This is a genomic window from Pseudidiomarina aquimaris (genome assembly GCF_003987395.1).
GTDB lineage: Bacteria > Pseudomonadota > Gammaproteobacteria > Enterobacterales > Alteromonadaceae > Pseudidiomarina > Pseudidiomarina aquimaris.
Genome location: NZ_PIPT01000005.1, coordinates 115,344 through 173,014 on the forward strand (window position 1 = coordinate 115,344; position 57,671 = coordinate 173,014).

The 57,671-nt window shown below is 51.7% G+C and carries 48 protein-coding genes and 5 tRNA genes (2 of these 53 cut by a window edge); 39 read left to right on the forward strand and 14 right to left on the reverse strand.

Annotation, left to right across the window (positions count from 1 at the left end):
- A protein-coding gene (gene cysS, locus CWE21_RS07580) for a cysteine--tRNA ligase (RefSeq protein ID WP_126833845.1) crosses the window boundary here: on the forward strand, window positions 1-356 show its end. 1,024 nt of this gene lie to the left of the window's left edge; the window shows 356 of its 1,380 coding nt (coding positions 1,025-1,380); its start codon lies beyond the left edge, outside the window; it ends in the stop codon at window positions 354-356.
- A gap of 22 nt (window positions 357-378) precedes the next feature.
- Window positions 379-1,908, forward strand: coding sequence for a M17 family metallopeptidase (locus CWE21_RS07585; RefSeq protein WP_126833846.1), 1,530 nt, complete (start codon window positions 379-381; stop codon window positions 1,906-1,908).
- Window positions 1,909-1,945: 37 nt separating this feature from the next.
- Here the strand turns inward: CWE21_RS07585 and CWE21_RS07590 are convergent, their stop codons facing one another.
- The 3 genes from CWE21_RS07590 to CWE21_RS07600 all read right to left on the reverse strand — a co-directional run bounded on the left by CWE21_RS07590 (window position 1,946) and on the right by CWE21_RS07600 (window position 6,945).
- The gene (locus CWE21_RS07590; protein WP_126771089.1) at window positions 1,946-2,344 is read right to left on the reverse strand and encodes an acyl-CoA thioesterase; all 399 of its coding nucleotides are present in this window, start codon (window positions 2,342-2,344) and stop codon (window positions 1,946-1,948) included.
- 41 nt (window positions 2,345-2,385) lie between these two features.
- Entirely contained in the window at window positions 2,386-4,644 is a 2,259-nt protein-coding gene (locus CWE21_RS07595) for a S9 family peptidase (protein WP_126833847.1), read from the reverse strand.
- 102 nt (window positions 4,645-4,746) lie between these two features.
- Window positions 4,747-6,945 (reverse strand): TonB-dependent receptor, encoded by a 2,199-nt coding sequence (locus tag CWE21_RS07600; protein WP_241970247.1) that lies wholly within the window; start codon window positions 6,943-6,945, stop codon window positions 4,747-4,749.
- Window positions 6,946-7,130: 185 nt separating this feature from the next.
- Here CWE21_RS07600 and CWE21_RS07605 point away from each other — a divergent pair, with 185 nt between their 5' ends.
- The gene (locus CWE21_RS07605; protein ID WP_126833848.1) at window positions 7,131-8,765 is read left to right on the forward strand and encodes a M28 family metallopeptidase; all 1,635 of its coding nucleotides are present in this window, start codon (window positions 7,131-7,133) and stop codon (window positions 8,763-8,765) included.
- An 80-nt stretch (window positions 8,766-8,845) separates the two neighbouring features.
- Here CWE21_RS07605 and CWE21_RS07610 read toward each other — a convergent pair whose 3' ends face one another.
- Window positions 8,846-11,218 (reverse strand): zinc-dependent metalloprotease, encoded by a 2,373-nt coding sequence (locus tag CWE21_RS07610; protein ID WP_126833849.1) that lies wholly within the window; start codon window positions 11,216-11,218, stop codon window positions 8,846-8,848.
- Between the two features lie 53 nt (window positions 11,219-11,271).
- On the opposite strand from CWE21_RS07610, the gene CWE21_RS07615 reads away from it, so the two are divergent.
- A complete protein-coding gene (locus tag CWE21_RS07615) occupies window positions 11,272-11,715 on the forward strand; it encodes an HIT domain-containing protein (RefSeq protein ID WP_126833850.1) in 444 nt (147 codons plus the stop codon).
- A gap of 9 nt (window positions 11,716-11,724) precedes the next feature.
- Here the strand turns inward: CWE21_RS07615 and fldB are convergent, their stop codons facing one another.
- Window positions 11,725-12,267: a flavodoxin FldB gene (gene fldB, locus CWE21_RS07620; protein WP_126833851.1), complete on the reverse strand. Its 543-nt coding sequence runs from the start codon at window positions 12,265-12,267 to the stop codon at window positions 11,725-11,727.
- 140 nt (window positions 12,268-12,407) lie between these two features.
- Between fldB and CWE21_RS07625 the strand changes: the two genes are divergently transcribed.
- Window positions 12,408-12,686 carry a YfcL family protein gene (locus CWE21_RS07625; RefSeq protein WP_126833852.1) on the forward strand — a complete coding sequence of 93 codons (279 nt, stop codon included), beginning with the start codon at window positions 12,408-12,410 and terminating at the stop codon, window positions 12,684-12,686.
- Here CWE21_RS07625 and mnmC read toward each other — a convergent pair.
- Entirely contained in the window at window positions 12,683-14,533 is a 1,851-nt protein-coding gene (gene mnmC, locus CWE21_RS07630; RefSeq protein WP_241970248.1) for a bifunctional tRNA (5-methylaminomethyl-2-thiouridine)(34)-methyltransferase MnmC2/FAD-dependent 5-carboxymethylaminomethyl-2-thiouridine(34) oxidoreductase MnmC1, read from the reverse strand. The two genes, CWE21_RS07625 and mnmC, sit on opposite strands and share 4 nt — an antisense overlap.
- A 133-nt stretch (window positions 14,534-14,666) precedes the next feature.
- Between mnmC and fabB the strand changes: the two genes are divergently transcribed.
- The 10 genes from fabB (at window position 14,667) to purF (ending at window position 25,840) form a co-directional block, all read left to right on the forward strand.
- Window positions 14,667-15,881 (forward strand): beta-ketoacyl-ACP synthase I, encoded by a 1,215-nt coding sequence (gene fabB, locus CWE21_RS07635; protein WP_126833853.1) that lies wholly within the window; start codon window positions 14,667-14,669, stop codon window positions 15,879-15,881.
- A 103-nt stretch (window positions 15,882-15,984) separates the two neighbouring features.
- Window positions 15,985-17,157 carry a 4-phosphoerythronate dehydrogenase gene (locus CWE21_RS07640; protein ID WP_126833854.1) on the forward strand — a complete coding sequence of 391 codons (1,173 nt, stop codon included), beginning with the start codon at window positions 15,985-15,987 and terminating at the stop codon, window positions 17,155-17,157.
- Between the two features lie 11 nt (window positions 17,158-17,168).
- Window positions 17,169-18,185, forward strand: coding sequence for an aspartate-semialdehyde dehydrogenase (locus CWE21_RS07645; protein WP_126833855.1), 1,017 nt, complete (start codon window positions 17,169-17,171; stop codon window positions 18,183-18,185).
- Window positions 18,186-18,241: 56 nt separating this feature from the next.
- Window positions 18,242-20,116 (forward strand): FimV/HubP family polar landmark protein, encoded by a 1,875-nt coding sequence (locus tag CWE21_RS07650; protein WP_126833856.1) that lies wholly within the window; start codon window positions 18,242-18,244, stop codon window positions 20,114-20,116.
- A complete protein-coding gene (gene truA, locus CWE21_RS07655) occupies window positions 20,113-20,916 on the forward strand; it encodes a tRNA pseudouridine(38-40) synthase TruA (RefSeq protein WP_126833857.1) in 804 nt (267 codons plus the stop codon). The genes CWE21_RS07650 and truA overlap by 4 nt, the downstream gene beginning before the upstream one ends.
- A gap of 98 nt (window positions 20,917-21,014) precedes the next feature.
- Complete coding sequence (accD, locus tag CWE21_RS07660; protein WP_126833858.1) at window positions 21,015-21,878, forward strand: acetyl-CoA carboxylase, carboxyltransferase subunit beta; 864 nt, start codon at window positions 21,015-21,017, stop codon at window positions 21,876-21,878.
- 10 nt (window positions 21,879-21,888) lie between these two features.
- Entirely contained in the window at window positions 21,889-23,166 is a 1,278-nt protein-coding gene (gene folC / locus CWE21_RS07665; RefSeq protein ID WP_126833859.1) for a bifunctional tetrahydrofolate synthase/dihydrofolate synthase, read from the forward strand.
- 2 nt (window positions 23,167-23,168) lie between these two features.
- The gene (locus CWE21_RS07670) at window positions 23,169-23,735 is read left to right on the forward strand and encodes an SPOR domain-containing protein (RefSeq protein ID WP_126833860.1); all 567 of its coding nucleotides are present in this window, start codon (window positions 23,169-23,171) and stop codon (window positions 23,733-23,735) included.
- 78 nt (window positions 23,736-23,813) lie between these two features.
- Window positions 23,814-24,299, forward strand: a complete 486-nt coding sequence (locus CWE21_RS07675) for a CvpA family protein (RefSeq protein WP_126833861.1) — start codon at window positions 23,814-23,816, stop codon at window positions 24,297-24,299.
- A 20-nt stretch (window positions 24,300-24,319) separates the two neighbouring features.
- The gene (gene purF / locus CWE21_RS07680) at window positions 24,320-25,840 is read left to right on the forward strand and encodes an amidophosphoribosyltransferase (protein WP_126833862.1); all 1,521 of its coding nucleotides are present in this window, start codon (window positions 24,320-24,322) and stop codon (window positions 25,838-25,840) included.
- A gap of 264 nt (window positions 25,841-26,104) precedes the next feature.
- Here purF and astB read toward each other — a convergent pair whose 3' ends face one another.
- A complete protein-coding gene (gene astB, locus CWE21_RS07690) occupies window positions 26,105-27,451 on the reverse strand; it encodes an N-succinylarginine dihydrolase (protein ID WP_241970249.1) in 1,347 nt (448 codons plus the stop codon).
- A 236-nt stretch (window positions 27,452-27,687) separates the two neighbouring features.
- Between astB and topA the strand changes: the two genes are divergently transcribed.
- From topA to CWE21_RS07745, 11 genes are all read left to right on the forward strand, one after another.
- The gene (gene topA / locus CWE21_RS07695; protein WP_126833864.1) at window positions 27,688-30,321 is read left to right on the forward strand and encodes a type I DNA topoisomerase; all 2,634 of its coding nucleotides are present in this window, start codon (window positions 27,688-27,690) and stop codon (window positions 30,319-30,321) included.
- A 107-nt stretch (window positions 30,322-30,428) separates the two neighbouring features.
- Window positions 30,429-30,884 (forward strand): hypothetical protein, encoded by a 456-nt coding sequence (locus CWE21_RS07700; RefSeq protein WP_126833865.1) that lies wholly within the window; start codon window positions 30,429-30,431, stop codon window positions 30,882-30,884.
- Complete coding sequence (locus CWE21_RS07705) at window positions 30,881-32,377, forward strand: hypothetical protein (protein ID WP_126833866.1); 1,497 nt, start codon at window positions 30,881-30,883, stop codon at window positions 32,375-32,377. Before CWE21_RS07700 ends, CWE21_RS07705 begins: the two co-directional genes overlap by 4 nt.
- Window positions 32,377-33,582 (forward strand): hypothetical protein, encoded by a 1,206-nt coding sequence (locus CWE21_RS07710; RefSeq protein WP_126833867.1) that lies wholly within the window; start codon window positions 32,377-32,379, stop codon window positions 33,580-33,582. Before CWE21_RS07705 ends, CWE21_RS07710 begins: the two co-directional genes overlap by 1 nt.
- Entirely contained in the window at window positions 33,582-34,019 is a 438-nt protein-coding gene (locus CWE21_RS07715; RefSeq protein ID WP_126833868.1) for a hypothetical protein, read from the forward strand. Before CWE21_RS07710 ends, CWE21_RS07715 begins: the two co-directional genes overlap by 1 nt.
- On the forward strand, window positions 34,019-35,443 hold the full coding sequence (locus CWE21_RS07720; protein ID WP_157982742.1) for a GspE/PulE family protein: 1,425 nt from the start codon (window positions 34,019-34,021) through the stop codon (window positions 35,441-35,443). The genes CWE21_RS07715 and CWE21_RS07720 overlap by 1 nt, the downstream gene beginning before the upstream one ends.
- Window positions 35,410-36,468 (forward strand): type II secretion system F family protein, encoded by a 1,059-nt coding sequence (locus CWE21_RS07725; RefSeq protein ID WP_126833870.1) that lies wholly within the window; start codon window positions 35,410-35,412, stop codon window positions 36,466-36,468. Before CWE21_RS07720 ends, CWE21_RS07725 begins: the two co-directional genes overlap by 34 nt.
- 36 nt (window positions 36,469-36,504) lie before the next feature.
- Complete coding sequence (locus tag CWE21_RS07730) at window positions 36,505-36,960, forward strand: type IV pilin protein (RefSeq protein WP_126833871.1); 456 nt, start codon at window positions 36,505-36,507, stop codon at window positions 36,958-36,960.
- A gap of 17 nt (window positions 36,961-36,977) precedes the next feature.
- The gene (locus CWE21_RS07735; RefSeq protein ID WP_126833872.1) at window positions 36,978-37,223 is read left to right on the forward strand and encodes a hypothetical protein; all 246 of its coding nucleotides are present in this window, start codon (window positions 36,978-36,980) and stop codon (window positions 37,221-37,223) included.
- A complete protein-coding gene (locus tag CWE21_RS07740; RefSeq protein WP_126833873.1) occupies window positions 37,223-37,945 on the forward strand; it encodes a prepilin-type N-terminal cleavage/methylation domain-containing protein in 723 nt (240 codons plus the stop codon). The genes CWE21_RS07735 and CWE21_RS07740 overlap by 1 nt, the downstream gene beginning before the upstream one ends.
- A gap of 35 nt (window positions 37,946-37,980) precedes the next feature.
- Entirely contained in the window at window positions 37,981-38,625 is a 645-nt protein-coding gene (locus CWE21_RS07745) for a hypothetical protein (RefSeq protein WP_126833874.1), read from the forward strand.
- Window positions 38,626-38,636: 11 nt separating this feature from the next.
- Here the strand turns inward: CWE21_RS07745 and folD are convergent, their stop codons facing one another.
- Window positions 38,637-39,497, reverse strand: a complete 861-nt coding sequence (folD, locus tag CWE21_RS07750; protein ID WP_126833875.1) for a bifunctional methylenetetrahydrofolate dehydrogenase/methenyltetrahydrofolate cyclohydrolase FolD — start codon at window positions 39,495-39,497, stop codon at window positions 38,637-38,639.
- Window positions 39,498-39,738: 241 nt separating this feature from the next.
- Between folD and CWE21_RS07755 the strand changes: the two genes are divergently transcribed.
- From CWE21_RS07755 to CWE21_RS07810, 12 genes are all read left to right on the forward strand, one after another.
- Window positions 39,739-39,815 (forward strand) — tRNA-Pro (locus CWE21_RS07755).
- Between the two features lie 22 nt (window positions 39,816-39,837).
- Window positions 39,838-39,914, forward strand: a tRNA-Arg gene (locus CWE21_RS07760).
- A 51-nt stretch (window positions 39,915-39,965) separates the two neighbouring features.
- Window positions 39,966-40,041, forward strand: a tRNA-His gene (locus CWE21_RS07765).
- Between the two features lie 4 nt (window positions 40,042-40,045).
- Window positions 40,046-40,122 (forward strand) — tRNA-Pro (locus CWE21_RS07770).
- A 129-nt stretch (window positions 40,123-40,251) separates the two neighbouring features.
- On the forward strand, window positions 40,252-41,346 hold the full coding sequence (locus tag CWE21_RS07775; protein ID WP_126833876.1) for a GGDEF domain-containing protein: 1,095 nt from the start codon (window positions 40,252-40,254) through the stop codon (window positions 41,344-41,346).
- A gap of 133 nt (window positions 41,347-41,479) precedes the next feature.
- Window positions 41,480-42,781 carry a trigger factor gene (gene tig, locus CWE21_RS07780; RefSeq protein ID WP_126833877.1) on the forward strand — a complete coding sequence of 434 codons (1,302 nt, stop codon included), beginning with the start codon at window positions 41,480-41,482 and terminating at the stop codon, window positions 42,779-42,781.
- 102 nt (window positions 42,782-42,883) lie between these two features.
- The gene (gene clpP / locus CWE21_RS07785; protein WP_126833878.1) at window positions 42,884-43,501 is read left to right on the forward strand and encodes an ATP-dependent Clp endopeptidase proteolytic subunit ClpP; all 618 of its coding nucleotides are present in this window, start codon (window positions 42,884-42,886) and stop codon (window positions 43,499-43,501) included.
- Between the two features lies 1 nt (window position 43,502).
- Window positions 43,503-44,780, forward strand: coding sequence for an ATP-dependent protease ATP-binding subunit ClpX (clpX, locus tag CWE21_RS07790; protein WP_126833879.1), 1,278 nt, complete (start codon window positions 43,503-43,505; stop codon window positions 44,778-44,780).
- Between the two features lie 143 nt (window positions 44,781-44,923).
- Window positions 44,924-47,269: an endopeptidase La gene (gene lon / locus CWE21_RS07795; RefSeq protein ID WP_126833880.1), complete on the forward strand. Its 2,346-nt coding sequence runs from the start codon at window positions 44,924-44,926 to the stop codon at window positions 47,267-47,269.
- A 304-nt stretch (window positions 47,270-47,573) separates the two neighbouring features.
- Entirely contained in the window at window positions 47,574-47,846 is a 273-nt protein-coding gene (hupB, locus tag CWE21_RS07800; protein ID WP_034732659.1) for a nucleoid-associated protein HU-beta, read from the forward strand.
- Between the two features lie 7 nt (window positions 47,847-47,853).
- A tRNA-Asp gene (locus CWE21_RS07805) sits at window positions 47,854-47,930 on the forward strand.
- 110 nt (window positions 47,931-48,040) lie between these two features.
- Window positions 48,041-49,933, forward strand: coding sequence for a SurA N-terminal domain-containing protein (locus CWE21_RS07810; RefSeq protein WP_126833881.1), 1,893 nt, complete (start codon window positions 48,041-48,043; stop codon window positions 49,931-49,933).
- Window positions 49,934-49,998: 65 nt separating this feature from the next.
- Here CWE21_RS07810 and CWE21_RS07815 read toward each other — a convergent pair whose 3' ends face one another.
- From CWE21_RS07815 to CWE21_RS07840, 6 genes are read right to left on the reverse strand one after another with little or no spacing between them, the layout of a single operon-like run.
- Window positions 49,999-51,810, reverse strand: a complete 1,812-nt coding sequence (locus tag CWE21_RS07815; protein WP_126833882.1) for a BatD family protein — start codon at window positions 51,808-51,810, stop codon at window positions 49,999-50,001.
- Window positions 51,804-53,624, reverse strand: coding sequence for a VWA domain-containing protein (locus CWE21_RS07820; protein WP_198675084.1), 1,821 nt, complete (start codon window positions 53,622-53,624; stop codon window positions 51,804-51,806). The genes CWE21_RS07815 and CWE21_RS07820 overlap by 7 nt, the downstream gene beginning before the upstream one ends.
- Window positions 53,621-54,613: a vWA domain-containing protein gene (locus CWE21_RS07825; RefSeq protein WP_126833884.1), complete on the reverse strand. Its 993-nt coding sequence runs from the start codon at window positions 54,611-54,613 to the stop codon at window positions 53,621-53,623. Before CWE21_RS07825 ends, CWE21_RS07820 begins: the two co-directional genes overlap by 4 nt.
- Window positions 54,606-55,091 (reverse strand): DUF4381 domain-containing protein, encoded by a 486-nt coding sequence (locus CWE21_RS07830; protein ID WP_157982743.1) that lies wholly within the window; start codon window positions 55,089-55,091, stop codon window positions 54,606-54,608. The genes CWE21_RS07825 and CWE21_RS07830 overlap by 8 nt, the downstream gene beginning before the upstream one ends.
- The gene (locus CWE21_RS07835) at window positions 55,091-56,050 is read right to left on the reverse strand and encodes a DUF58 domain-containing protein (RefSeq protein ID WP_241970250.1); all 960 of its coding nucleotides are present in this window, start codon (window positions 56,048-56,050) and stop codon (window positions 55,091-55,093) included. Before CWE21_RS07835 ends, CWE21_RS07830 begins: the two co-directional genes overlap by 1 nt.
- 6 nt (window positions 56,051-56,056) lie before the next feature.
- Window positions 56,057-57,013, reverse strand: coding sequence for an AAA family ATPase (locus CWE21_RS07840; protein ID WP_126833887.1), 957 nt, complete (start codon window positions 57,011-57,013; stop codon window positions 56,057-56,059).
- A gap of 157 nt (window positions 57,014-57,170) precedes the next feature.
- Here CWE21_RS07840 and fadI point away from each other — a divergent pair, with 157 nt between their 5' ends.
- Window positions 57,171-57,671, forward strand: partial view of an acetyl-CoA C-acyltransferase FadI gene (gene fadI / locus CWE21_RS07845; protein ID WP_126833888.1) — the beginning only. The gene runs 810 nt beyond the window's last position; only the first 501 of its 1,311 coding nucleotides appear in the window; its start codon is at window positions 57,171-57,173; the stop codon falls past the right edge of the window.

Consider the following 57,671-nt stretch of genomic DNA (forward strand, 5'->3'; position numbering starts at 1 on the left):
GCTTTGAAGCAGCCATGGATGATGATTTTAACGTGCCTGAAGCGCTGCCCGTATTGTATGACTTAGCGCGCGAAATTCACCGTGCAGAGGATGCAACAAAGGCGGCACGCTACGCCGCGGCTCTACGGCATTTTGGCGCAGTGCTTGGCTTATTGCAGCAAGCTCCCGAGGCGTTCTTGCAAGGCGGTGCAGGAGCTGAGGTGGACGCAGCTGCAGTTGAAGCGTTGATCCAACAGCGTAATGATGCGCGAGCGGCGAAGGATTGGGCTGCAGCAGATGCTGCACGCGACCAGTTAACAGAGTTAGGAATCGAACTTGAAGACACGCCGCAAGGTACACGCTGGCGTCGTGTCTAAACTGACCACAACGAGGATAGCTATGGCATTTCCAACAGTTGAAGTAGTTGAAAGTTACAGTGCTGCACACAGTGCTTATGATGCAGTGATTCTGGTGGGCGATTTTGCCCAAAACTTACCGCCGGAATTTGCTGATTTTGTCGCGCAAGCCGAGCAGTATGACCAGCGTGTCGGCAAGCAGCCGTTACTCCTCGCTGCCGACGTGTTCGGTGGGCGGCTCATTACCGCCCCAACCGGCCCTTTGACGCGTGATTATGATGATGTGCGTAATATTGCCGATGCGGCCGCCGCGGGTGCGCGCATTGCCCAGCAGGCAGGAGTAAAACAGCCGTTATTGGTTGTCTTTGGTACGCAAGATGATGCGCGTTATGGGCAAGCTGAAGCAGTCGCTTATTGGGGACTCTGTCAGGCCCTTTACGAACCGCTTGAAGCGCGTGAGGCCCTAGGCGAAGAAGCCATTGAGACGATAACCGCGGCCGGTGTTGTGGGGACCCTTGATGCCGAGTGGTTGAGCGCGGTAGAAGCAGGTAAGCGCGTGGCGCGTGATCTCTGTGGCACTGAGCCAGAGCGCATGGCGCCGCCACGTTTCGCCGAATATTGCCAGCAAGCTTTTGCGCATACGCCGGTGAAGGTCACCGTGATTGATGATATTCAGCAGCTCCAACATGAATACCCACTATTGATGGCTGTAGGTCGTGCGTCATTAGGTGTCGAACGCCATTGGCCGTGCGTTGTGCGCCTCGAGTATGACGCGCCTGCCGCCGAGCAAACACTCATGTTTGCCGGTAAAGGGATTGTCTACGATACCGGCGGTGCTGACTTGAAAACCGGTGGGCATATGGCTGGTATGAGTCGTGATAAAGGTGGTGCAGCAGGTGTTGCTGGCTTTATGAAGACCGTCGCCGAGATGCGTCCAGAAACCGTGAGTGTGGTCGCCGAGCTGGGCGTGGTACGCAACAGCATTGGTGCTGAAGCGTTTGTCGCGGACGAGATCATCAAAGCGCACAGCGGCGTGCGTGTGCGTATCGGCAACACCGATGCGGAAGGGCGTTTAGTGCTCGCCGACTTGTTGTCACATTTGCGTGTGCAAGCAGGCAACTATCCACGACCACAGCTATTCAGTGTTGCGACCTTGACCGGGCATGCCGCATTGGCGAAAGGCCCGTACACCGCACTGGTGCCAAATGGTCCAGCGCGCGCAGTAGGTCTGCACGATAAATTATGGGAAGCGGGTGAGGTTTATGGTGATCCTGCCGAAGTCAGTTGGTCACGTCGTGAAGACTTTAGTTTCGTCGCGCCACGCACCAAATCGGACGATGTGCTATCAAGTAACAACGGTCCATCGGTTAGCACCAAACGCGGTCACCAGTTCCCAATGGCATTCCTAGCGATAGCTTCAGGACTTGATCGGCACGGCAATGATAGCGATCATCCGTTGCCTTATGTGCATGTGGATATCGCGGGTAGCGGTGTCGAAGGAGGCGATTGGCAACACGGAAAGCCGAGCGGTACCCCAGTGACTTGCTTTGCTGGCGCCTACCTACATAAGTAAGCGCGGCTGCGAAACTACAGCAAACAAAACGCCGGATTTATTCCGGCGTTTCTATTTTGATTGATTCCAATTCGGCAAGGGTTTTGCCATGCGGCTGCGGCGCACGAGTAGCTGGGTCGATGTGGACAAAAACAATATCATCAGCAACACAAATATTTTGTTTGGTTTGCTTATTGCGCACCACACAGGTCAAGGTTACCGAAGTACGACCCGCTTTTTTCACGCCCAGACCAAATTCAACCACGTCGCCTTGATAGGCTGACGTCTCAAAACTAATAGCGCCAATATGCTTTGTCACTAAGCTTTTTGCGTCTAACTGACAGGCCGCAAAAATATAGGCTTCTTCGTCAATCCATTCGAGAATACGGCCACCGAATAGGGAGCCAGCAAAGTTTAAGTCATTAGGCATGACCAAACGGCGAGATAAAAAGCGCATCAGTTTCTCTCCTTGAGGATGTTTGATGCGCTCAGTATATCTTATTGTAGGTGACGGGCAAAAAAGTCTGCGATCAAGTTGTAGCGATGGATGGACGTTTCACGGCCACGCAGACCGTGTTGCTTACCCGGATAGGCCATAAGTTCAAACGGCAACATCGCCTGCTGCAACGCATAAGTGAGTTTAGCCGTATGGGTATAGAGCACGTTGTCGTCGGCCATCCCATGGTAGATCAGCAAAGGTTGCTTTAACTGTTCGGCATAGGTGAGTACGTCGGCGTCGCGGTACCCCTCAGGGTTATCTTGCGGAGTTCCCATGTAGCGTTCGGTGTAGTGGGTATCGTACAGTCGCCAGTCGGTCACCGGTGCGCCGGCTACCGCCGCACTGAAATGTTCGGGCGCGCGCAGGATCAAGTGCAGCGCCATGTAACCACCGTAGCTATGGCCAAATACGCCTATTTTATCGTCGGCGACATAGGGCAAGCTGCGCAGGAACTCGACTCCTTTGATTTGGTCGGTCACTTCGGCCTGTGCCAAGTTTCGGTAGATGACTTGTTCGAATGCTTTACCGCGGTTGCCGCTGCCACGATTGTCCAGTTGGAAAACGACATAGCCTTGTTGGGCAAGATATTGACTGAAGTAATCTCCCCAGCTATTCGTCACTCTTTGTGCACGCGGGCCACCATAAACCATGACGATCACCGGGTAGCGTTGGTTATCCACCATAACCGCTGGTTTCGTGAGTTTGTAGTGGAGCACTTGCTCATCTGCTGCCGTTAAGGTGCCGAATTCAGGATACGACCAACTGGCTAAATAGGGCGCCAGCGGATGTGCAGCGTCGACGTCATTTTGGTGCAACCATGCAATGCGTTCGCCGGTAGGGCCGTGCAAGCTGACCTGTGGCGGCTGGGTGCTACTTGAGAAGTAGTCAATGTAGCTACGCTGATTGGGAGCGAAGTCAACGGTATGAATGCCTTGGCGCTGAGTTAGACGCGTGGGCTGACTTGGGTTTGTCGTTGTCATACTGACACGGTAAAGATGGCGTTCGATAGGGGTTTCTTTTCGCCCCATGAAGAAAATGAAGCCGGTAGTGTCGTCGACGGCAGCCACATTATCGACTTGCCAATCGCCGCTAGTAAGCTGGCGAATGAGGCTGCCATCGGTTCGATACAAATACAGATGTTTATAACCGCTGCGCTCTGAAGCCCAAATAAAATGGCGAGCGTCGGCAAGGAACACCAAGTCATCATGCAGATTGATCCAGGTGTTGCTATTTTCGCTGAGGACTGCGGTGGCATCTCCGCCGTTTCGTGGCTGCAGGTACAACGTAAGTAGGTGCTGATTGCGCGTCTGCCACTGATAACTGACCTTTTCGCTGTTCGGCAGCCAATTTACACGGGCAAGGTAGCCCTCGCGATGGCGGTCGTTGAGACCTAGCCAATGGGTTTCATTACTTGCACGCTGCCAAATGCCAAGGTCGACAATCGCGTTTGTCGTTCCAGTAAAAGGGTAACGTTGTTGTACGACTTCAGTTCGATCAGCATAAACATCGGTGCGGCTTTGCACCGCAACTGGGCTCGTATCGACACGAGTATAAGCAATGCTTTGCTCATCTGGGCTCCACCAATAGCCGGTCATGCGCTTCATTTCTTCTTGCGCAACAAACTCGGCAACACCGTAATGCCGTGTCTCGGTGGCATCAGGACTGACTTGACGCACTTGCTTGCTGGCTAAGTCGAGGATGAAAAGACGGTTATTCTCGATATAGCTGACAAAGTTACTGCGTGGCGAAAACCGCGCATCGGTGACGCTTATCGAAGGAGTTGTGAGGGCGGTGACCTCTGCAGTTTGCGAATTGACTAAAAACAACTGCCCACTAATTGGGATGAGTAATTGTTCACCGTTGTTGGCCCAGGCGTAATCGACAATACCACTGGCGCGGATGCGCAAACGCTCACGGCGCGCTTTCTCCGCCGCCGACATCTCCGCTGGGTCGCTCACCAGTTGATTGGCCGCAACCAAAAGCCGATGTTCTTGCTGGCGCACATCGTAGACCCATAAGTCATTCACGTTGGGGTGTTCAACACTGCCGCGAAGGTAACTGACATAGTTCCCCGCTGGCGAGAATTTCAACTGACGAGGCGCTGAAGTCGTGAGATCAGGTGCAGAGAAGATCCGTTCGATGGTGAGGCGTTGCTCACCATAGTTCTCTGCGGCCGCAGTTGCCTGTGCTGCAGCAACCTGCAGCAAGGCTTGGAGGGAGAAAGTAGCGAAGAAAAACGTGTAAATCAGAGCTCGCATTGCTGCTTCCTTGTGGACACTGAAATTTGCAACGAATGCACTCAGTGTACCAAAGCGGCAAGCGAGCTCGGTTAAGCTGCGATAAAGCGCAAAGGGGATGCGCTAGAATTCACCTCGAAAGCCGAGACTGAAGTTGCGGCCCGCAACCGGCGCGTCATATTTCAAGAACGATGTGTGCACATACCCAAGCTTGTCGGTAATGTTCTCAGCCTTTAAATAAAGACTGACGTTATAACGCGCCAAACTTTGTGGGAAGAAGTTGACTTGTGCATTCAGTAAACCGTAGCTCGGAGTGCTCGTTTCGTTTTCAGCAACGCGGGTTTGCTTGGCATACCAAGTGTAGCCGATGCTGCTTTCCCAGTTGCCTTGGTTGTACGTCACGTCGGCCCCAATACGCTGTGACGGAATACGTGGCAGATTACTGGTGGAGTCGAGTGTGTAGGCACGGGTATAGTCGCTAAAGGCATCGAGTCGCAAATCAGGGGTAAACTGCCAACGACCATCGATTTCGTAGCCGAACAACAGCACGTCTTCTTGATTATACTGCACCACCGGAAGACCATCGGCATGGTCATGATCGTCATGCTCATCAACGTGCTCGTCACCGTGTTCATCATGCTCGTCGTGTTCGTGGTGGTCGAACTCGAGATCTAGACTGTTAATGCCTACTATGTTCTCGTAGATAAAATTATCGACGCGGTTGGCGAATAAGTTGATGTTGAGGTGATGGCCATTTCCTTCGAAGTGAGCGCCAACGTCAAATGAATGGGAGGTTTCTAGCTCGATAGAGCGTTCACTCGCCTCAATGGCATACACATGCTCAGCTTCTTGATGCAGCGCATAGTTTAACCCCAACTCGTAGGTTTGCGTGGCCAAATGAGCACCGTTGGCAAAGATCTCGTTTGCCGATGGCGCACGTTGCGCAAAACTATAATTGGCATTGAACATGACCTGTGGTCGCCATTGATACGTCACACCAAAAGAGGCCGAAAGTGGATCAAAGTCATAGCTTTGTTGGCCTAACTCGACGTTCGCTGCGTCAAGTTGGACATTTTCATAGCGAATGCCGAGTTGATAGTTGAGTTTGTTTTCCCGTGTTTCTAGCAACCAGAACAGGCCATGGCGGTCGGTTTCACTGGCGGGTGTATAAGCTTCTTCACCGAAGGCGCTTTGCTCCTGCAGGAAACCGTGATAACCAAAAGCACCGTACCATTGGTCGGTCAGTTGATGATTGGCGGTGACACGCAGTTCATGCTGGTCATTGGTGAACGTGGTGCTGGGGCTGTCACCTTCGATCTCTTGGTGTTGATAGTCGGTGTACGCATAACGCAAGGTCAACTGCTCTACGCCTTGCCAAGGGTTTTCTAGACCTGCATGCAGTTGCCAACGGTCTTGCACCAGATCGGCGAAGGGACCTGCTTCTTCTTCATGCGCGTGTTCGTCTTCGTGCTCACCCTCATGTTCATCTTCGTGCTCTTCTTCGCCATGATGGTGGTGACCAGGAATACCATATTCCTGCTCTAAACGAGCATAAGATGCACCGATGTAACCGGCATCAAAAATATAGCTTAGACCTAAGGTTCCGCCTTGCGCGTCAACGAAAGAGTTTTCAATCGTGTCCACCGTTTCACCTTCGTCATTAACGAAGCTTGGAACGCTGTAGTCATCACTGCGGCGCGAGAAGCCATCAATATGAAAGACCATTTGCCCGAGGTCGGTGCTAAGTCCCGCATTGAAATCGCGAAGATCATCAACTGTGGCGAGGTTACCGCCGAAGAAACCACGGGTGCCACCCACTAGTTCTTGGGCAATGCGTTCATCGACCACATTAACCACGCCACCGATGGCGCCACTGCCATACAACAAGGTTGCTGGTCCGCGTAAGATTTCGACTTGCTGCGCCACAGAGGTTTCGGTGGTCACCGCATGGTCAGGACTGCCGCGTGAAACGTCAGCGCTATCGAGACCGTTTTGCGTGACTTTGACTCGCGGCCCGTCCAAGCCACGAATGATTGGACTCGAGGCGACCCGAGCGAAGTGCGTCGAGTTAATTCCTGGCTCGTTCGCAAGCGTTTCACCGAGTGTATGAGCTTGTTTCTCACGCAGCTCATCGCCACTTATCACTGAAATAGGTTGTGCTGAATTAAGCTCGGTACGCACAAGAGGTGATGCGTTAATTACGATGACTTCAGTGTTCTCGTGTTGATGCTGCGCTTCTTCATTGTCGTTTTGTGCTTGTGCATGCGCAGCGGGGGCGAGGAGTTGGGCCAATACAAGAGCCACAGGGCTATACTTCATCATGGTCGAATCCTTGGTTGGTTATTTTGCTGGTATTGTAATGTTATAACATAACAAATCAAGATTTTCTAGTCTTTGAAACATACGATTACAAAGCTCTGCAGCAATCGCTTCTGTTCTGCCCAATGCTTCGGTACACTTGCGCCGACACAATTTTATTTTGCTTTTATCGGATAGGAATCGACGTTATGGGTTTAAAAACTTGGGTGAGCGCTGCGGCGTTGACTGCGCTATTAGCGGCCTGTGGTGAGCAAGCACCGCGCGCAGAAGCTGCGGTCGTAACAGCCGACGCCAATGCATTGCAATCGCATCTCGAATTTCTTGCTAGCGATGCCCTAGAGGGTCGCGACACAGGAAGCCGTGGGCATGAAATTGCCGCTCAATATATTGCTGCGCAGTTCAAAGCGCTGAATCTTGAGCCAGCAGGTGATGATGGCACTTACTATCAGCGCATTGCGTTTCGCCGCAGCACACTCGTCGAAGGTAGTGCGGGTATGGTCGTTGATACCGGCGACGGCTTAGTCGAACTCGAATACGGCGAAGAATTTCTGACCGGCCCAAGCTCGTATACTACGGAATCAACGGTCACTGCGCCGGTTGTTTTCGTTGGTTATGGTCTCGTTTCTGAAGAGTTTGGCCTCAATGACTACGCCAATGTCGACGTCGACGGCAAAGTGGTCATGATGGTCTCAGGTCGACCTGAGGAGTTGCCAAGTGAAGAGGGCGCTCACTTAAATAGTAGTAAGACCAAGTTTGCCGCTGAGCGCGGTGCGGTTGGCATTATTACCTTACATACCCCGATGCGTGAAGAAGTACGCCCGTTCAAAGTGAGCGCTATGTATCAGCGTGCACCGCGCGTTACCTGGCTGAATCCGGAAGGCGAACCAAACGTAACTTATAAGAACCTTCAGGGATCGGCCTATGTTGACTATCGCGCTGCGAAACCTTTATTCACCAATGCGGCAATCAGCATGGATGAGGTCTTTGCGCAATTAGAGAAGGGCGAGCAACCGAAGCCATTCGAGTTAAACACCAAAGTGACTTTGTCGCGTAAGTCTGCTCATGAAGAGATCTCGAGCCCTAACGTCGCGGCGGTCTTGCCTGGCTCTGATCCTGAACTTCGCAATGAATATGTGCTGTACACCGCGCATTCCGATCACATTGGTGTGACGCAAGATTTGAGTCAAGATGACCACATCAACAATGGTGCAATGGATAATGCCAGTGGTGTAAGTGTATTGCTTGAAACTGCGCGTATGTTTGTTGAAGCCGAAGAGCAGCCGAAACGGTCGATTTTGTTTTTGTCGGTGACGGCTGAAGAACGTGGCCTATTAGGTGCAGATTATTTCGCCCATTATCCAACCGTACCGTTGCAGCAAATTGTCGCCAATGTGAACTTGGATATGCCGGTGTTGTTGTATGATTTTGCAGACATAATTGCCTTTGGTTCAACCCATTCAACATTGGGTGAATCGGTTGCTAAAGCCGCTGGTCAGTATGGCATCGAGCTGAGCGAAGACCCAATGCCAGAGCAGGCAATTTTTACCCGTTCAGATCACTATCCGTTCGTGAAAAAAGGCGTGCCGGCGGTGTTCCTGATGACTGGTTTTACTGCTAAAGGTGAAGATGAAGACGGCGGTAAAATATGGGGTGAATTCTTTGCTGAGCACTATCACCGTCCGAGTGACCAGCCAAGCTTACCGATCAATTATGAAGCTGGTGTAGTGTTCACCAATATTAACTTTGAAATTGGTAAAACCATAGCTAACGACGCACAGCGCCCGCGCTGGTTGCCGGATTCGTTCTTTGCCGATTTAGATTAAGCTGCAAATTTAGCTAGCGAACGAAGTTGAAAAAAAGCGCCGTTGCGATGCACGGCGCTTTTTTTATGTTTCATCCTAGCTTAAATGGGTGAGCCAGGAGGGAGTGCAGGGGCTGGCGCCAGTGGCCAAGCTTGTTGTTCAGAGAGCAAGCCTTGCAATGCTGCGACAAGGAAGCGTTGATGAGCACTCGCCGGCTGCTGTTGCCAACTGTTCAATTGATCCTGTAGGAAGGCATAAGCGGTGGCTTTGATAACTCCGCTTTGCGCTTGCTGATACAGTTCGACGATAGCGGTAAAGGCCTCAAAGGCAATGCGTTGCTCGGTGCTACTGGCAGTAACGGCATGGGCTGGTGCAATTGCTTGCTCCGCAATACTATCAAGCACATCGCGGGCACTTGGAATGTTGCTGTCCAAACGTTGTTGCTGTGCTAAGCGCTCAAGACGCGCATTATTAAGCAATAACTGCAGGGTGAAGCGCGCCGCACTGGCCGCGATGGTGTCGGCATCGGGCACTAAACTCGTGAAGCCGGTGAAGTTCTCTCGCGTGGCACTGCTGCCGTACGCATAGGGTAAAAGCAGTTGCTCAACTTGTTGTGGTAGCTGCAACTGCTCGGTGCTCAAAGCAGACGTGAGGATCGCCAGCGCACGTTGTTGCTGCGTAGCATTAACCGGGCGCGTTGCCACACTCGTGGCGCTGCTTGTCTTCGTTTTGACCGCATAGTCATAATGAACACCCGCAAGCATTTTCACTGCCGCTTCCAACTGATAACGGTGCAGCAAGTACATCGGAACCAATAGTGTACGGAGATCACTTACCGGAGCGCCGTTCGCAAGATTAGCCAGCCCAAATTGCTCCAGTGCGGTGCGGCGGACCGCCAGCACACGCTCAAGCTCGGTGACCGCATCACTGCCGTTGTCCCACAGGTGGGCATCTGGGTGCGCACCGCCGACCGGGCGGGCGTCGGCATCAGATATGAAGCTCAACCCAAGTTGTTTGTTCTCAGCGAGAATATCGGTGAGCGGGTCATCGCCGTAGCCATAGCGCACCACTTGCTTGTCCCACAGGCCGATGCCCTCAGCGTAGGCTCCAGCAAGGGTGATACCAGCATTGTCGGTGCTTAGGCTAATCAGTGGGTGTGGATAATCCATAACCGAGGCGCGGTCATGACTACTTGCGGCGAAATTGTGAGCGATGCCCAACGTATGGCCGACTTCATGCGCGGAAAGTTGACGGATCCGCGCCAGTGCCATGGCCTCGATGTCAGCTTCGAGTTGCGCTTGTTGCTCGGCGGTTAGCGCTTCGGCATAGGGCGCCAACAAGCTTTGCGCAATGAGCATGTCTTGGCGTACGCGCAATGAGCCAAGGGTCACGTGGCCCTTCAGAATTTCACCGGTGCGTGGATCAATTACCGACGCGCCATAAGACCAGCCACGCGTGGCGCGATGCACCCATTGAATGACGTTGTAGCGAATATCCATCGGGTCGGCGTCTGCTGGCAACTCTTTCACTTCATAGCCTTCAGGGTGACCTGCCGCAGCAAACGCAGCTTGCCACCAGCGTGCACCATCGAGTAAGGCACTACGCACCGGCTCTGGCACTCCAGGGTCAAGATAATAAGTGATCGTTTCGCCTTCGTTTAGACGGTGCCGCGGAATATATTTGACCGCCATCGATTCACCCAAGGGCACCGCATAATCACGGTGTTCTTCAGCCCAAAAGCCGCTCTTTGGGTGAAATTCGCGCGGCGTGTAGGCGTCGTCAGGCAAGCGAATAAAGGAATGATGCAAGTGCAGTGTTAAGTGGTCTGCGTCAGGGGCAACTTGGCGCACGTAACGCCCTTTGCCTTGCCCAGTAAAAGTGACTTTGGCCTCGAGCTCGGTATTGTCAACGAAGGCTTTGCTGCGCTCGGGATAGACCACACTGCGCTCAGCGGCAACCTTGTAGCTACCTTGATCCGTTTGCTGGAGACGCTGCACGACACCATGGGTGTCACTGAGTAAAAACGGAGTGTAATCGATCAACACGTGCTGTTGGTCTGCCGCGACGACGTTGAATCCAGCAATCACTGAGTCAGCGAAGGCTTCATTGATACTTGCGCGCTCGGCAGCGTTGTTCGAGTTGGCGCGGTAAAAGGTGTTATGGTGGGTCAACAGCGCTTTATTGCCTTGCAAATAAAAGCTCGCCACACGGGTTGCGCCAAGCTGTCCACGGTCAAGTCCAATGTCATTAGAGCCCAAGCCCCACGGCAAGCTGGTCTGAAAAATAAACTTTTGTTGTTGGCGAGGAACTTGCAGATAAACTGAGCCACTCTCGATATCGTGATAAAAATTAAAAAAGCCTTGGTGCGGCTGCATCGATTCGGTAAATTCACTGATAGTTGGAGTGCTTGCGTATGCAGCCGTACTGGCGAACCAACACAGCACCACCACAAGTGCCGACATGAGTTTTTTCATGGGGTTGTCCTTAAAACATGAATGTTCGAACTTGAATAAAAAGCGAGTCATCTATGGGTTATAACAAACCTGCGAATGAAAGTAATGCTTTCACCTTAGATCAGCGGTTAGCGCACGATACTTTGCGACTAGGTGCACTGCCATTGTGCGAGGTACTGTTATTTAATGATGCGCGTTACGATTGGTTGGTGTTAGTGCCGCGTCGGCCTTTGGTCACTGAGTTTCTTGATTTACCGGTCGCAGAGCAAACGCAGTTAGCGCTTGAAGTTCAGCAGGTGAGTCGTGCCTTGAAGCAGTGGCAGCCGCAGGCCAAGCTTAACGTTGGTGCGCTTGGTAACGTGGTGGCGCAGCTGCACATTCACCTATTGTTGCGACACCCGCATGATCCTGCCTGGCCGGGGCCTGTATGGGGGCATTCTGCGGCACAACCTTTTAGTGAGGCACAAGCTGCAGAGCGCTGCGCTTTTTGGCGTCAGCGTTTACAGTTGGAGCTATAGTTGTAAGCGTTAGGGAAGTACTTCAGCGATCTCTTGCTGGAGTTGTGCCACCCACTGTTGAATGCGTTCGTCACTGAATTCATATTGGCTATCTTCATCGAGCGCTAGGCCGACAAAAAATTCACCGTCAGGGGTAAGTGCTTTGGAGGCGGCAAAGTCATAGCCTTGATTGGGCCAGAAACCAATACGCACGGTTTCACTCGCCGCCAGTTCGTCATGTAACATGCCCAGCGCATCTTGAAACCAATCGGTGTAGCCGACTTGATCGCCCATCCCGAATAGCGCAACCACTTTGCCGCTAAGGTTGAGCTGGGAAATTTCCGCCCAGTGGCTTTCCCAGTCTTCTTGGATTTCACCAAAATCCCATGTAGAAAGACCAAAAATCAGCACGTCAAAGTCTTCAGCTTGCTGCAAAGGCACGTCTTTTATATTGAAAAGTTCGACTTGGCCTTCGGCAAATTGCTGCTGGATCTTCTCCGCGGCAATCTCGGTGAAACAAGTGGTGGAGCCATAAAACAAGCCAATTTTGGGAGTTGATGTCGCTGCCGTCATAACTGCTTAGGTTCCTTCGCGGTGCGTTGCTGTTGCTCAATTCGTGCTGGCAAGTGTATCAGATTGTGCGCCGCTTGTGGTATCCTACGGTGCCATAAATCCCCGTGTGGTAACAGCTAAAAGTGAGTAGGAGTTAAGGCGTGTCAGAGCAGAACTTTGCAAAGTACATTGAGCAATTAGAGCAGGTTTTTGACCAAGCTGTAGTGGAAGGCAACGATGATGAGCTATTTGCCAGCGGCTATTTACGCGGTCACTTTGATCTGGTTGTGGCACAACTTGAACTGCAAGAGCAAGCTGCTGTTGACGCGGTATTACCGGCATTGCGCGATGCCGTTGAACAAACCAAGCATGAATTGGCGCCTGCCGATCAACAACACATCGCCGCAATGATCGCGCGCTTAGAGCGAGCGGCAGCCTAAGCTGTTTGCAAGCGCTGTGGCTGCAATCGTTGCCACAGGTCAGTTGCCAGCGGCAGTGGTTGCCCTGACATAGCAGCCACCAGTGCTGTTGCGGCCAGCGGCGCCGCGGTAAAGCCTCGCGAGCCCAAACCACCTAACACCCACAAATTGTCAGCCAGCGCACCGACCATCGGCAAATGATCGCGGGTGGTGTTGCGAATGGCCGCGCGGTCATTTTGCGCAGTGAGCTCCGCAGACCACATTGCCGGCGCCAAGTTATCGCGTAAATTTTCGAGATTCTCTTCACGGTCTGCGTCGATGGGTACTAAGTCTTCGCTATCGCGGGCATAGGTTGCGCCAACGCAGTGCAGGCCTTGGTCGGCCGGGGTAAAGTACCCCTTGTAGCAAACCACCAATGGACAGCTCTCACTCACCTCTGTTGCGGCCACTTGTGTGACTTGCCCACGGACATTCTGTAATTGCACCTGAAACGGCGCAAGCAGTTGTTTTAAGGCCGCTCCACAAGCGAGCACGAGTTTCTTACTATGTCGGCGTGAGCCGTCCGCAAAGTGTAATTGCCAACCATTATCCAGCGCTTGCAATGCGGCTAATTCTTGTCGCTCGACGGTCACACCTTCGAATAAGCGAGTGACTACAGCTGCGGGTCTTAGCCATCCTCCGGCAGGGTAGTAGAGGCTTGGCTGCGCAGGCAGTTCGGACCATAATTCTTGCGTTGCAGCTGGCGCAAGGTGAGTCACCGTGGCTGCGTCGTAGCCGGGACCTTGTGCTTGTTGGCTGCGACAAATTTTTTCATAACGCGCGGCGCGGGCAGGGGTAAAAGCCAGTTGAACAACGCCTGTGGCAAACCAATCGTGTGGACATTGCTGCGCATAAAACTGACAGGCATAACCGAAGGCTTGGGTGAAAAACTCGGCTAACGGGCTGCGTTCGGCATGCAGTAGCGGATAAACCGCGCCTTGCGGGTTACCCGATGCAGCGTCCGCCACGCCAGCACTGATCACGGTCACCTTATAGCCTGCTTGTTGCAGTTGAAAGGCTGTGCATGCGGCTGCAATCCCTCCACCGACGACGGTTACCTCAGACGTGTTGTCGTTGCCTGGTCCTTTTGCGAGTTGTTCCCTGTGGGGCGCGGCGGGCAAATGACCGCGCAACATTTCCCGTTTACGGCCAAAGCCTTTAACTTTTTCAATTGCAAAACCGGCTGCTTGCAAGCCGCGGCGAACCGCACCAGCAGCTGTAAAGGTTGCAAAAGTCGCGGCCTCGCGACCACTTGCGGCCATTGCTTCATAGAGTGAAGGCTGCCACATATCGGGATTTTTATCTGGCGCAAAACCGTCGAGAAACCAAGCATCAACGCAGTCTTGTGCATGCGGTAGCCATTGCGGCAAGACTTCATGGATATCGCCCAACCATAAATCGAGTTGCACGCGGCCATTGGCGAAGCTGCGGCGATGACAGCCCGGTTCCGCCGCAGGGTAGGCGTTGATAAAATCTTCGGACAGATCCGCCAATTGCGGAAAGGCTTGTAATGCTTGTTGCAGATCTTGGCGTTTGAGCGGGAACTTTTCGAATGAAATAAAGTGTAATTTGAGCCCAGCCGGCGCATGCGCGAGAAACTGTTGCCATACTGCGAGAAAGTTTAAGCCGGTACCGAAGCCGCTCTCTGCAATCACAAAAGTATCGTGCGGGTGTGATTGCCAGCGTTGCTGTAGATCATTATGCTGTATAAAGACGTATTGGCTTTCGGCTAACCCATCTTGGTTGCTAAAATAGATATCATCGAAGGCGGTCGCCACAGGCATACCGAATTCATTAAAATGTATTTGAGCGTGGGAAGAATCGGTCACTGGCTTTCCGTACACTGGCACAATGGAATTGCGCACTAGTGTAACAATAATTCGCTATAATTGCGGAAAGCAGACCACTTTTTTATGCAAAACAGCTACCATACACAAGCGCTCAGCAAGACAGGAAACCAGAATGAGAAGAGCAGTGATAACCGGTATGGGCATCGTGTCCAGTATCGGCTTAAACCAACAAGAAGTACTTGAGTCGCTAAAACAAGGCCGCTCAGGTATCGAGTTTTCTCAAGAATTTGCCGATATGGGCCTGCGTTGCCAGGTCTGGGGACCGGTACGCACTAACCCTGCAGATCATATCGATCGTAAAGCATTGCGCTTTATGGGCAATTCAGCAGCTTATGCTTACATGGCAATGGCGCAAGCCATCGAAGATGCAGGCTTAAGCGAAGAGGAAGTATCTAATCCGCGCACTGGCCTCGTCGTAGGTTCAGGTGGCGCTTCTGGTGAACATCAAGTCGCAGCAGCAGATATTCTTCGTGAGAAAGGTGTCAAACGCGTTGGCCCTTACATGGTGCCACGTTGCATGGCTTCGACGACCTCAGCCTGTTTGGCAACGCCATTTAAGATCAAAGGTGTGAACTACACCATTAGTTCTGCGTGTGCGACCTCGGCGCACTGTATCGGCCATGCGCTTGAATTGATTCAATTCGGTAAGCAAGACCGCGTATTTGCTGGCGGTGGCGAAGAGTTGCACTGGACGCTTGGCATGGAATTCGATGCCATGGGTGCGCTTAGTACCAAATATAATGAAACACCGAGCAAGGCTTCACGTACCTATGACACCGACCGTGACGGTTTTGTGCCAGCTGGCGGTGGCGGTATTTTAGTGATTGAAGAACTGGAAAGTGCCTTAGCCCGTGGCGCAAAAATCTACGGTGAAATCGTAGGTTACGGCGCAACTTCAGATGGCTATGACATGGTTGCCCCGTCGGGTGAGGGCGCAGTGCGCTGCATGCAGATGGCAATGTCGACCGTTGATACGCCCATTGACTATCTCAATACCCACGGTACCAGTACGCCGGTCGGCGATACCAAAGAGCTAGAAGCGATCCGTGAAGTGTTCCCAGAGCAAACGCCAATGATCAGTGCGACTAAAGCAATGACTGGACATGCCTTGGGCGCTGCGGGTGTGCATGAGGCTATTTACTCATTGTTGATGCTCAACCATGGCTTTGTCGCACCTTCGATTAATGTCGAAAACCTCGACCCAGCGGCGAAAGACATGAACATCATCACCGCGATGGAGCCGGCGGAATTGACCACGGTCATGTCGAACAGCTTTGGCTTTGGTGGCACGAACGCGACCTTGGTACTGCGTAAGTATCAAAGTTAACGTTTAGCCTTACTGAGGTTTGTAAAGTATTGCTTGAAAAGGTGCGCTGCGGCGCACCTTTTTGTATGCTAACCCCACCTTTTTGCCGTCATAGCGAAGACCCATGTTATTAGTTGCTGATGCTAACTTGCCCGGTTTTACTCGATTGGTCGACGAGCTGAATGCGCAATGTGAAACCGCACTGCAAGTTGAAACCTACACCGAGCGGCAGCCGCCCAAGGCATTGCTGGCACGGGCCGATGCTTTATTTATTCGTTCGGTGACGCGGGTTGATGCCGAACTATTGGCGCAGGCACCACAGTTGCAGTGGCTTGGGACTGCAACCATTGGCACCGACCATGTGGACGTGATCGCCCTGCACGCGGCGGGAGTGCGTTTTCATAGCTGTCCTGGGGTGAACGCTAATGCTGTAGGGGACTATGTAGCGAGCGCGATTGCCGCGCTGAGTTTGGCGCAAGATGCCTTGCCAACCGGAGAGGTGGCGATAATCGGCGCCGGCAATACCGGTCGTGCCGCTGGACAGCGTTTAACAGGTTTGGGGCTGAACGTTCATTATTATGATCCGCCGCTCGCTGCCGCGGGTGTTGCAGAAGTGCATGCCGATTGGCAGCGCGTGTTGCAGTCGCAAGTGGTGAGCTGCCATGTGCCGCTAACCGTGCAAGGTGAGCACCCAACCCGCCACCTGTTCGACGCCAAGGCTTTAGGCGAGTTTGCTGGCGGCGAACAGGGTAAGCTATTGATCAACGCAAGTCGTGGACCGGTGGTTGCCGAACAGGCTCTGGCCGAAGTGATTGCAGGCGGCGCGCAGTTACAAGCGGTGCTAGATGTCTGGGAGCATGAGCCCGCAACGAAAACAGAGGTCATCGAGTTGTTGGTGTTAGCGACTCCGCATATCGCCGGGCATAGTTTTGCTGGCAAGCTCGGTGGCAGTTGGCAATTATTGAAAAAATGGTTGACGGATCAAGGCTTAGCTCTACAATTGCCAAGTTTCCAACAGTTCCTACAGGGCTACCCAGAAGGCCAAGCTGTCGTTCAACAGGCGCCAGACGAGCCGGACTGGCGCACATTGTGTCGTTGGATACTTCAGGTCTATGACATTCGTAAAGATGACCAACTTTTGCGGCGAACGGCACGGCAGCCAGCAGCCTTTGATGCGTTACGGCGAGACTATGCTGTGCGCGCTGAGCTCAGTCAGCTACACTTGCAAGCAGGAGCATGGGCACAGACGCGGCGATGGCAGAAGTGCTTAACAGAACTAACATTTCAAATTGATTAAAAGGGGACATCATGTCGCGAGCATTTAATGTTGCGGTTTTAGGCGCTACCGGATTAGTGGGCCAACATATGATTGAACTACTGGCCGAACGAGACTTCCCAGTTGCGCAGTTATTTCCCCTCGCAAGTAGTCGCTCTGCTGGTACCACCGTTGCGTTCAAAGGCGAAGATATCGAAGTACTGGACGCTGATACCTTTGATTGGACGCAAGTGGAATTAGGCTTTTTCTCCGCCGGCGGGAGTATTTCGCGTACCTTTGCACCACGCGCCGCTGAGGCTGGCTGTATCGTCATCGATAACACCTCGGAATTTCGCTACGAAGAAGATATCCCGTTGGTTGTGCCTGAGGTTAATGCCCATGCGCTTGCTGACTTCCGTAATCGCAACATTATTGCCAACCCGAATTGTTCTACCATCCAGATGTTAGTGGCCTTGAAGCCCATTTATGATGCGGTTGGCATCGAACGGATCAATGTCGCCACCTACCAGTCGGTGTCAGGGGCCGGTAAAGAAGCAATGGACGCGCTGGCGCAGCAAACGGCGAGCCTGATGAACGGGCGCCCACTAGAAAATGATTTTTTCGCACGGCAAATGGCGTTTAACTGTATTCCGCAAATTGACGTATTTTTGGATAACGACTACACCAAAGAAGAAATGAAAATGGTCTGGGAGACCCAAAAGATCTTTGGTGATCCAACCATTCGGGTCAATGCGACAGCCGTGCGTGTTCCGGTTTTCTATGGCCATGCTGAAGCGGTCCATATTGAAACCCAGCAACCGCTTGATGCGGTGCAGGCCAAAGAACTTTTGCGCCAAGCACCGGGCGTGGTGCTGTTTGATGCCAATGAGGACTTCCCAACGCAAGTCAGTAATGCGACAGGCCACGACGAGGTGTTTGTCGGTCGGGTAAGAAACGATATTTCACACCCTCAAGGTCTTAACTTGTGGGTCGTTGCTGACAACGTGCGTAAAGGCGCAGCAACCAACAGTATTCAAATTGCTGAACATTTGATAAAAGACTATATTTAAGTAAGTTTTTGATTTCACTTAGTTCCAACAACGACAGCAATAAGGACGGGAAAGTGATGGTAAGGATGATCATAGCAGCAGCCTTGGCGCTGGTTGTGGCCTTTTCAGCTGCCGCTTTAGCGCAACAAGGGCCGCGTGCATCGCGTTGGCAAGCGGAACAATTTGGTCCTATCGTACCCACCGACACAATGTGGAGCATTGCCGGTTACTACAGTCGGCAGCAGGGCGTGAGCCTGTACGAAATGATGGACAGTATTGTTGCGGCGAACCCTCAAGCCTTTCGTGACAACCGTCCTGACTTCATGTTTACGGGGTTCTTCCTCGAGATCCCTGAGCTTGGCGAAGGAGCTACAGTGGCGGAACGTCCTGCTGCTGTCGTTGCCGACGCTGATGATAGCGCTGAAGCCGAGTCGGTGAGTCAACCCGCGGTTGCACAAAGCGCAGAAACCGATACTCCGGTCGACACCTCTGTCGAGCGGGAAATTGCCATCTCGGTTTCTGAGTTACAAGCATTACGCACCCAGCTTTCCGACTCAATTGATTTAATTGAAAATTTACAAGGTGAGAACAGCGAGCTGCAAGAGCGCTTAGCGGCGGTCACCCGCGAACTTAACCTTCTGCGTGCGCGTGCCGACGAAGAGCAACAGGCCTCGACCGAAATGGAATTGTTAGCTGAGGAACTGAGCAGCGAAGAGCTTACCAGCGATACTATTACCGCCGAGCCAGAGGCAAGCACGCCAGCGACAGAGGACGCCCAGGCAGAGCCTGAAACAGCAGCTCCGACAGAACCTGAAGCAGATGTGGCTGCTGAACCAGCAGCGCAGGCAGAAGCAACAACAGAAACGCAAGTTAACGCGGAGTCTGACGTTGCTAGCCAGACCGTTGCCGCGCCTGCGCAAACGCCGGTGACGAGCAAGCGTAAACAAGCGACCTGGCTCGATTGGCTGATGAAGCCGCTGCACTTAGCAGTGCTGGGTGGTTTGCTGATTATCTTGCTAGGACTGCTTGCTTACGCACTTTATGTACGCCGAGTGAACCGTGAAATTGAAGAGGGCGGTAGCGCCGAATCTCAACAGGATGAGCCTGCGCTAGATGCGGAGCAAACGGTGTCAACAGCCGCCGCTGCAGAAGCGGCAAGCGCAGATGAGAGTGCGACGGAGTCGACGCCTGCGGATGCAAGCGAAGATTGGCAAGAAACCAGCGTTGATGATGACTACGCCGAGGTGACCGATGTCGATCTTGATGAATATCTGCGCGAACGTGAGGGAGAGCAGGTAGAGAGTGATGCCAACGACGCGGACCCTATGTCGAAAGAAGTGGACGCTTTATTGGCGATGGACTTCCCTGGGCCTGAGAGTGAAGCTGAACCTGAGCCAGAGGTATCCGAACCTGCCGAAGATATTGCCGAATTCCGTGTCACCGCATCAGAGCCAAGCGCGGAGGATGCCGTCGATAGTGAAGATCAGACGCGCGGCGAGCTTGATGCAGCACTCGATTCATTTGGTGGATTGCGTCTAGATGATGACGCCAAAGATACGACGGGCGCTGATGTTGAAGAGACAGCGGATGAAGCTCACAAAACTCAGCCTGCTGAAGAGCACGAGGATTACTTGTCGATTGAAAGCCTAATGGAAGAGGCAGAAACCGAAGCAAGTGAAGAACACGACGACCCGTACGATAAAGAAAAGCTTGGTGATGCACTCGGCGGTGATGAAAACGATTCAAATGAAATCGATCTCAGCACAGAAGCCATGTTGGATGAGAGTAAGTCACCTGCTGCCAAGCTTGACCTTGCGCAAGTCTATATCGATATGGGTGAGTTAGATGATGCGCGGGATCTGCTCGAGAGCATCAAAGACTGTGGTGATGAAGAAGCCGAGCAGGATGCTGCGGAGTTATTGAAAAAGTTAGCTGAACAGGGCGGTCGATGAGTAGTACGCGCTTTGCGCTGGGTATCGAGTACGATGGTAGTCACTATTTTGGTTGGCAACGACAGCGTGAAGTCGTTGCCGTCCAAGAAGTTTTAGAGAAGGCCTTAAGTAAGGTTGCCAATCATCCTGTGGAAGTTGTCTGTGCGGGCCGCACAGATGCTGGGGTTCATGCGACGGGACAAGTTGTTCACTTCGATAGTCAAGAACCGCGAAGCGATGCTGCTTGGACCATGGGAATAAATAGTAACTTACCCGCCGATGTTGCGGTGCGTTGGGTACGTCAGGTGCCGGAGGATTTCAGTGCACGCTTTAGTGCGACGGGTCGGCGTTATCGCTATATCATCTGCAACACGCGACTACGGCCGGCAATTTTAGGCCGTGGTGTCAGTCATTATCATTTCTCACTGGATGCCGAGAAAATGCATGCAGCGGCACAAGGGTTGCTTGGTGAAAACGATTTTAGCTCGTTCCGTGCCGCACAATGCCAATCACATTCACCGAATCGCTGTGTGACGCACATCGAGGTAACCCGTCAACAAGATTTTGTGGTGGTCGATATTGCCGCAAATGCCTTCTTGCACCATATGGTGCGCAACATTGTTGGGACCTTATTGACGGTTGGGCGGGGTGAACAGCCGATAACCTGGCCTGCCGAGCTGCTTGCCAAACGCGACCGTACCTTGGCAGCGGCGACCGCTAAAGCCGAAGGTTTGTACCTTGTTCAGGTGGACTACCCAGCACAGTACGGACTGCCGGTGATGGCTCCAGGGCCGCTGTGGTTACCTGACGCAGAGCACTAATAAGACCACTTTTTACTGCAAGGCCGACGCAGAGTATGCTTTAATACAAGGAATTTGAGGCCTTTGCCGAAGTCATTTACAGAGAATTAAGACACGATATGAGCTGGATTGAGCGAATTCTTGCAAAACCCAAGAGTGGTAAGCGCCGCAACATCCCTGAAGGTGTGTGGACAAAATGTACCAGTTGCGACGCCATTATTTATAGCGCGGACCTAGAGCGCAACCTCTATGTCTGCACGAAGTGCGACCATCACATGCGCATGTCAGCACGTCGCCGACTTGATAGTTTTCTCGATAGCGAGAGCGGAACGGAAATCGGTGCTGAGCTCGAGCCGAAAGACATTCTCAAGTTTCGTGACTCGAAAAAATACAAAGACCGTATTGCCGCGGCACAGAAAGCGACCGGTGAGAAAGACGCGTTAGTTGCGCAAAAGGGCAAACTGAAGGGTATGCCAGTGGTTGCCGTTGCCTTTGAGTTTGACTTCATGGGCGGCTCGATGGCTTCCGTGGTGGGTGCACGCTTTGTAAAAGCTGCTGAAGTTTGTTTGCGTGAGAGAATTCCATTAGTGTGCTTCTCGGCTTCGGGTGGCGCACGTATGCAAGAAGCTTTAATGTCACTGATGCAAATGGCAAAAACCTCAGCTGCGCTGGCGCGCATGAGTGAAGAAGGCTTGCCGTTTATTTCAGTGCTCACCGACCCTACCATGGGTGGCGTTTCTGCCAGCCTTGCTATGCTCGGTGATGTTAATATTGCTGAGCCTAAAGCTCTGATTGGTTTTGCTGGCCCTCGAGTGATTCAGCAAACAGTGCGGGAAACCTTACCTGAAGGTTTCCAACGCGCAGAGTTCTTGCTCGATCACGGTGCGGTTGACATGATCGTCGATCGACGTCAAATGCGGAACCGCATTGCTGCGTTATTGGCGAAGTTTCAACATCACGCCCCCGTAGCTGACGAATATTGATCCGACCTTCATGAGTGAAACACCTCTTGCACCATCTGCTACAGCCGGGCTTGATGCCTGGCTGTCCTATTTAGAAGCATTGCATCCAACCGAAATCGAGTTAGGTCTCGAGCGTGTTCAAGCCGTTGCACAACGGCTAAAAATCCAACCGGGAAAAGCCAAGGTCATCACGGTCGCCGGAACCAACGGTAAAGGTTCGACGGTGCGTTACCTTGAGACGATTTTGCGTGCCGCTGGTTATACCACTGGTGTCTATATTTCACCCCACCTGGTGGATTATGAAGAGCGGGTGCGAGTGAATACCCAGCAGTTAGACGCTCAGCAGCACGTAGAAGCCTTTCAAGCCGTTGAGCAGGTGCGTGGCGATACTTCGCTAACCTACTTTGAGTTTGGCACGTTAGCAGCCATGTGGCTGCTCCAACAGCACGAGCTGGATGTGTGGATACTCGAAGTTGGGCTAGGAGGGCGACTCGATGCCGTCAATTGCATTGCTGCTGATGTCGGAGTGATTACCTCGGTAGGCATCGACCACGTTGCCTTTTTAGGCCCCCATCGCGAGGGTATTGCGCGAGAGAAAGCGGGGATTTTTCGCCCTGGCCGCGCTGCTGTTATCGGTGAGCCCGACTTTCCCGCCGACATTTTAGCAGAGTTACATCAGCGCAGTATCGAGCCTGCGCGCGTTGGCGTGGATTTCAATTACCGCAGAAACTCCGATCAAAGCACTTGGGACTATGTTGGGCGGTCTAGCGTGTTGCGCGGATTGCCGCTACCTCAGCTCCCCTTACCGAACGCAGCAACGGCACTAAAAGCATTGGAAAAGTTAGCGTTACCCGTCTCGCAACAGGCCATCAAAGAAGGGTTGCAACATGCACGCGAAAGCGGACGCTTGGAACTCCGTGCTGGCAATCCAAAGGTGTTACTTGATGTTGCACATAATCCACATGCCGCAACGTTCCTAACGCAGCATATCCAAGCGACGTTACCAGATATGCCCGTGTTTGCCGTGGTAGGGATGCTACAAGATAAAGATATCGAGGGCACATTGGCGGCTTTAGCACCTGTAGTGACCCAATGGTTTTTCGCTGATTTAGCTGGGCCCCGTGGCGCCAAAGCGGAACGTTTAGCGCAAGCTGACGCCGCTGAAAATGAACGCCCGCGGCAGACCTTCGCGAATGTAGCTGCGGCTTTTGATGCTGCCCGCGCAGCCGCAGTCGAACAAAAGCGAGAAACACTAGTATTGGTGTGTGGCTCGTTTTACACTGTCAGTCAAATTCCTCAAACGGAGTAAGCATGGCGTCGCAACTTCAAAACCGTATCGTCGGAAGTATTATTTTGATTGCATTGGCGGTTATTATTCTGCCCGAATTACTAGATGGTAAGCAGGTGAAAGAGCAGCAGGAGTTAGCGGCAATTCCCATGCAACCCGACGCTGATGTGGTTGAGAAGACGGTGGTTCTGCCGAGCGACGAACTGGCGGGCACACCGATTGAAGTCGATGGCCTCGAACCCTTACCCGAAACAGTTGAGTTGACCGCCGAAGACGCTCCCAGTGTTTCAACTGAGGCCAAACAAGAGGTCGTCGCCAAGCCAGCACAACCGGTCACGACCTCATTGTCTGAACCTGGTTATGTGATTCAACTTGGCGCCTTTAGCAATGCTGAATCCGTCGCGGCGCTCATCAAACAATTGCAAGCACAGGGCTTTGCGGCCTACAGCGAAACAGCGCAAGTGAATGGTAAAGCTCTGACCCGTCTATTCGTCGGGCCGGCGCTAAGTGAAGCGGAACTCGAAGCGCAACTCCCTGAGTTGCAGAAGCTAACAGGCCTTGCGGGTCGTGTAGTAAGTTACGAACCGTAAAGCTAAATAAAAAGTGGCGTTTTTCGAGTTGTTTTCTGTTAAACTGCGCGCGTCTTAAACAGCCTTAGGAACTTCCTTATGGTCTGGATCGATTATGCGATTTTAATTGTTATCTGCCTATCGACGTTAGTCAGTTTGGTGCGCGGCTTTATCAAAGAAGCCCTCTCACTGGTCGTATGGGTAGCGGCGTTTTTTGTAGCTAGTTGGTATTACGCCGATCTTGCCTCTTATTTCACTGGTTTGAATGACCCCATCGTACGCAATGCCGTTGCGGCTTTAGCCCTGTTTATTACCACGCTTATTGTGGGAGCTGTGGTGAACTATGTCATGGGTCAGCTAGTGCATAAAACCGGTCTCACCGGCACAGATCGCGTGCTGGGTGGTGTCTTCGGCGCCCTACGTGGCGTGCTTATCGTTAGCGCATTACTGTTTTTCTTGGATAGTTTCACTGGCTTGGCGAGCACCGATTGGTGGCACCAGTCATTGTTGATCCCGCACTTTGGTGTCTTTATCCAATGGTTTTTTGAATACTTTGAGCAAACGTCGAGTTTTCTCCCTAATTAAGTAAATGAGGTTGTTCTAGCATGTGTGGAATCGTCGGTATAGTAGGTAAAGATCCGGTCAACCAAGCCTTGTATGACAGCTTAACGATGCTCCAGCATCGTGGCCAAGATGCCGCAGGCATCATGACGGTTCACAACGATACCTTGCGTTTGCGCAAAGCAAACGGTTTAGTGCGTGATGTGTTTCATACGCGGCACATGCACCGGCTTGCAGGGCGTGTTGGTATTGGTCATGTGCGCTATCCAACTGCTGGTAGCTCAAGCTCGGCAGAAGCACAGCCGTTCTACGTCAACTCGCCGTTTGGTATTGCCATGGCGCATAACGGTAATCTGACGAATGCGCAGGAAATTCAAGAGCAACTCTTTGCGAAAGCACGTCGCCATATCAATACCACTTCCGACTCAGAGATCTTGCTGAATATTTTTGCTCATGAACTGTATCAGCAACAAAGTCTTGAGCTAACCGCTGATGACGTCTTTGCCACAGTAAGTCGTGTGCATCGTCAAATCCGCGGCGCTTATGCGGTAGTAGCAATGATCATTGGTTTTGGCATCGTGGCGTTTCGTGACCCATGGGGCATTCGCCCATTGGTACTTGGTAAGCGAGAAACGCCAAACGGTAACGAGTACATCGTGGCATCAGAAAGTGTCGCGATTGATGGTACAGGATTCAAGTATGAACGTGATATTGAGCCGGGCGAAGCGGTCTATATTACGGAAGACGGCGAACTGTATTCACGTCAATGCGCCGATAACCCGCAACATTGCCCATGTATTTTTGAGTACGTGTACTTTGCGCGTCCTGACTCGTTCATTGATAAAATCTCGGTTTATGCGTCACGCGTGAACATGGGTCGTAAATTGGGTGAGAAGATCAAGCGTGACTACGCTCACCTCGATATTGACGTGGTCATTCCAATTCCGGAAACGAGCTGTGATATTGCTCTTGAGATGGCGAATATCCTTGATTTGCCGTATCGCCAAGGCTTCGTCAAAAATCGCTATATCGGCCGGACTTTTATCATGCCGGGGCAAACACAACGGCGTAAGTCAGTACGACGGAAGCTGAATGCAATCGGTGCGGAATTCCGCGGTAAAAACGTTCTGCTGGTCGATGATTCGATTGTGCGTGGTACGACTTCAGAGCAGATTATTGAAATGGCGCGAGAGGCTGGAGCTAAGAAGGTTTACTTTGCTTCTGCCGCCCCTGAGATCCGTTTCCCGAACGTCTACGGTATCGATATGCCAAGCGCCAACGAACTGATTGGTCACGGTCGTGAAGCAGATGAAATCAATGCGCTGATTAAAGCAGATGGCTTGATTTACCAAGACCTAGAAGACTTAATTGCTGCGGTGAAAGAAGAGAATCCGTCTATTCAGCAATTCGAAACTTCGGTTTTCAGCGGTGAATATATTACCGGTGATATTAACCAAACCTATCTTGATCGTCTCGATGCGGCGCGTAATGATGTGGCGCGTCACGGTGGTGATGGTGAGGAAGATGCCAATCTAGAGCTACACAACGAAAACGACGACGATTAAGAGCGTGAAAAGCGATGTTTGCTATTTGCTGTTTGATGTTTGCTGAAAGCTAAAAGCTAAAGGCGATGTTTGCTATTTGCTGTTTGATGTTTGTTGAAAGCCAACACTAGAGCGTTTTAAATCATTGGCGAACATCGAACATCGAACATCGAACATCGAACATCGAACATCGAACATCGAACATCGAACATCGAACATCGAACATCGAACATCGAACATCGAACATCGAACATCGAAAAAAAGAGCCCGCGATGCGGGCTTTTTTTATACCAGTTGGAACGGGTAGACTGAGCCGAGTTTAAGGATTTGTGTGAGCTCGTCGAGCGCGCTGCGTGATTCACTTAACAACTGTGGGTCACGTAAGTCGTTAACACTCAGTTCCTCACGATAATGCTTGTCGACCCACGCGTTGAGGCGTGCAAACAAGTCATCGTTCATGATGACAGCAGGGTTCACCGCGGCAAGTTCGTCGTCATTTAACGCAACCCGCAAACGCAGGCAAGCAGGGCCACCGCCGTTACGCATACTTTGTTTGACGTCAAAGAAGTGTACTTTCTTGATTGGCGTATTGCGCTGAACAAGATCTTCTAGATAGGCTTTGACGCGTGGGTTTTCTTCACACTCGGTCGGCGCAATAATCGCCATAGTACCGTCTGGCATGGTCAACAACTGAGTGTTAAACAAGTAAGTTTGTACGGCATCTTCGACCGATACTTCGCTGGTTTTGACACAAATAAAGTGTACCGGCTCGGCGCCAAACTTCCGTTGAATTTCCGCGAGCTTGGCTTCGGTATCTAAGAATGCCTGCTCGTGGTAGAACAAGACGTTTTGGTTGCCGACGGCAATGACGTCGTTATGAAACACGCCTTGATCGATAACGTCTGGGTTCTGCTGAATATAGACGGTATTCTCTTCGCTCAGACCGTGCAGTCGTGCGATGGCCTGTGAGGCTTCATAGGTTTGTCGTGCCGGGAATTTAGTTGGCGCTGGCTTACTACTGTCAAAGGCATAACGGCCGAAGGTAAAGATCTCAACACCCGCATTGCCGTAGTTGTTGCACAGGCGCGTGTGGTTAGCGGCGCCTTCGTCACCAAAGTGTTCGTTATCGGGCAGGTGCAAATGATGTTCGAAATAACGTGAGTTATTGAACATTGACTGTAAAATACGACCACTGGTTAACGGCTCTAATGAACGGTGAAACTTATTCGTTAAATTCGCTGGGGTGAAGTGAACCTTACCATTTGCCGTGTCAGCTCCTGGTGAGACAGTGGCAGCATTTGCGGTCCACATACTTGAAGCCGAGCACACAGCCTGATAAATTTGCGGCGCTTCGGTGGCTGCCTTGTAAAGGACTTCGCCATCGTTGCCGGTAAATCCGAGACGACGCAAGGTTGCAATGTCAGGACGTTCATGCGGAGCAAACACTCCCTGGACCATGCCCATGTCGTGTAAGGCTTTCATTTTAGCGAGGCCTTGCTTGGCTGCGGAGCGCGGGCTCGAGGTGGCTTTTGCGTTTGATAATGACGCGACATTACCAAAAGAGAGGCCCGCATAATTGTGGGTGGGGCCTACAAGACCGTCGAAGTTCACTTCAAAGTGTTGAGTGCTCACGAATTCCTCCATTGCAGTTGCAAGCAAGTGATTGGCGGCTATTATACCTACAACAGGCCCCTTGTGTAAGCCCTGAATAGGCGTAAGTCCGCGTCTTACAAGGTGATCCGAGGAGCGCTTGCATAGCTATAAGTAATCAACGAATTTTTATTAAATTTGCTTCGCATGGTTGTTTACTGTGAACAGAAGCGATATATCTAAAAAAAGATCCCATCTTATTAGGACACGAAGGACGCATGGCAAAATCGCTAGTAATTGTCGAGTCGCCAGCCAAGGCTAAGACCATAAATAAATATTTAGGCAACGATTTCGTAGTGAAGTCGAGTGTCGGCCACGTACGTGACCTTCCTACGCGTAGCACCGCAGAAGTGGCGAAAAAGTCGCCTGCCGAAGTGCGCAAAATGACGCCTGAGCAAAAAGAAAAGTATCGGCAAGCACGCGAGTTTAAAAAACTTGTGGCGCGCATGGGGGTCGATCCCGAGCATGGTTGGGATGCCCACTACGAAGTATTGCCGGGTAAAGAAAAAGTCGTGAGTGAATTACAAAAGCTCGCCAAAAAGGCAGATGCTGTTTATCTCGCAACGGATTTGGACCGCGAAGGGGAGGCGATTGCCTGGCACTTACGCGAGCTCATTGGCGGCGATAGTGAGCGCTTCCGCCGCGTTGTCTTTAACGAAATCACCAAAAATGCGATCCAAGATGCTTTCTCACAACCTGCGCATCTGAACCTAGACCGTGTAAACGCGCAGCAAACGCGTCGTTTTCTTGACCGTGTTGTGGGCTTCATGGTGTCGCCGTTGTTGTGGAAGAAAATTGCCCGCGGACTGTCTGCGGGGCGCGTGCAGTCAGTTGCCGTACGCTTAGTGGTCGAGCGTGAGCGTGAAATCAAAGCCTTTGTGCCGGAAGAGTTCTGGGACATCTATGCTGATCTCAGCACTGCACAAAAGCACGACTTGCGCATGCAAGTTGCAAAGTATCTTGGAAAGACCTTTAAAGCGGGCGATAAAGAGGCTGCTGACAAAGCCGTAGCAGCTTTAAGAGACGCTGTTTATAAGGTCATCAATCGCGAAGATAAACCGACCAGCAGCCGTCCATCGGCACCCTTTATCACTTCGACCTTACAGCAAGCAGCGAGCACGCGTCTAGGTTTTGGCGTGAAGAAAACGATGATGCTTGCGCAGCGATTATATGAAGCGGGTCATATTACCTATATGCGTACGGACTCGACCAATCTAAGCAAAGAGGCGGTGGCGACCTGTCGTGATTACATCGGCAAACAATACGGCAAGGACTATTTGCCGGAGAAGCCGAATGTGTACGGTGCCAAGCAAAATGCGCAAGAAGCGCACGAGGCGATTCGACCGTCAAGTGTATCGGTTAAGTCTGAGCAATTGCGCGACATGGAGCGTGATGCGCAGCGTCTTTACGAGTTGATTTGGCGCCAATTTGTGGCCTGTCAAATGACCCCAGCGCGTTATGACTCCACTACCTTGACCGTGGGTGCTGGTGATTACGAGCTTAAAGCTCGCGGCCGGGTAATGCGTTTTGCCGGTTGGACGAAAGTGCAACCACCAGCTGGCTCCAAGAATGCGGACGATGCGACCTTGCCTGACGTGAAGAAGGGCGATGAGCTGAGTCTACAGGCACTGGACCCGCAGCAACACTTCACCAAGCCACCTGCGCGCTTTAGTGAAGCCTCTTTGGTGAAAGAGTTAGAGAAACGCGGAATTGGTCGTCCGTCGACCTATGCCTCGATTATTTCGACGATTCAAGATCGTGGCTACGTGCGTGTTGAGAATCGCCGCTTTTATGCCGAGAAAATGGGCGAAATTGTGAATGACCGCCTTGTTGAGAATTTCTCGCGGCTATTGAACTACAACTTCACCGCGGAAATGGAACAGGCGTTGGATGACATCGCCGAGGGCAAACGTGACTGGAAAGCAACCCTTGATGCGTTCTATGAGGAGTTCTCGAAGAAGCTAGAGCGAGCCGAGTTACCTCCTGATGAGGGCGGTATGCGCGGCAATGAGATGGTTCTTACTGATATCGACTGTCCAAAGTGTGGCCGGAAGATGGGCATACGTACGGCTTCGACTGGCGTTTTTCTCGGCTGTTCAGGCTATGAGCTGCCACCGAAAGAGCGTTGCACACAAACGTTGAACCTACTGCCAGGTGAAGAAGCGGTGAAAGTCAGTGATGACGATGAAGCCGAAACCGAAGCGTTGCGCGCGAAGAAGCGTTGCCCGAAGTGCGGTACCGCGATGGATAGCTATCTCATCGACAAAGAACGCAAGCTGCACGTTTGTGGTAACAATCCAGCGTGCCCTGGACAGCTGGTTGAATATGGTGAGTTTCGGATTAAAGGTTACGATGGTCCCGTACTCGAGTGCGATCGCTGTGGCAGTGATATGCAGCTCAAGACTGGACGCTTTGGCAAGTATTTTGACTGCACGAATGATGAATGTAAGAACACCCGTAAGCTATTGAAAAACGGTCAGCCTGCACCACCGAAGGAAGACCCAGTGCCGTTTCCAGAGTTGCCTTGTGAAAACTCTGATGCCTACTTTGTGTTGCGCGACGGTGCGTCAGGCGTGTTCATGTCGGCCAATACCTTCCCGAAATCACGAGAAACACGTGCGGTAAAAGTGGCCGAGTTGCAGCGCTTTAAAGATCGTATTCCGCAAAAGTTTCATTATTTGACTGAAGCGCCAGCGCAAGACGATGATGGCAATGACGCGATTGTGCGGTACAGCCGTAAGCAAAAAGAGCAATATGTCATCACCGAAGAAAATGGCAAGCCAACGGGCTGGCAGGCTTATTACCGTGACGGTAAATGGCAAGTCAAAGAGAGCAAAAAGCGTAAGAAATAGCCCGCGTGCAAATCCGCTCTTACCTGCTTGCGGCGGGTAAGAGCAGTGACTAAAGTTAGATGACACCGTGACGGATCAACGGTGCAATCTGACAGGGAGGTCACTTTATGGAACAGGGCGTTCGTTATTCTCAGTTTTGCCGCACAGCGTTACCGCTTATCGTTTTGAGCATGGCGCTGTGGAGCGCAACCGGTCACAGCCAAGAGGCTGCTGCCAGCACCGCAACGACTTGTCCAAGTTTTAACTATGCCGCAGCTCCGCAAGCGGTCCACTCCGATGTCACGTCATCTGAAGTTTCAGCACTGAATGAAACCACGGTCATTGCACATCTCCAGCCAGGGTTACTCAAGCCACAAGTTGAAGCTCTCATCAAGCAGGGCTTTGCCGTTGAGCATATTGATTGGCGTGCTTCACCCCATTATCGCTGGTCGACAAGCTTTGAATTTAGCGCCGCGAATTGGCAACAAGCACTCACGAAAATTTTACGGCCGTACCAATTGCAACTGACTCTCTATGCCAACCGCACGGCGGTGGTCGCAGCAAGTGCTGAGGTGCAACCATGAAACGTTGGTTTTATGCGCCACTGGGCTTCACCTTGCTGTCGTTGAGTGCCTGCCAAATGCCGAGCGAGCGGCCGCTTGAAAACGCCAAGCAGCGAGCCTTAGCCGAGCTAGCAAAGCTCAGTCGCCCAACGGCGGATGCGGTAGAGACAGTCCAATACGATGAAAGGTTCTTTGTTCCCTCGCTTGAACAAAAACTCCATCAGGAACCGCAATGGTATAGCGAAGTGGTCAATGTCAATGCCAGTGGAATGCCGCTTGAGAAACTCTTGCGTTCAGTTTTTCCCGACGGTCAAGTACAGTTTTCATTTGCCGCGCCAGAGCTCGCTGAACAACCCGTTGCGTTGCTATTTCAAGGCTATCGGGGCGACTTTATAAAAGCCTTAGCGACCAAGTTAAATTGGCATGTCGACTACGATGAGCGGCACCTGCGTTGGAGCCGTTGGCAAACTGCTGAGTTTGATGTGGCATTTATTGCCGGTGCGAGCGAGTACTTCATGGGGAACAAGGAAGCGACCCAACAACGCCAGTTAGGAGGTCAACAAAGCACACCGGCAAGTCCACAGCGAAGCAGCGAACAATACAGCAACTTCCGTAACGAACGCTTAAGCGTATGGGACGACTTACAGCGTACTTTGCAGTTGCTGTTGTCCGAACAGGGGGTGGTGAGTCTGAATCAGAGCTCCACTTCTGTTGCGGTGCGTGATACCCCCTATCATGTGCGTGCCATAGCGGACTATTTAGAACAACAAAATGAGCGGCTCACCCGACAAGTAGCCATTGAAGTGCAGATAATTGAAGTTAACTTCACCGATGAGCAGCAACTAGGAATTGACTGGCAAGCGTTGCGTACCAGCGCCGGAGGTAATGCAGTTCTTGGGCTCGGTAGCGGCGGGCTAGGAGAGGTTACAGAAGCAATCGCTAGCCAAGTTTTTTGGCAACGGCAAAGCGGTCGAATGGCAGGCTCTGAGGTATTTATTCAAGCGCTCGAGCAACAAGGTTTGGTACGTATCAATAACCAGCCAAGAGTGGTCAGTTTGAATAATCAAATTGCTAAAATTGCACTGCAGGATAATGCCACCTACCTAGCCTCTGCCGGCACCACGAGCACTGTTAATGTCGGCGCCACCACGACCTTACAACCTGGGGTTGTGACGACCGGATTTGAGCTGTATTTATTGCCAAGTATTCGCGATGGTGAGGTTATTCTGCAGCTTTCAACAGAGCTTTCAGATCTACAACGCATCGATGAAGTGCGCTCTGGCGAACAATTAATTCAAACACCACACACTAATCGCAAGCAGTTCTTTATGCAGGCGGCAGTCGCCGATGGGCAAACATTACTGCTGTCTGGCTTGCGCAATGAGCGTTCGCAACAACAACAGCAACAGAGCTGGTTAAGCCTTCTGTTGGGCGGACAACAAACTGCGCAACAACAACATAGCGAGACGCTTGTGTTGTTAACGCCGACCATTATCAGTCGGGAGCTTCACTGATGAACCGCGCCTGGGTTATCAATGGTTGGCGCTTACAAGAGCGTTCTGCAAGCGCGGTCACTAAAGCACTTGAAACCGCCCGCGCGCGCGGCATGCGCAGTTACAACATTAGTCGCATCGGCCGCCACTATTGGCTAGTTTGCAGTCGCGATGCTGTGCAGGCCTATGATCTCGCTTCAACAGTTCGAAGAAGCTACCCGAAGGTGCAACAGGGTATCTATTTGGCATATTGGCGTGAGCAAGTGGTCGTTATTGTCTGGCGCAACGATGTACTGCAGCATTGTCTCGCCTGCGAGACGGATGCTGACGGGTTCGCACACCTTAAGCTTTTGCTCGGGCGACTTACGCGTAAATCACGCCGCCATTCAGCGCTCCTTATCGCCGGCTCGGTGCCAGCAGAGATGCGTGATTATTGTGATGAGCACCTGGCGCAGTGGCAACAACGCACCACGGCAGTTGAAATCGCCGAGCTCACGGTAGATAAGCGCGCAAAACTAAGAGATATGGCCCTGCCAACGCCTTGGCAACAACGGCAACGACTATTCGCCTTGGTGTTCTCCGTATTGCTCGTCATGGCGCTCGCAGGATGGTACTGGTGGCCACAGTCAGAGCAAGCGGAGCAGGTGACAGCGCAGGTGCAACAAGCGCTACCAGATCCGCGCGGGGTAGCCCCAGAGGTGCTACAGCAACTACCGAAATTATTTGCCGGCATGCAACACCTAGCGGGTTGGGAGTGGCGTTCGGCCAGTTTGCAAGGACAACAATTGGAGGTGGTGCTGAAAGCGACTTACGGTCGTCCTGAGGAGTTGGCGCTGCAGTTAGACCCCGCATGGCAGCTTCTGCCACAGCGACAGCAGGCTGCAGCTAGATATCAGTGGCCGACCGAACCCTACGCGCGCCAGCAAGGTGGTTTTACCATCAACGCTTTAGAGGTTGGCAGTTGGCAGCGGCAACTCGAACGGTTGTTTCCTAACTTAACCGTGCGCCAAGAGCGATCGCGTGAATCAACTTTTTATCAGCAACAAGTATTCACGCTGAACTTGCTGGATACCAAGTTCACCGAGCTGGCGCGGTTGACCCATTTACTCTCACATCCGCATTTACGGATTGTGAAAATGAATTTGCAAGCGGGGCGAAGCCTGCGTTCAGAATTAGAGGTGCATCTGTACGAACCTCGCCCGATTTCCACGGAAGGAGCATCATAATGGTTTACCCACTGACCTTATTCTTACTTTCAACGCCAGTCGCAGATACCGTAGCAGTACCTGAGCTTGAGCAACAACTTGCCAGTGTAAGTGCTTTGCGTATTGAGGAGTTAGCCGAACTTACCGCGGCAGCGGAAGTTCGCAAGCTACAACACCAGCTACAAGTAGCGCAATTGGAGGCGAAAATTGCCGAAGTGAATCCGCACACGCAAGCCCAAAAAGTCGTGACAGAGAATCCACTGAGTAAGCTACAAGTGCTTGGGGTGATTGGCATCGCCAGTAAAGTTAGGGTTTGGCTACAAGCTGAGAACCAGGCTTTTTTCTTGGGGCTCGATGCGCCAGGACCTAACGGACTAACGTTGATTCGTAATGGCGCAGAGCTAGCCCTGCAGCAAGGACAGTGGCGGCGTGAACTGGCGGTCACGGAGAAATGGTGATGCGCTACATTACAACGGCTGAGTGGCAAGCTGCCACCATTGACGAGAACTATTTACAGGAGTGTAGTGCGTTGACGGAGCATGCCACCGATGCCGGCACCGCGGTGGTGGTGACGAGCGAGGGCTATCTCATTGCCAGCCCTGATTCCTGGCGTACGAACTCGATGGCCCTACTGCGGATGCAGGAAGAGTTGCAAGCGCGGAACCTATTTCGCCAGCAGTTGCTCGGCGATGCGCGCGATATTCGCAGTTTCCTCCACGACGCAGAAGCGCTGCTTACCCAACGCACGCAGCAGCAACATGAGCAAGCTTTCGATCGGACGCGAGCGCAGCAAGCGTTGGAAGACTTAGTGACACAAGCATTGCTGCTCCAGGCATCTGATATTCATTTAGTATTTGATCATCGGCAGGCAAATTTAGCGTTTCGAGTCCATGGCCGCTTAGTCGGACATATCGAGCGCCCGCGTGAAATCTTGGTGGCGGCGATTGCCGCCGCCCTCAATACGAGTTCCGATGACTTTCACGAACTGTTCGATGAGCAGCGCTTGTCTAGCGCCAGTATCAATGTCGTGGTGATGCTCGATAACGAACCGCAACGCATTCGTTTGCGCGTACAGAAATCGCCAACACGTAACGGCTTCGCGGTAACCATGCGGGTGCAACTAGAGCGACAACAAATTCTGCGTTTGCAAGATCTGGGTGTCGCCGCGACGCTTATCGCGCAATTACATTTACTCTTGGAGCAACCGCGAGGAATGTTGCTTATCGCTGGTCCAACGGGGCAAGGTAAAACCACCACGTTAGCGGCGCTGAACCTACTCATTCCGCCGGACCACAAAATCATTTCACTGGAAGATCCGATTGAAATTATTCAGCCTCACATCGAGCAAAAGCCGGTGATTGCTGAACATCCAGAGTTGAATTTCGCCAATATGGTGAAAGTCGCTTTGCGTGAAGACCCTGATGTTATTTCAATTAGTGAGATCCGTGATAGTAAAACAGCCCAAGCTGCCTACACGGCAGCTCTGACAGGGCATCTCGTTACTGCTACCGTGCACGCCCACGATTGCTTTGGGGTGCTACAGCGCCTGAATGACCTCGGCCTAAGTAATGACATGCTGGCGCAGCCAGGGGTGGTTCGCGGCGTCTTAGCACAACGGCTCGTAAAACAAGATTGTAGCTATTGCCGTGACGACGTGCGCTCACATGATACGCCGTGTCCTCACTGCCGCGGAACCAAGGTCGGCAAACGTAAATTTGTCGGCGAGTATCTCGATGTTGACGCGAGCTTACGGCAAGCCCTGCGCAGTAACCGTATGGATGAGTACCGAGCAGAACTCATGGGTGGCGGCTGGAAGACATTAGACGAACAATTGCAAGGGGCAACGGAATGCCAAACCTCAGATCATTTAACTACCGCATGAAACAGCCACTGCGGCGGCCGCAACAGCTAGCGCTGCTTGAGGATATTGCCCTCGCTTTAGGAGACGGCTTGAGCGTAGCGCAGGCATGTCGTGAACTGCATCAACACGCAGTACAGCAGGGCATGGTACGCGAGCAGCAAGTGGTCGCTGACTTGCAGAGTGCGGTGTATCGTGGTCAGCCGATGGCCACGGCGATGCGGAGCTGGTTTGCGCAAGATCTTTGTATGCTGGTCAGTGTTGGCGAGCGCAGCGGTTTGTTGGATCAACTGATTGCGGCGCAACGCCAGTTTGAGCAACAACGCAGTGCGGCGTTGCAGGCTTTTTGGCGTCCGCTTATTTATCCCCTGATTATGCTGTTCGTGAGTATGCTGGCCTGCTATGCGGTCGGTTCCCAAGTGCTACCAAAACTCGCAGCAGGTTTGCCGGAGATTAGCTGGCCGCTGTTTAGTCAACATTTGATGAGTGTGGCGCAAGGGCCTTGGCTCATTGCCATTGGTGTGACACTGAGCTTAGTAGTGTTGTGGTTCTGGGGGCCTTACCCACTCATTGACTTACGTTTTGCTGGCTGGCGTTGGCTTGCTGCACGTGGTGCCTTCGTCATTCGTCGTTATTTTGACGGGGTGTTGTTATTGCAGACCTTAACCGTTCTCCTCCGTGCCGGGGTGCGCCTCGATAAAGCCCTCCAAGCAATGCAAGAATTTGGCAGTGGTGCACTTGCTCCAATTCTTCCGCCCATTCGTCAGAAGCTCGCTCATGGCGAGCGCTTATTGGCTTCAATACTTGACTGTGGCTTGCTGTCACCACGCATGCTGTTTCGACTCAGTAATGGCAGTCGAAACGCAACCGAACATGGAACCTTGCAACGTGTAGCAAATTACGCCGCTGCGGATGCCGCAGCCGCTTTGCAGCGTTTACGAGTGACCATGCAACTGTGCTGCTATGGGCTCATCTTATGGCTCCTCCTTATCACGGTAGGAGGCATGGGAGCGATGCTCATGGCAGTAACCCAACAACACGTTCGTTAGTTTTTTATGGAATTGATTCAACAAGGAGAGTGAATTATGCAAAACCAACTACCACGCCAAGTAAAGGGTTTTACCTTCATTGAAGTATTGACGGTGTTAGCGATTATTGCCTTGGCAACGATTGGCACCCTTGCAGTACGGGATTGGGCAGTCGGCAATTCGCGCGTCAGTGATGCCAAAAATCAAATTGTCACGGTCCAAGCAGGCGCACAACTGTGGCGTCCACGAAACGGCGATTTTACTGGGATTAGCTTGGCCTCAATGTCACAAATCGCTGCAGTGCCAGAAGTCTGGGGCGATGGGACAAGTATCAATCCTTGGGGCGGCAGCATTAATGTTGAGGCGGACAGCGCGGATCCTAGCCGCTATGTGGTGACGCTATCTGGGATTGGGCAAGACGGCGAGGGTGCGCGCTTAGCTCGGGACTTTACCGAGTACACGGTTGATAGCAGCTACAGCGCGGGTACCTTGACGCTGCGTTTTCAAGGTTAAGCGGAGGAGCGGTAACGATGCATCATGGAGTGTTGAGCAGTCATCAACGTTGTCGAGGCTTTCTCCTCTGGGAGTGGGTTATCGCTTTGACACTGCTGGGGTGTTTTGCCGTATTCGTTATCGCGCTTCTACAGCAGCAAAAAAGTCTGGTGGAACAGCAAGCAGAGTGGCGTCGCGAACTTCGTCTCGCCGCCCTGCAACGTGAAATCGATACGTTCGTTGCCGGGCACACTTTGTTATTTGACCTGCAGGAGGGCTACTAATGGCCAAACGCCGAGGATTTATACTGCTGGAATTGGTGATTGCATTGAGTCTACTGTCGGCGCTGTTGTTATTCAGTCAACGCTGGGTTACGCAGCAAGCGCGCAGCGCTCACGTTGGCACTAACTTACCGGCTGCCCAGCAAATGCTAAGCGCCATCGAGTTCTTTTGGTTGCATGAACGCAGACCCCCCACCGCCCTGAGTGAGCTGGTTACTAAGGGCTATATTGCTGAAGTGTGGCAGCCGTGGGCGGGGCAGTGGCAGCTATCTCAGCAAGAAAATAGGTTGCGCTTGACCCTTCCCGCAACTGATCTTGCCCTCGCGCAAAGAACCAGTGAGCAAGTTCCAGGCGCCCATGTGAACGCCGATGATGCGCTTGCCTTACATGTTTTTGAACCCATTCAGCTGGCGCTTTATCAGCGTTATTTGCATCGTGTCGCTGATACCAGTGCGCCGCAATACAACCAAATGGAGGCGAATTTAGATATGCGCGGCCATGCGGTACGCAACGTCGATGGGTTGGACGCACAAACCGTGGTTGCCACGCGTGCAGTCGTGGACACAGCGACCTTTAGTACGATGCGGGCAACGACACTTGCGGTCGATGACTTGGTTGCCGAACAGGCGAGTTTAGGGGGCCATGATGTGGTTGCGCTGGCCAATCGAGTTGCGCAATTACAGCTGCAATGGAATCAATGTCGGAGTAACGGAGGTTGCCAGTGATCAGGGCGGCTTCTCGGCACGATGGACAAGCGCTGGTGGAAAGCTTAATCGTAATGCCGGTCTTGTTGCTGACGGTACTTTTGCTGCTGCAACTGGTTTGGATCGCCTTCGCCCATGCGACAGTGCAAACAGCAACTAATTACAGTGCTCGGGCTGGCGCAGTGAATCATGGCTCGCGGACGGCTATGGAGAGAACCTTTGTCGCGGGTATGGCGAGTTTAGTGCCGCAATGGTTCGCGCAGTTACCTCCCGCAACCGCTGAGCGCTGGCAAACGCAATTGGCGGCAACGGCAGGGCAGTGGGCGCATTTTCAATGGGCAGGGAAACTGCAATTACACCGACCTACGGCGGCCGTTTTTCGCGAGCAGGCGGAACACCGTTATGATTTGGTCGCGCAGCAGCAGGTACAGGAACTGGCTATTGATCATGCTAGCTTGCGTTTAGCTGCGGCAAGTGATCCGGAGCAGTGGCAAGCGGATCGTATGCTTGAAATTGAAATTTGGTGGTGTATGCCGTTGCGTATACCGCTTGCCGCGGCAGTGCTGGTGACGTTGAAAAATTTTCGGGCTTCAGCGGCGCAGCAATTTTGCCAGTCACGCCAGATGCTGACAGGGCAACCCATGTGGGCGTTAGAACATCGGGTTACCCAACCGCTGCTAAGTGGTTATCGATCACCTTAGGTAAGCGTCGCTTAACTAGGTGAATGCCAAGTATCACATGCCTGTAGAGTGTTTTGCATTAAGGTCGCAACTGTCATTGGCCCGACGCCACCGGGTACCGGTGTAATATAACTGGCGCGCGCTGCAGCCGGCTCGAACTCGATATCGCCGAGCAATTTGCCGTCATTGCCGCGATTAATACCCACATCGATCACGATGGCCCCAGGTTTGACCCAAGCGCCTGGAATAAAATTAGGCTTACCCACCGCGACAACCAAGACATCTGCGCGCTCTACGTGCTGTTGCAAATCCTTGGTAAAGCGATGGCATACGGTTGTGGTTGCGCCGCCGAGCAGCAGCTCAAGGCTCATCGGGCGGCCAACAATATTGGAGGCGCCCACGACCACCGCATTCAAGCCATGCAGGTCGACGCCGATTGAATCGATAAGGGTAATTACACCACGTGGTGTACATGGGCGTAAGGCTGGATTGCGTTGGGCGAGCCGTCCCATATTAAAAGGATGAAAACCATCGACATCTTTGAATGGGTTGATGCGTTCAAGTAACTCTTGGGCATCGAGGCCAGCGGGCAGTGGCAACTGTACGAGAATGCCGTCGACTTGGTCATCGTTGTTTAACTCATCAATCAGATCGAGGAGCTCTTGTTGCGTGGTTGTGGCGGGCAGGTCATAAGAACGCGAGGTAAAGCCCACTTCATCGCAGGCGCGTCGCTTACTATTCACATAAACTTCAGAAGCGGGGTCCTCGCCGACCAGAATGACTGCGAGTCCTGGTGCGCGTAGCCCTTGTTGAACGCGTTCAGCGACACGTTGTTTTACTTGTTCACGAACCTGTTGGGCGACACGTTTGCCGTCGATAAGTTGCGCAGTCATTGAAATCCCCAAATAATGAATATGTGATGGCCAATTTGGTGGTATATTTTTGCATGTTTCGCGTGCTGATTGTAGTTAAGATTAGGGATAATTCATGGAGGCACGTATAATTAAGCATCGAATTGATTTAAAAAGCAGCAGTCGGTGAATTTGGGCAAAAAAATGTTTGACGCTGCCCAGCCGAGTGGGTATTATTCGCCCCCGTTGTCAGGCCGCGTCCTGCACGGGTTTACTTAGATGTCGGCGAGTAGCGCAGCTTGGTAGCGCACTTGGTTTGGGTCCAAGGGGTCGCTGGTTCGAATCCAGTCTCGCCGACCATTCTAAGAGAACAGAGTACCATGCGCCCGTAGCTCAGCTGGATAGAGCAACGGCCTTCTAAGCCGTCGGTCGCAGGTTCGAATCCTGCCGGGTGCGCCATTAAAGCCCTGGCATGACAAAGCACGTTGAAGTAAGTCAAAGTAAGTAGTGGTGGCTGTAGCTCAGTTGGTAGAGCCCCGGATTGTGATTCCGGTTGTCGTGGGTTCAAGTCCCATCAGCCACCCCATTTACGGCGAGTAGCGCAGCTTGGTAGCGCACTTGGTTTGGGTCCAAGGGGTCGCTGGTTCGAATCCAGTCTCGCCGACCATTCTCTCCCTCTCTAATAAGTTCAATCGTCTCACCTTGACAGGTGAATCGTTCATGCGAGTTGAAATCCAACTAAATCTAGCGCATATTGCTAACGTTTCGTTAATAAATATGGCGAGTCTCACGACGCATGACGACCGAAGTAAAAACAACAACAACACATTCGACGGTACAGTTTGCTTATCTGATCTCGCACATCAGCACGAGTTTGATCAACGCGACGCCAACCGAATCAGCTAAACATATTGAACATGCATTGGCTGCTTTGGGCAGTAATGATCGCAAAGACCGTTGCTATGTCTTTCTCTTCTCTGATGACTACCAAGAAATGTCCAACACCCACGAGTGGGTGAATCAAGGCATCACTGCGCACAAACAAGATCTGCAGCAAGTTCCTGCCGACGCAATGCCGTGGTTTTTCCAAGAGATGAAAGCTGAAGGGCTGATCTTGGTAAATGACACCGCACAGTTGCCCGATAAAGCGGGCGGCTTTAAAACTGAATTACTCCGTGAAAATATTCAATCAATGATGGCCGTCGGCATGTACCTCGAGGGGCGTTTGATCGGTTTTGTCGGTTGTGATCTCGTGCATCGCAGCTGTGAATGGGGTGATGAAGACGTGCGCCAAATGCGTCTTGTGGCAGATATGATCACCAATACCGTCGCCCGCCATCGAACTGAGGCACGGCTGCAACAAATGGAAGCCGAATTGCGCGCAGCTAACGCGCGTCTGGCACAGTTAGCCCATGAGGACGGACTCACCGAATTAAAAAACCGCCGCGGCTTGGATGCTGCCTTAAGTAGTGAAATCAGCCGCTTGCAACGTAAACAGCAAGAGCTCACTATCATGATGATCGATATCGATCATTTCAAGCAGTTAAACGACCAGCATGGTCACGTGGTAGGCGATGCAGCGTTACGTTGTGTTGCGCAGGAATTAAAGCATACCCTCCAACGTAGCGGCGAAACCATTGGTAGGTTTGGCGGAGATGAGTTTTTAGCCATTTGTCCGTTATTGACTACAGAAGAAGCCCAACAACGTGCAGCGAGTCTTCTCGAGGGTATTAGTACCTGCGAAGGAGCCGCCCAGTTAACGGTTAGTATCGGGCTCTATACCTTTATACCAAGCTCCGCGACAACCTCTGACGAGGTATTGCGAAAAGTCGATAATGCCGTCTACCGAGCCAAGCACAAGGGTCGGAATCGCTTCGAAATTGCCAGCTAAGCGCTATCTTCTACAAAAAGATAACCTCCACTACTCGACTCCATCGCATCCCTTCGCTATAATGCGGCGTCATTTTCAAGGGCCCCAATAGTGGTGGGCTCAAGGCCAATAGTGAAGCCGAGGTAAGAAAGCAATGCAGGTTTCTGTAGAGACAACCCAAGGATTAGAGCGCCGCGCCACCATTACTGTGCCAGCGGCAACCATCGACGAAAAAGTCAAAGAGCTGTTGAAAAACGAGTACCGTAATCGTCGCATTAACGGTTTCCGTAAAGGCAAGGTACCACCGAATGTATTGCAAAAATTATTCGGCAAAGAAGCTCGCGCTCGCGCTGCACAAGAATTGATGCAGAGTAAATATTTCGAAGCGATCATGCAGGAAAAAATCAACCCTGCGGGTCCTCCTTCAATCGAGCCTAAAGTTAACGAAGCGGGTCAAGACCTCGAATTCGTTGCAACTTTTGAAGTGTATCCAGAAGTTGAAGTACAGGGCCTTGATAAAATCGAAATTGAAAAGCCAGACGTGACTGTTACCGACAAAGATGTTGACGATATGCTCGACACTTTGCGTAAGCAGCACGCCAGCTGGAAAGAAGTGAAGCGTAAATCGAAAAAAGGTGAACGCATCACTATCGACTTTACAGGTCGTATCGACGGTGAAGAATTCGACGGTGGTAAAGCACAAGACTTCGCTCTTGAGTTAGGCCAAGGCCGTATGATTCCTGGTTTCGAAGACGAAATCATCGGTATGAAAACTGGCGAAGAGAAAACCATCAAGGTGACCTTCCCTGAAGATTACCACGCTGAAAACCTGAAAGGTAAAGAAGCGGAATTCGATATCGTTGCGAAGAAAGTCGAAGAACAAGTTCTTCCTGAAATCGATGACGAATTTGTTGCTTTATTCGGTGTTAAAGAAGGCGGCGTAGACGCACTTAAAGCTGAGGTTCGCAAGAACATGGAACGCGAGCTGAAAAACACCGTGCAGAGCAAAGTGAAAGAGCAAGTCTTGAAAGGCCTGGTCGAAAAAAACGACGTTGAAACGCCATCTGCAATGGTTAAGCAAGAAATCGACGTATTGCGTCGTCAAGCGATGCAACGCTTTGGCAACAACGCTCAGCAAATGCCTGAGTTGCCAGCCAACTTGTTCGAAGAGCAAGCGAAAGAGCGCGTAAAAGTCGGTTTGTTGTTAGGTGAAGTGATTCGTGGCAACGACATCAAAGTTGACGATGCCAAAGTAGACGAAATCATTGCTAACAATGCATCAGCTTACGAAGATCCAGAAGAAGTTGTGGCTTACTACAAAGGTAACGAAGAGTTGATGCAGCAAGTGCGCAACGTTGCCCTTGAAGATCAAGCAATCGACTTCATTCTAGACAAAGCGAAAGTTTCGGCGAAAAAGACCAGCTTTGACGAGTTGATGAACCCGAAACAGAAGTAAGTTCGCTGATTCCGCGACCTAAGCGTTGACGGAATGACTCGCAACTTGGTTTAATGGCTCGTATAGTCTTATACGAGCCATTTTTATTTTAGGAGTAGTTTTATGTCGGAACTCGCGCACGATCCGCTCGCGCAGTTAGTCCCTATGGTGGTTGAGCAAACCGCAAAAGGGGAGCGTTCTTACGATATTTATTCGCGCCTGTTGAAAGAGAATGTGATTTTCTTGTGCGGCCAAGTTGAAGATCACATGGCAAACCTGATTGTCGCGCAGTTGTTGTTCTTGGAATCAGAAAATCCAGATAAAGACATCTATATTTATATTAACTCGCCGGGTGGCGCAGTGACGGCGGGTATGGCTATCTATGACACCATGCGCTTCATCAAGAATGATGTCAGTACTGTCTGCATGGGCCAAGCGGCAAGTATGGGCGCCTTCTTATTAGCTGGTGGTACCAAAGGAAAGCGCTATTGTTTGCCGAATTCGCGCGTGATGATCCATCAACCATTAGGTGGTTTCCAAGGTCAGGCTTCTGACTTTGAAATTCATGCACGGCAAATTCTCGATATCAAAGAACGCCTCAATCGAATGCTGGCAGAGAATACCGGAAAAGATTACGAGCAAGTCGCGAAAGACACCGATCGCGATTACTTTATGTCAGCAGAAGAAGCAGTAAACTACGGTGTAGTTGATAAAGTATTGACGCAACGAGCTGGAGAGTAGCATGTCTGATAGCACCCAAGGTAATGGCGAACAGCCATTGTTCTGTACCTTTTGTGGGAAAAGTCAGCACGAGGTTCGCAAGTTAATTGCAGGGCCCTCGGTTTTTATTTGTGATGAATGTGTCGAGCTCTGTAACGATATTCTTGAAGAAGAAATCAAGAACATCGCACCGAGCGAAACCTCCGATCGTTTACCGACGCCGCGCGAGATCCGTAATCACCTCGATGCTTATGTGATCGGTCAAGAGTTTGCGAAGCGTGTGCTGGCTGTGGCGGTTTATAACCACTACAAGCGCTTACAAAACTCAGGCAAAGGTAAAGATGAAGTCGAACTTGGCAAGAGTAATATTTTGCTGATCGGTCCTACCGGCTCGGGTAAAACCTATTTGGCAGAAACCTTAGCGCGGTTTCTTGATGTGCCATTCACTATGGCAGACGCGACGACCTTAACCGAGGCTGGCTATGTTGGTGAAGACGTCGAGAACATCATTCAAAAGCTGTTGCAGAAGTGTGACTACGATGCCGAAAAAGCCCAGCGCGGTATTGTCTACATTGATGAAATCGACAAGATCTCGCGCAAGTCGGATAATCCTTCGATTACCCGTGATGTTTCCGGTGAAGGTGTACAACAAGCCTTGCTTAAGTTGATTGAGGGCACTGTTGCTGCGGTTCCACCACAAGGTGGCCGTAAACATCCACAGCAAGAATTCGTGCAAGTCGACACCTCAAAAATCTTGTTTATCTGTGGTGGTGCGTTCGCTGGCTTAGAAAAAGTCATCGAGCAACGTGTCAGCACCGGTACTGGTATCGGCTTCGGCGCTGAAGTGAAGAATAAAGCTGCTGAGAAGATGGCGAACTTACTACAGCAAGTAGAACCGGAAGATTTGGTGAAGTATGGCCTGATCCCTGAGTTTATTGGCCGCTTGCCGGTATTAGCAACTTTGGAAGAGCTTGACGAAGATGCGTTAGTGCAAATCTTGCAAGAGCCGAAAAATGCCTTGACCAAGCAATATGCTGCGTTGTTTGACATGGAAGGCGTTGAGCTTGAGTTCCGTGATGATGCGTTACGCGCCATCGCACGAAAAGCAATGCAACGCCGCACCGGCGCACGAGGTCTGCGCTCTATCGTCGAAGGGGTGCTACTGGATACCATGTACGACCTACCGTCGTTAGATAATGTAGCCAAGGTGGTGATTGATGAATCAGTAGTGACGGGTGAGTCGAAACCCATCATGATCTATCATAATCAAGAGCAAGAGAAGCATGCTTCAGGTGAATAACTAACTCAGTTAGCTTGAAAATTGTGCAAAAAGGGCCGTTTAGGCCCTTTTTTTGTGCAAAACATTGAACTTTCTCTGCAGGGCCTCATATTAGAGAGTAAGATGAATTTATCAGAGTTGAAGTTACCCATCTGGAGATAATTATGAGCGAAGCACGGGTTGAACACCTCAGTATTCCAGTTTTACCGTTGCGTGACGTGGTGGTGTACCCGCATATGGTCATCCCGCTGTTTGTTGGACGCGAAAAGTCGATTCGCTGTTTAGAAGCGGCGATGGACAACAATAAGCAGATTTTCCTCTCTGCCCAACAAGACGCCAGCATAGATGAGCCAGAAGAGAAAGATATCCACCAGATTGGAACGGTGGCCAATATTCTGCAACTTCTGAAGCTTCCTGATGGCACCGTAAAGGTGTTGGTCGAAGGCTCTCAGCGTGCGGCGATCGATGCCTTTGAGGCCAGTGAAGATTTCTTCAAAGCGAAGGTACATTACCTTGAATCTGAGGCGATGCCAGACAAAGAAGAAGAAGTCATGATCCGCTCGGCGATCAATCAATTTGAAGGTTATGTGAAGCTAAATAAGAAGATCCCACCTGAGGTGCTCACCTCGTTGTCGGGGATCGAAGAAGCCGATCGTTTGGCCGATACCATGGCCGCTCATATGCCGTTGAAGTTGAACGATAAACAGAAAGTATTAGAGATTACCGACGTGCGTGAGCGCCTCGAATTCCTTATGGCATTAATGGAAGGTGAGATCGACTTATTGCAAGTCGAGAAGCGCATTCGCACGCGCGTGAAAAAGCAGATGGAGAAAAGCCAGCGCGAATACTATTTGAATGAGCAGATGAAAGCCATTCAAAAGGAATTGGGTGAAATGGAAGACGGCCCAGATGAATTCGAAGCCTTGGAGCAAAAAATCCAAGATGCCAAGATGCCAGAAGAGGCTGAACAGAAAACCCGCGCCGAGTTGCAAAAGCTGAAAATGATGTCGCCGATGTCGGCAGAAGCAACGGTGGTGCGTGGTTATATCGATTGGATGGTGTCGGTACCGTGGAAGAAGCGCTCGCGGATTAAGAAAGATCTGGCGAATGCTGAGAAGATCCTTGATGCCGATCACTACGGTCTCGAGAAGGTCAAAGAGCGTATTCTCGAGTACCTCGCGGTGCAGCAACGTACAAGTAAAGTGCGTGGCGCGATTCTGTGCTTGGTTGGGCCTCCAGGTGTGGGTAAAACCTCCCTCGGCCAGTCCATTGCCAAGGCAACCGGCCGCAAATACATTCGTATGGCCTTAGGTGGTGTGCGCGACGAAGCTGAAATTCGTGGTCATCGCCGTACTTATATAGGTTCAATGCCAGGTAAGTTGATTCAAAAAATGGCGAAAGTAGGGGTGCGTAACCCGCTATTCTTGCTTGATGAGATCGACAAAATGGCTGCTGATATGCGCGGTGACCCTGCCTCAGCCTTACTGGAAGTGCTTGACCCAGAGCAGAACGTGAATTTCAACGACCATTACTTAGAAGTCGATTATGACCTTTCTGATGTGATGTTTGTGGCGACCTCGAATAGCATGAATATTCCTGGCCCGTTGCTTGATCGGATGGAAGTGATTCGCCTTGCGGGTTACACCGAAGACGAAAAATTGAACATTGCGAAGCGCCATTTGTTGCCTAAGCAGCTCGATCGTAACGGTCTGAAAGAGAAAGAATTAACGATTAAAGATGACGCAATTCTTGGCATCATTCGTTACTACACACGTGAAGCCGGCGTGCGGAACCTTGAGCGCGAAATTTCACGCCTGTGCCGCAAAGCGGTGAAAAAGATAGTGCTGGATAAGCGCTTGAAGAAAGTCGAAATCAACGCCGATAACCTGAAAGATTACTTAGGTGTACAGCGCTTTGATTATGGTAAGGCCGAAGAAAGCAACCAAATTGGTCAGGTGACCGGCTTGGCGTGGACCGAAGTTGGCGGCGATTTACTGACTATCGAAGCAACCAACGTTGCCGGTAAAGGTAAGATCACTTCGACGGGTTCATTGGGCGATGTAATGCAAGAGTCAATTCAGACGGCGCTTACCGTGGTGCGTAGCCGTGCTGATAAACTGGGTATTGCCGATGACTTCCACGAGAAACGTGACATTCACGTGCATGTGCCCGAAGGAGCTACCCCGAAAGATGGCCCTAGCGCCGGTATTGCGATGGTGACAGCGTTAGTTTCGTCACTAACACAAATCCCAGTGCGTGCCGATGTAGCGATGACAGGTGAGATCACCTTACGCGGTGAAGTACTTGCCATTGGTGGGCTCAAAGAGAAGCTACTTGCCGCGCATCGTGGTGGCATCAAGCATGTGTTGATTCCGAAGGACAATGAACGTGACCTGCAAGAAATCAGCGACAATGTGAAAGGTGATCTCACCATTCAACCGGTGCAATGGATTGACGAGGTGTTGGCAGTAGCTTTAGAGCGCCAACCAGAGGTTAAAAAGGCCCATTAAGACGGTAAAATGCGGGCTGCGAAGCCGCAACATAGCTGCAGGCCGCATTCTTTCGTCAAAAAAATTGTGAAAAAGGGTTCTCAATCGAAAATCTTGTGGTAGCCTAGAGTCAAAGTGAATGGTCAGGGGAAACCTTAAACACCGCCTGACGGGGCACTTGAACGACAGGGAAACGTAAAAGTAGTCGGAGACCTGTTGAATCGCTTGAACAGATTGTTCAAGCTTGTTATAACCTTCGCTGGCCCATTGAAAAGCTAATGGAACCAAGCAAAATCTGATAATAACAATCTAAGGGGATGATACTGTGAACAAGTCTCAGTTAGTTGACAAAATTGCAGAGGGAGCAGAAATTTCAAAAGCTGCTGCAGGTCGAGCTCTGGACTCTTTTATTGAAGCAGTAACTGATGCTTTGAAAAAGGGTGATTCAGTACAATTAGTAGGTTTCGGTACCTTCGCAGTTCGTGAGCGTTCAGCTCGCACTGGTCGTAACCCACAAACTGGCCAGACGATCCAAATCGCTGCGGCAAAAGTACCTTCTTTCAAAGCCGGTAAAGCACTGAAAGACTCAGTAAACTAATCTCTGCGGAGCGGTAGTTCAGCTGGTTAGAATACCGGCCTGTCACGCCGGGGGTCGCGGGTTCGAATCCCGTCCGTTCCGCCAGCGAATAGAGAAAGTAACCCGAAGCCTGTCTTCGGGTTATTTTTTTTCTGCGTAATGAGATAGAATAACGCGCGGAAAAAATCAGAACATTTTGAGGTTAAGAGACGATTATGTTGGAGAGGATTCGTGAAGGGTCACAGAGCCTTTGGGTCAAGGTATTCCTTGTACTCATCGCGTTAACGTTTGCCTTGGCAGGGATTGGTGGTTATATCGCTAACCAGCCAGAGCCAGCGGTCGCAATGGTGAATGGCGAAGAGATCACGCAAGTGGAGTTTGACCGTGCGGTTGAAAACGAACGCGCCCGTCAGCAACAGCAAATGGGCGATTTTTATGACCAGCTAGCGCGAGATCCAAGATTTACGCAACAGCTACGCATGCGCGTGGTAAATGACCTAGTCAATCAAAAGCTGCTAGAGCAAGCGGCAAAAGGTCAGGGCCTGCGGGTTTCTGCGGATCAGGTCAAAGCGGCGATTCGCGACATTTCAAGTTTCAAAGTTGCCGGTCAATTCGACAACGATTTATACCTAACCACGTTGCGTAGCTTAGGTTATACCCCTGATGGATTTGCGCAGGTGGTGCGCCGTGATTTAGTCACCCAACAATTAGTTCAGGGTGTTATCTCGAGTGAGTTTGTTTTACCGAGCGAAGTTGATGCGACGCAACAACTCATCGGTCAAACGCGTAGCGGTAAATATGCTGAAGTTGCATTAGCTGACTACCTCGCACAAGTCGAAGTAGACGAAGCTGCTGTGGAGGCCTGGTACAACGAAAATATCCAACAGTTTGCGGTACCAGAAAAGGTTAAGCTCGCTTATGTGTTGATTGACGCAGGCAGTATTGCCGAGGCTATCGAGATTGCTGAAGAAGAGGTACAGGCCTACTACGAAGGCAACATGAGTCGCTATTCAACCGAGCCTCAATACCGTTTCTCGCATATTTTGATTGAGTCAGGCGATGATGCAGCAGCCGCAGAAGCCGAAGCTGAAGCGCTCTTGGCTGAACTTGAAGCTGGCGCTGATTTCGCTGAGCTGGCAGAAGCAAATTCTGACGATGTATTTTCCGGTGAACAAGGCGGCGACTTAGATTTCATCGAAGCAGGCACGATGGATGCTGACTTTGAAGAAGCTGCTTTCGCACTCGAGAATGTCGGTGACATGACCGGTGTGGTCGAAACGAGCTTTGGTTATCACATCATTAAACTGACCGACATCAAAGAAGGTTCAGTAACGCCACTTGAAGAAGTACGCGCTGAGATTATTACTGAACTGCAAGATGAGCGTGTGAAGCAACGTTATTACGAGTTACAGCAACAAGTTGCTGAGCTGACTTTTGAAGTTCCTGATACCTTTGCGCCAGTAAACGAAGAGCTGGGCTTAGCAGTGCAAGAGACTGAACTATTCAGTCGCAATGCCGCGCCATCACCGTTGGATAGCGCCGCAGTACTGGAGCCAGTTTTCAATGGTCCATTGATCAGCGAACAGCTTAACAGTGAACTGATTGAAATCAGTGACACAGAGTCAGTTGTGGTGCGTGTACTCGAGCACGAGGCTGCGTCAACCCAACCGCTTGATGAAGTGCGCGCCCAAGTGAGTGAGCAGATTCGTCGTGAGCGGGCGCAAGAGATGGCGACTGAACGTGCCGCAGAATTGGTGGCTAAACTGCAAGCTGATGAAGCGACCGGTGTTGACTTCACTGCGCTAGATAACGTTTCACGTCAAGTGCCGGGCCATCCGCGCGCAGTGATTCAGAAATTGTTTAATTTAAGTGCTCCTGCGGCCGGAAATGTGACCGCCGATACGGCAAACTTAGCGAACGGCAACGTTGCTGTCGTAGCGTTGAGTGGTGTGCAAGCTGGCAGCATCGACGAAGCACAGACAGCGCAACTGCAAGATCAGTTGATGAATAGCTACATGCAAGAGAGCTATCAAGCGGTGGTCAGTGCACTACGCGCTGATGCTGAGATTGAGATTTTGCTCAATAGCGCTAACGAAACACAAGAATAAGCGATAGCTTTCGCTGACAAATAAAAAACGCATCCCTTGGGATGCGTTTTTTTTATCCATGACGTTTAATTCGGATAGAGCTTTGGCAGTTCCGTTCGCGGTGGTTGCTGTGCTTTGCGTTTTGTTTCAATAGCCCCCTGCAATGCACGCCAGAGTGCCTTGCCTTCCTGCCAGTCATGCTGTTCCGTCGAAAAGCGCGCACGTTGTAGGTGCTCAAGCTGGCTGCGTAAGGCATCGTGCGCATAATAATCTGCCAATGCACTCAACTGACCTGCAATTTTCAACTGCGTCCGCATCCATTGTTTTAAGGCCACATCAACGGCAGCCGCATCGTTGGCATTACAGGCGCGCTTCACCGCTTTAAGCTGTTGCTGTTCGGCGGCTGTTGTCGTTGCTGTTGCAGCGTCATCTATCATCGTCTGTTGGCGCTGCTGGCGTGCCCGCATAAACCACATAGCCAGCGTTAATAGCCAAAGCAGCGCAAATACGGCTGTTGCTAGCTGCCAATAGCTGAGGTTTTCGTAAGGCTTGCTAGACGTTGATGCTGCGCCTTCACTCGCGGTGCTGCTGGCTGGGCTCGGGATTGGCTCAGAGGCAGGGGTATCGGTAGCTTGTTCGTTCGAGTCAACAGTGCGTTCGCGACCATCACTTGCGCCAGGTGCAACCGCAATAACTTGGCCAGGTGCGGAAGCTTCTTGGCGCTCACGTAATTGAGTATTGAACCAAGGCACGGTAAGGCTTGGTATCTCGAGTTCGCCAGCACTATGGGGAATCACTGTGACACGCAACGTTTGCTGCGAAACCAGGCTACCGTTGCGCTGATTCATCGCTGATTCCGGTGCTTCCGGATAAATACTTGCGTCCTGCAACGAGAGTTGGCGTACAAGCGCGTCTAATCGAGGTAGCTGGTCAGCGAGTGGACCCACCGCGGTCAGGCGATAGGTGAGGGTTAAAGGTTCACCCTGTGTGATTTGTATTTGTTCACCTTCAGGTTGCGCACTTGCTTCGTTGCCGACGGAAACTGATAGGGTTACCAGCTCTGCAGGAAGCCAAGTATGTTGCGCCGGCCAGTCGGCTGGAATAGGCTTCACCTCGATAGGTAGATTGGTGGCTGCGGTGGTGACTGAGCGGGTCGAGGAGAAGCTCGGAAATAGCGTCCGGTTGCTCTCGACGTTGATTTGTCCTTGGAAGACTGGGCCGCGGATCTCCTGCGCACCGGAACGCTGCGGTATCACAATGAAGCTGCGCTCAAATACTTGGAACATGCGGCCATCGATAACTTCCGTGCTATCTTCGTCGCGTCCGACTTGCCGAATATCAGCATCCTCTAACTGTGGCGGAATGATATTGCCGCTGTGTAGGTTTGCCGCCAGATAGAGTTTGGTCGTCAAAACCACCTGCTCTTGTACATAGATGTCGTCACGATCGAGTTCGACGCGCATGAATGCATCGCGCTGTTCACTGAGCGCTGGATCATCGGCTGCTAAGACTTTAAGGGTTAATTGATTCGACTCGGTACCAGCGACCTGAAAGGGACCTAACGCATACTCACCAGGCTGTTGTGGTGCTTTGGCGACGGTCCGAAAGGTCTTTTCACGGCTGGTTTGGCCGTCGATGATTTGCGTGGTGCTGCTACTCGAGGTGCCCATCACTTCAAAGTCGGGTAAGAGTTCTGCCGGTCGCCACGCACGATCCTCAATAAAGGCATCGACTGTTAGCGTTAGAATGAAGGTATCACCACTGGCTACCGGGTTTTTATCGACACTGACAACGACAGATTCTGGTGTCTCTGACTGTGCATACGCGGTTGGCGCAATGGCTGTTGTCACCAGTGCTAACAAACCAAGAAAAGCTAAATGACGGAATAGAGTTACCACTGTTTATCGACTCCTTGGGGCAGACGCTCGCGTCCTCGGCGACGTGCTTCGAGCTCCATTTTTCGTTGTAACAAAATGGCTGGGTCATCTTCAATTCGATTCAGCCAGTTTTCCAGTTGTTGCCGTTGTTCTTCGCTAAGTTGCTCAGCACTGGGTTGTGCTTGTTGCGCATCTTCGCCGGTTTCGTCTTCAGCAGCATCTTCTGCCGCTTCTGCTTCAGGTTGCTGCGCGCTATCTTGCGGTGCTTCGGGCTCTTGCTCGGGTGGTTGCTCACCTTCGGCGCCAGGTTCTGCCGAGGGCTGTTGTTGGCCTTCCTGCTCACCCTGTTGTTCGCCTTGCTGTTGGCCGTCTTGCTGCTGTTGCTCCTGTTGGCCCTCACCTTGTCCTTGTTGCTGTTGTTGCTTCTGCTGTTCGGCGAGTTGCTGAGCAAGGGCGAGGTTGTCTTGTGCTTGACGTAGTTCAGGATTGCGCTGCAAAGCTTCTTGGTAAACGTTGGCAGCTTCGTCATAGCGCTCCAGCTGCATCAGGGCATTGCCTTGATTATAGTAGCCTTCAGCACTGTCCACTTGGGAGAAGTCCATTAAAGCGCGTTCGTAGTTGCCACGCGCGTAATTCGCTGTACCGCGCTGCCATGGGTCGTTAGCAATTTGCGCTGCGCGATCGTAATTTTCTTCGCGAAGGGCCTCATCAGCTTGTTGATAGGGTGTTTGCCAAAGTTGCTGATGCCAAGCCAGCCCTTCGTCGCTATCCGTGTCACTGGCTTGCGCATGGGCACTTGGCGGGGCCAAGAACAGCACGTTCGTTAAGCAAAACAAACCTAGAATTTGTAACGCCCCGCGGCGGAGCAGAGGTAGTAACAGTAACACTGCTAAACCAATCAGCCAGGGGCCCTGATCAACCCATGCATCACCGCGTTGGTCTTCGCTCTCACTGCCTTCACGCTGCAGTGGTGGCATGCTGCTCAAATAGCGCAGATCTTGTTGATCCTGACGCCATTCGCTAAAACGGCCATCGCTCATGTTGGCTAAACGCTCGAGGCGACTGGCTAACATTTTTGGCACCACGACATCACCGCCACCATCGCGCAGTAAGTTACCGTTGGGTAGTTGAATGGGCGCGCCTTGTTCGGTGCCTAATCCTAGAATCGCAATACGATGGGGGTGATTGCGGACAAAGTCCGTGATCTCTCGTTGGTCTCGCGTATCAATACCATCGGTAAACCAATAAATATCCCCCTCCGCATAGCCGGCTTCGCGTAGCAAGCGATCGGCCAACTCGAGTGCTGCCAAAGGATAACTACCTTGCACTGGCATTAGGTCAGGCCGCAGCGCGCGGATCAGGTTGCTAAGACTACGCGAATCGGTGGTAAGTGGACTGATAACATAGGCATCGCCGGCATAGGCAATTAACCCTGTCTCACCGTCAAGCTGCTCATTGGCTAAGGCCATCGCTTTAAAGCGCATCTGCGTGAGGCGGTTAGGGGTGATATCGGTCGCTAACATCGACTGTGATACGTCAAGCACGATGACTTGCCCTGCTGCCAATTGAAATACGGGTTGCGGTTTCTTTTCCCAGGCTGGGCCCGCGAGGCCAAGGCTTAAACTAAGCAAGGCGAGGGGTAATAGCCAGGCCAAACCGTTGTTGGCTTTATTACGCTTTTCAACGACCAATAGTTGTGCCAGATGCGGGGCTACCACCTGCTTCCAACCCTGTTGCTGCCGGTTCTTGCGCCAAATAAGCCAAGCGGTCCACACGGCCACCAGACTACCTAGGAGCCACCAGGGCCGGACAAAATGGAAAAGTTCGAAGTTCATGCTGCCGACCTCCGCCATCTTTGCCGTGCTTGCGCGAGCAACAAACTAAAGCCGAACAGGCCAAGAGCAACGCCGGCAGGCCAGAAGAACAGCTCGGTTTGTGGTCGGCGTAATTGCTCATCGCCACTTACCGGTTCGTATTGATCCAAAGTGCGATAAATCTGTTCAAGCTCCTCGGTACTGCGGGCACGAAAGTACTCGCCACCGGTGGCTTGGGCGAGTCCTTGAAGCATTGCTTCATCGAGATCACGGCTGGGGTTCACTTTACGCTGACCGAAGAAACTATCGACGATGACTTCTTCCGCACCTACCCCGATGGCATAGATTTTTACCCCATAATAGCTGGCAAGTTGCTGCGCTTGCTCGGGCGAGACATAGCCGGCGGTATTTTGTCCATCGGTGAGAAGAATCAAGATCTTGTTACTTTCTTCGTTATCGCGAAAACGTTTCACGGCAAGGGCGACTGCATCGCCAATCGCTGTGCGCTCACCGATTAAGCGCAGTTGGGCCTCTTCGAGCAACTGCTTAACGCTGGCGAGGTCATAGGTAATTGGGGCCTGCACATATGCGGTATCGGCAAACAAGATGAGGCCCATTTTGTCACCTTTACGCCGCTCGACAAAGTCACTTACTACGTGTTTAACCATATCAAGACGGTTCACCTCTTCGCCTGCAATCTTCATGTCGGCGATTTCCATACTGCCTGACAAATCAACGGCCAGGACCATCTCGCGTGCTTCACTACGAATTTGTACCGGTTCACCGAGCCATTGCGGGCGGCATAGAGCGGCGATCAGCAAACTCCACAGGAGCAGCAACAGCAGACTGCGCAGCAGCGATGTTTTTTGTTGTCCGGCGCCTTGTTCAAGTGGTAGCAGTTGCGCAACACGTAGGGTAGAAAAGTGCTGTTGGCGCGGTCGGCGCAGCCACCAAAGCAGCGGTGCGAGAAACCATATAAGACCAAGCCATGGCCAAGCAAACTCAATCATTCATGGCCCTCCGTTGTTGCTGACTTGGCGGTAAAGCCTGTTTGAGCCAAGTTCGCGCGAATTCAGCGTAGCGTTGTTGCAGCGCTTGTTGCTTTCCCGCAGGGCGATAGGCCGCTTGTTCTACTTCGACTAAAAGATCGTAGTAGCGCGCAGCATTGCGTTCACTAAGATGACTCACCAGAAAGTCCCGCCATGCTTTACCGGTCAGCTGAGCAATGTGCTTACGAGGGTAGTAACCCATGCAAGCTTGCTTGAGTAATAAATTGAGTTCATTGAGGCTGGCATTTGCTTGCAATGCACGCAGTGCCGCGCGTTTGACCCGTCGCCGTCGCGCAGCGCGAATACTCGCGGTAATGATGCCAACCACGAGCGCAATTGCGACGATAGCCACGACATACCAGCCCGGGGCCAAGGGCCACCAGGAAGCCGCTGGCGCAGCAATAATAGGATTTAGCTCACTCAAGGCAGGGTTACTCATTACAGCATGACCTCCGGCCATTGTTCTTCAAGCGCACGGGCGGCGCTAAATTGGTGTAGCTCCAGATTTAACTGCTGAAACTGGCCCAATAGTTGTTGTTGTAGCTGCGTGTGCTCGGCCGTGTAGGCATCGCGCTGTTGCTGCTCGCCGGCGGCAAACTCTAACTGCTGCAAGCCATCGCTTAAAGCGACGTCTTGTTGTGCGAGGGCGGTCGGGAATTGATGTTCAAGCGGGTCACTGCATTGCAGCACTTGCAAGCTGCAATGGCGTTGTAAAGCTTGCAACTTGGTAAAAGTTCCACTCGTAAAATGCTGCCAATCGCTAATAATGTGGATGATCGTGCCGGGTTTGGCAACTTGCTGCGCACGCTGAAGTAAATCATCCAAAGTCGCTTGACTGGTTGTTGCAGAGGATTGTTGCCAGTCGGCCAAGCTTTCATTTTGTAGCTCTACCAGCGCATGAATGATACGTAAAACGCCATGCTGGCGCGCTTGTGGGCGTATCTCAACATGACGCTGTGGATGGCCAATGAGCGCACCCACGCGGTCACCGCGTTGTACTGCAAGCCACGCCATGGCCGCAGTTAAGTGACAGGCCAGTACACTCTTTAATAACAATGCACTACCGAAGTGCTGCGTGGGCGCGAGATCAACAACGAACATGACCGGACGTTCCCGTTCTTCACGGTACAGCTTAGTATGTGGCGTCCCCGTACGCGCGGTGACGCGCCAATCAATAGCCCTGACATCGTCACCTGCTTGATAGTGGCGTACTTCGTCAAACTCCATACCGCGGCCACGAGTTTTACTCAGCAACGCACCGGTTTGTGCCTTAGGTGGGTGTAACTTGCGATGACGCGCAAAAGCACCCACTTTGCTACGGTAATACATAAGTTCGGCACTACCGACCTGAATGCCATCACTGTGCCACTGTTGGAGCCACTCGCTCGCGTTGGTCATAACCATTTACGGCGTTGGAACTTCTTGCAAGATTACTTGCAAGGCTTGATCGGCCGTAATGCCATCGGCCTCGGCTTGATAGCTTAGAATAATACGATGACGTAAGACATGGGCAAACACCGCTTGAATGTCATCTGGTGTGACGAAGTCACGTCCAGCCAGCCAGGCTTTGGCACGCGCGCAGCGATCCAAAGCGATGGTTGCGCGCGGGCTGGCGCCATAACTGAGCCAACGCGCGAGGTCATTGGAATAGTGCTCGGCTTGACGGGTCGCGATGACTAATTGCACCAGATAGTTCTCAACGTCCTCGTCCATGAATACTTCTAGCACTTCTTTGCGTGCGGCAAAGATATCTTCTTGGCTCAACGGAGCTGGCATCGCGACTTCGCCATGCAGTTCTTCACCACGGGTTAAACGCAAAATCTCTAGCTCAGTTGCTGCCGCCGGATAATCGAGATTTAACTGCATTAAAAAGCGGTCAAGCTGAGCTTCTGGTAGTGGATAGGTACCTTCTTGCTCAAGCGGGTTTTGCGTAGCAAGTACCATAAACAAACCGGGCAGCGGGTAGGTGGTTTGGCCTACGGTAATTTGCCGCTCAGCCATGGCCTCGAGTAATGCTGACTGCACCTTCGCCGGGGCGCGGTTGATCTCATCCGCGAGAATAACGTTGTGGAACAAAGGACCTTTTTGAAAAACAAACTCACCGGTCTCCGGACGGTAAATATCCGTACCCGTTAAATCGGCAGGCAAGAGGTCAGGGGTAAATTGAATGCGGTGAAAGTCGCCTTCAATGCCTTTTGCTAAGGCATTGACCGCACGTGTTTTGGCAAGCCCTGGTGGGCCCTCTACCAATAAGTGGCCGTCGGCAAGGACGGCAATCAGCAAGCTTTCGGTAAATTCCGATTGCCCGAGCACTTGGCTGTCTAAGTAATTTCGCAGGCTTTGGAACTGTTCTGCGGCCATGTTAACCCCTAATGTGGTAGCTGTGTCTATACTCTAGTATGTACTTTACCTAAAACAAGAGTTTAATTCTTGGGATGAAACCGCTAGAATTTGTAATAAATCGTGAGGTCTGACCAGATCAGAAATCCGCCAATTTCCCGAACAGAGGTAGTGAACTATGACGTCACGTCAGCAACTGACTACGCCACAGGGTGACCGCATTGCGGTGGTCGCTGGGCTTCGTACACCATTTGCCAAGCAAGCAAGTTATTACCATGGTATCCCAGCGCTTGATTTAGGCAAAATGGTTGTGCAAGAAATGCTCAATCGTTATGGCTTGGACGGCAAAGAAGTTGAGCAACTAGTGTTCGGCCAAGTGGTGCAAATGCCATCGGCACCGAACATTGCTCGTGAAATCGTGTTGGGCACGAGCCTGCCGGTTAGCACCGATGCCTACAGCGTATCGCGTGCCTGTGCGACCAGCTTTCAAGCCACCGTTAATGTTTTAGAAACCATGGTGGCTGGCAATATTAGTGTTGGTATCGCCGGCGGAGCCGATTCATCCTCAGTGCTGCCGATTGGCGTGTCACGCAAACTTGCCCATGCACTCGTTGATTTAAATAAAGCACGGAGCCTTGGACAGCGCCTGAGTATTTTGAAACGTCTGCGTTTTAAAGAT

Excerpts from the sequence above, each read along its gene's own strand:
- CWE21_RS07730 (WP_126833871.1), top strand. The coding sequence starts at position 36,505 with ATGCAAAACCAACTACCACGCCAAGTAAAGGGTTTTACCTTCATTGAA.
- CWE21_RS07700 (WP_126833865.1), top strand. The coding sequence starts at position 30,429 with ATGGAACAGGGCGTTCGTTATTCTCAGTTTTGCCGCACAGCGTTACCG.
- CWE21_RS07645 (WP_126833855.1), top strand. The coding sequence starts at position 17,169 with ATGTCGCGAGCATTTAATGTTGCGGTTTTAGGCGCTACCGGATTAGTG.
- CWE21_RS07825 (WP_126833884.1), bottom strand. The coding sequence starts at position 54,613 with ATGATTGAGTTTGCTTGGCCATGGCTTGGTCTTATATGGTTTCTCGCA.
- CWE21_RS07585 (WP_126833846.1), top strand. The coding sequence starts at position 379 with ATGGCATTTCCAACAGTTGAAGTAGTTGAAAGTTACAGTGCTGCACAC.
- accD (WP_126833858.1), top strand. The coding sequence starts at position 21,015 with ATGAGCTGGATTGAGCGAATTCTTGCAAAACCCAAGAGTGGTAAGCGC.
- CWE21_RS07590 (WP_126771089.1), bottom strand. The coding sequence starts at position 2,344 with ATGCGCTTTTTATCTCGCCGTTTGGTCATGCCTAATGACTTAAACTTT.
- purF (WP_126833862.1), top strand. The coding sequence starts at position 24,320 with ATGTGTGGAATCGTCGGTATAGTAGGTAAAGATCCGGTCAACCAAGCC.
- CWE21_RS07735 (WP_126833872.1), top strand. The coding sequence starts at position 36,978 with ATGCATCATGGAGTGTTGAGCAGTCATCAACGTTGTCGAGGCTTTCTC.
- CWE21_RS07670 (WP_126833860.1), top strand. The coding sequence starts at position 23,169 with ATGGCGTCGCAACTTCAAAACCGTATCGTCGGAAGTATTATTTTGATT.
- CWE21_RS07810 (WP_126833881.1), top strand. The coding sequence starts at position 48,041 with ATGTTGGAGAGGATTCGTGAAGGGTCACAGAGCCTTTGGGTCAAGGTA.
- CWE21_RS07610 (WP_126833849.1), bottom strand. The coding sequence starts at position 11,218 with ATGAAAAAACTCATGTCGGCACTTGTGGTGGTGCTGTGTTGGTTCGCC.
- CWE21_RS07830 (WP_157982743.1), bottom strand. The coding sequence starts at position 55,091 with ATGAGTAACCCTGCCTTGAGTGAGCTAAATCCTATTATTGCTGCGCCA.
- truA (WP_126833857.1), top strand. The coding sequence starts at position 20,113 with ATGAGTAGTACGCGCTTTGCGCTGGGTATCGAGTACGATGGTAGTCAC.
- fldB (WP_126833851.1), bottom strand. The coding sequence starts at position 12,267 with ATGACGGCAGCGACATCAACTCCCAAAATTGGCTTGTTTTATGGCTCC.
- fabB (WP_126833853.1), top strand. The coding sequence starts at position 14,667 with ATGAGAAGAGCAGTGATAACCGGTATGGGCATCGTGTCCAGTATCGGC.
- CWE21_RS07840 (WP_126833887.1), bottom strand. The coding sequence starts at position 57,013 with ATGGCCGCAGAACAGTTCCAAAGCCTGCGAAATTACTTAGACAGCCAA.
- lon (WP_126833880.1), top strand. The coding sequence starts at position 44,924 with ATGAGCGAAGCACGGGTTGAACACCTCAGTATTCCAGTTTTACCGTTG.
- folD (WP_126833875.1), bottom strand. The coding sequence starts at position 39,497 with ATGACTGCGCAACTTATCGACGGCAAACGTGTCGCCCAACAGGTTCGT.
- clpX (WP_126833879.1), top strand. The coding sequence starts at position 43,503 with ATGTCTGATAGCACCCAAGGTAATGGCGAACAGCCATTGTTCTGTACC.
- CWE21_RS07720 (WP_157982742.1), top strand. The coding sequence starts at position 34,019 with ATGCGCTACATTACAACGGCTGAGTGGCAAGCTGCCACCATTGACGAG.
- clpP (WP_126833878.1), top strand. The coding sequence starts at position 42,884 with ATGTCGGAACTCGCGCACGATCCGCTCGCGCAGTTAGTCCCTATGGTG.
- CWE21_RS07820 (WP_198675084.1), bottom strand. The coding sequence starts at position 53,624 with ATGAACTTCGAACTTTTCCATTTTGTCCGGCCCTGGTGGCTCCTAGGT.
- CWE21_RS07715 (WP_126833868.1), top strand. The coding sequence starts at position 33,582 with ATGGTTTACCCACTGACCTTATTCTTACTTTCAACGCCAGTCGCAGAT.
- CWE21_RS07600 (WP_241970247.1), bottom strand. The coding sequence starts at position 6,945 with ATGATGAAGTATAGCCCTGTGGCTCTTGTATTGGCCCAACTCCTCGCC.
- CWE21_RS07775 (WP_126833876.1), top strand. The coding sequence starts at position 40,252 with ATGACGACCGAAGTAAAAACAACAACAACACATTCGACGGTACAGTTT.
- tig (WP_126833877.1), top strand. The coding sequence starts at position 41,480 with ATGCAGGTTTCTGTAGAGACAACCCAAGGATTAGAGCGCCGCGCCACC.
- CWE21_RS07835 (WP_241970250.1), bottom strand. The coding sequence starts at position 56,050 with ATGACCAACGCGAGCGAGTGGCTCCAACAGTGGCACAGTGATGGCATT.
- CWE21_RS07710 (WP_126833867.1), top strand. The coding sequence starts at position 32,377 with ATGAACCGCGCCTGGGTTATCAATGGTTGGCGCTTACAAGAGCGTTCT.
- folC (WP_126833859.1), top strand. The coding sequence starts at position 21,889 with ATGAGTGAAACACCTCTTGCACCATCTGCTACAGCCGGGCTTGATGCC.
- topA (WP_126833864.1), top strand. The coding sequence starts at position 27,688 with ATGGCAAAATCGCTAGTAATTGTCGAGTCGCCAGCCAAGGCTAAGACC.
- CWE21_RS07725 (WP_126833870.1), top strand. The coding sequence starts at position 35,410 with ATGCCAAACCTCAGATCATTTAACTACCGCATGAAACAGCCACTGCGG.
- CWE21_RS07640 (WP_126833854.1), top strand. The coding sequence starts at position 15,985 with ATGTTATTAGTTGCTGATGCTAACTTGCCCGGTTTTACTCGATTGGTC.
- CWE21_RS07650 (WP_126833856.1), top strand. The coding sequence starts at position 18,242 with ATGGTAAGGATGATCATAGCAGCAGCCTTGGCGCTGGTTGTGGCCTTT.
- CWE21_RS07615 (WP_126833850.1), top strand. The coding sequence starts at position 11,272 with ATGGGTTATAACAAACCTGCGAATGAAAGTAATGCTTTCACCTTAGAT.
- CWE21_RS07740 (WP_126833873.1), top strand. The coding sequence starts at position 37,223 with ATGGCCAAACGCCGAGGATTTATACTGCTGGAATTGGTGATTGCATTG.
- CWE21_RS07675 (WP_126833861.1), top strand. The coding sequence starts at position 23,814 with ATGGTCTGGATCGATTATGCGATTTTAATTGTTATCTGCCTATCGACG.
- CWE21_RS07605 (WP_126833848.1), top strand. The coding sequence starts at position 7,131 with ATGGGTTTAAAAACTTGGGTGAGCGCTGCGGCGTTGACTGCGCTATTA.
- CWE21_RS07595 (WP_126833847.1), bottom strand. The coding sequence starts at position 4,644 with ATGCGAGCTCTGATTTACACGTTTTTCTTCGCTACTTTCTCCCTCCAA.
- CWE21_RS07705 (WP_126833866.1), top strand. The coding sequence starts at position 30,881 with ATGAAACGTTGGTTTTATGCGCCACTGGGCTTCACCTTGCTGTCGTTG.